47 protein-coding genes are annotated in these 48,652 nt (G+C 41.8%); 21 read left to right on the top strand and 26 right to left on the bottom strand.

What is annotated here, in order from left to right; translation table 11 throughout:
- Nucleotides 1-139: 139 nt before the first annotated feature.
- Both V7K15_RS16275 and psbP read right to left on the bottom strand, forming a co-directional pair.
- Nucleotides 140-733, bottom strand: coding sequence for a Maf family protein (locus V7K15_RS16275; RefSeq protein ID WP_334906658.1), 594 nt, complete (start codon nt 731-733; stop codon nt 140-142).
- Between the two features lie 108 nt (nt 734-841).
- Entirely contained in the window at nt 842-1,387 is a 546-nt protein-coding gene (psbP, locus tag V7K15_RS16270; protein WP_334906652.1) for a photosystem II reaction center PsbP, read from the bottom strand.
- A gap of 489 nt (nt 1,388-1,876) precedes the next feature.
- On the opposite strand from psbP, the gene V7K15_RS16265 reads away from it, so the two are divergent.
- From V7K15_RS16265 to V7K15_RS16245, 5 genes are all read left to right on the top strand, one after another.
- Nucleotides 1,877-2,887, top strand: coding sequence for an ABC transporter substrate-binding protein (locus V7K15_RS16265; RefSeq protein WP_334906650.1), 1,011 nt, complete (start codon nt 1,877-1,879; stop codon nt 2,885-2,887).
- A gap of 9 nt (nt 2,888-2,896) precedes the next feature.
- Nucleotides 2,897-3,109 (top strand): hypothetical protein, encoded by a 213-nt coding sequence (locus V7K15_RS16260; RefSeq protein ID WP_334906648.1) that lies wholly within the window; start codon nt 2,897-2,899, stop codon nt 3,107-3,109.
- 72 nt (nt 3,110-3,181) lie between these two features.
- Nucleotides 3,182-4,177 carry a HAMP domain-containing protein gene (locus V7K15_RS16255; protein WP_334906646.1) on the top strand — a complete coding sequence of 332 codons (996 nt, stop codon included), beginning with the start codon at nt 3,182-3,184 and terminating at the stop codon, nt 4,175-4,177.
- A gap of 514 nt (nt 4,178-4,691) precedes the next feature.
- Complete coding sequence (gene dapB, locus V7K15_RS16250; RefSeq protein WP_334906644.1) at nt 4,692-5,528, top strand: 4-hydroxy-tetrahydrodipicolinate reductase; 837 nt, start codon at nt 4,692-4,694, stop codon at nt 5,526-5,528.
- A gap of 32 nt (nt 5,529-5,560) precedes the next feature.
- Complete coding sequence (locus V7K15_RS16245; protein WP_334906642.1) at nt 5,561-6,247, top strand: phosphate ABC transporter permease; 687 nt, start codon at nt 5,561-5,563, stop codon at nt 6,245-6,247.
- 219 nt (nt 6,248-6,466) lie between these two features.
- Here V7K15_RS16245 and V7K15_RS16240 read toward each other — a convergent pair whose 3' ends face one another.
- Complete coding sequence (locus V7K15_RS16240; RefSeq protein WP_334906641.1) at nt 6,467-7,096, bottom strand: precorrin-8X methylmutase; 630 nt, start codon at nt 7,094-7,096, stop codon at nt 6,467-6,469.
- A 255-nt stretch (nt 7,097-7,351) separates the two neighbouring features.
- Nucleotides 7,352-8,161, bottom strand: a complete 810-nt coding sequence (locus tag V7K15_RS16235; protein WP_334906639.1) for a TPM domain-containing protein — start codon at nt 8,159-8,161, stop codon at nt 7,352-7,354.
- Between the two features lie 382 nt (nt 8,162-8,543).
- Between V7K15_RS16235 and V7K15_RS16230 the strand changes: the two genes are divergently transcribed.
- Together V7K15_RS16230 and V7K15_RS16225 are read left to right on the top strand one after the other, a co-directional pair.
- On the top strand, nt 8,544-8,864 hold the full coding sequence (locus V7K15_RS16230) for a DUF2281 domain-containing protein (protein ID WP_334906637.1): 321 nt from the start codon (nt 8,544-8,546) through the stop codon (nt 8,862-8,864).
- The gene (locus V7K15_RS16225) at nt 8,864-9,307 is read left to right on the top strand and encodes a type II toxin-antitoxin system VapC family toxin (protein WP_334906635.1); all 444 of its coding nucleotides are present in this window, start codon (nt 8,864-8,866) and stop codon (nt 9,305-9,307) included. Before V7K15_RS16230 ends, V7K15_RS16225 begins: the two co-directional genes overlap by 1 nt.
- Nucleotides 9,308-9,341: 34 nt before the next feature.
- Here the strand turns inward: V7K15_RS16225 and V7K15_RS16220 are convergent, their stop codons facing one another.
- From V7K15_RS16220 to V7K15_RS16200, 5 genes are all read right to left on the bottom strand, one after another.
- The gene (locus V7K15_RS16220; protein WP_334906633.1) at nt 9,342-9,929 is read right to left on the bottom strand and encodes a hypothetical protein; all 588 of its coding nucleotides are present in this window, start codon (nt 9,927-9,929) and stop codon (nt 9,342-9,344) included.
- Between the two features lie 89 nt (nt 9,930-10,018).
- Nucleotides 10,019-10,558 (bottom strand): DUF948 domain-containing protein, encoded by a 540-nt coding sequence (locus V7K15_RS16215; RefSeq protein WP_334906631.1) that lies wholly within the window; start codon nt 10,556-10,558, stop codon nt 10,019-10,021.
- Nucleotides 10,559-10,569: 11 nt separating this feature from the next.
- On the bottom strand, nt 10,570-10,920 hold the full coding sequence (locus V7K15_RS16210) for a YtxH domain-containing protein (protein ID WP_334906629.1): 351 nt from the start codon (nt 10,918-10,920) through the stop codon (nt 10,570-10,572).
- A 94-nt stretch (nt 10,921-11,014) separates the two neighbouring features.
- Complete coding sequence (locus V7K15_RS16205) at nt 11,015-12,280, bottom strand: RNA-guided endonuclease InsQ/TnpB family protein (protein WP_334906627.1); 1,266 nt, start codon at nt 12,278-12,280, stop codon at nt 11,015-11,017.
- A gap of 591 nt (nt 12,281-12,871) precedes the next feature.
- Nucleotides 12,872-13,207, bottom strand: coding sequence for a hypothetical protein (locus V7K15_RS16200; protein WP_334906625.1), 336 nt, complete (start codon nt 13,205-13,207; stop codon nt 12,872-12,874).
- Between the two features lie 735 nt (nt 13,208-13,942).
- Here V7K15_RS16200 and V7K15_RS16195 point away from each other — a divergent pair.
- Nucleotides 13,943-14,938, top strand: coding sequence for a metal ABC transporter solute-binding protein, Zn/Mn family (locus tag V7K15_RS16195; protein ID WP_334906656.1), 996 nt, complete (start codon nt 13,943-13,945; stop codon nt 14,936-14,938).
- Nucleotides 14,939-15,253: 315 nt separating this feature from the next.
- Here V7K15_RS16195 and V7K15_RS16190 read toward each other — a convergent pair whose 3' ends face one another.
- A complete protein-coding gene (locus V7K15_RS16190; RefSeq protein WP_334906623.1) occupies nt 15,254-15,784 on the bottom strand; it encodes a DUF4330 domain-containing protein in 531 nt (176 codons plus the stop codon).
- Nucleotides 15,785-16,177: 393 nt separating this feature from the next.
- Between V7K15_RS16190 and V7K15_RS16185 the strand changes: the two genes are divergently transcribed.
- A complete protein-coding gene (locus tag V7K15_RS16185) occupies nt 16,178-17,041 on the top strand; it encodes a M48 family metallopeptidase (RefSeq protein ID WP_334906621.1) in 864 nt (287 codons plus the stop codon).
- 59 nt (nt 17,042-17,100) lie between these two features.
- Here V7K15_RS16185 and V7K15_RS16180 read toward each other — a convergent pair whose 3' ends face one another.
- Together V7K15_RS16180 and V7K15_RS16175 are read right to left on the bottom strand one after the other, a co-directional pair.
- Nucleotides 17,101-17,856 carry a metallophosphoesterase family protein gene (locus tag V7K15_RS16180; RefSeq protein ID WP_334906619.1) on the bottom strand — a complete coding sequence of 252 codons (756 nt, stop codon included), beginning with the start codon at nt 17,854-17,856 and terminating at the stop codon, nt 17,101-17,103.
- Between the two features lie 529 nt (nt 17,857-18,385).
- Complete coding sequence (locus V7K15_RS16175; protein ID WP_334906617.1) at nt 18,386-21,529, bottom strand: plasmid replication protein, CyRepA1 family; 3,144 nt, start codon at nt 21,527-21,529, stop codon at nt 18,386-18,388.
- A gap of 342 nt (nt 21,530-21,871) precedes the next feature.
- Here V7K15_RS16175 and V7K15_RS16170 point away from each other — a divergent pair, with 342 nt between their 5' ends.
- The 4 genes from V7K15_RS16170 to V7K15_RS16155 all read left to right on the top strand — a co-directional run bounded on the left by V7K15_RS16170 (nt 21,872) and on the right by V7K15_RS16155 (nt 24,075).
- Nucleotides 21,872-22,696 (top strand): hypothetical protein, encoded by an 825-nt coding sequence (locus V7K15_RS16170; protein ID WP_334906615.1) that lies wholly within the window; start codon nt 21,872-21,874, stop codon nt 22,694-22,696.
- Between the two features lie 72 nt (nt 22,697-22,768).
- Complete coding sequence (locus V7K15_RS16165; protein WP_334906613.1) at nt 22,769-23,077, top strand: hypothetical protein; 309 nt, start codon at nt 22,769-22,771, stop codon at nt 23,075-23,077.
- A 325-nt stretch (nt 23,078-23,402) separates the two neighbouring features.
- Entirely contained in the window at nt 23,403-23,660 is a 258-nt protein-coding gene (locus tag V7K15_RS16160; RefSeq protein WP_334906611.1) for a hypothetical protein, read from the top strand.
- Nucleotides 23,650-24,075: a type II toxin-antitoxin system VapC family toxin gene (locus V7K15_RS16155; protein ID WP_334906609.1), complete on the top strand. Its 426-nt coding sequence runs from the start codon at nt 23,650-23,652 to the stop codon at nt 24,073-24,075. The genes V7K15_RS16160 and V7K15_RS16155 overlap by 11 nt, the downstream gene beginning before the upstream one ends.
- 63 nt (nt 24,076-24,138) lie before the next feature.
- On the opposite strand, the gene bchB is transcribed toward V7K15_RS16155, so the two are convergent.
- The 13 genes from bchB to V7K15_RS16090 form a co-directional block, all read right to left on the bottom strand.
- Nucleotides 24,139-25,665, bottom strand: coding sequence for a ferredoxin:protochlorophyllide reductase (ATP-dependent) subunit B (gene bchB, locus V7K15_RS16150; RefSeq protein WP_334906606.1), 1,527 nt, complete (start codon nt 25,663-25,665; stop codon nt 24,139-24,141).
- 359 nt (nt 25,666-26,024) lie between these two features.
- Nucleotides 26,025-26,594, bottom strand: coding sequence for a peptidylprolyl isomerase (locus V7K15_RS16145; protein ID WP_334906604.1), 570 nt, complete (start codon nt 26,592-26,594; stop codon nt 26,025-26,027).
- A 119-nt stretch (nt 26,595-26,713) separates the two neighbouring features.
- Nucleotides 26,714-28,696, bottom strand: a complete 1,983-nt coding sequence (locus tag V7K15_RS16140; RefSeq protein ID WP_334906602.1) for a primary-amine oxidase — start codon at nt 28,694-28,696, stop codon at nt 26,714-26,716.
- Nucleotides 28,697-28,800: 104 nt separating this feature from the next.
- Nucleotides 28,801-29,325 (bottom strand): tetratricopeptide repeat protein, encoded by a 525-nt coding sequence (locus tag V7K15_RS16135; RefSeq protein ID WP_334906600.1) that lies wholly within the window; start codon nt 29,323-29,325, stop codon nt 28,801-28,803.
- 119 nt (nt 29,326-29,444) lie between these two features.
- A complete protein-coding gene (locus V7K15_RS16130) occupies nt 29,445-30,260 on the bottom strand; it encodes a transporter substrate-binding domain-containing protein (RefSeq protein WP_334906598.1) in 816 nt (271 codons plus the stop codon).
- 12 nt (nt 30,261-30,272) lie between these two features.
- Nucleotides 30,273-30,629: a 50S ribosomal protein L20 gene (gene rplT / locus V7K15_RS16125; RefSeq protein ID WP_229545555.1), complete on the bottom strand. Its 357-nt coding sequence runs from the start codon at nt 30,627-30,629 to the stop codon at nt 30,273-30,275.
- 19 nt (nt 30,630-30,648) lie between these two features.
- A complete protein-coding gene (gene rpmI, locus V7K15_RS16120) occupies nt 30,649-30,846 on the bottom strand; it encodes a 50S ribosomal protein L35 (protein WP_292760699.1) in 198 nt (65 codons plus the stop codon).
- A gap of 225 nt (nt 30,847-31,071) precedes the next feature.
- Nucleotides 31,072-31,224 carry a type II toxin-antitoxin system RelE/ParE family toxin gene (locus tag V7K15_RS16115; RefSeq protein ID WP_334906596.1) on the bottom strand — a complete coding sequence of 51 codons (153 nt, stop codon included), beginning with the start codon at nt 31,222-31,224 and terminating at the stop codon, nt 31,072-31,074.
- Entirely contained in the window at nt 31,224-31,529 is a 306-nt protein-coding gene (locus V7K15_RS16110; protein ID WP_334906594.1) for a type II toxin-antitoxin system ParD family antitoxin, read from the bottom strand. The genes V7K15_RS16115 and V7K15_RS16110 overlap by 1 nt, the downstream gene beginning before the upstream one ends.
- 56 nt (nt 31,530-31,585) lie before the next feature.
- Nucleotides 31,586-33,646 carry a ribonuclease catalytic domain-containing protein gene (locus V7K15_RS16105; RefSeq protein ID WP_334906592.1) on the bottom strand — a complete coding sequence of 687 codons (2,061 nt, stop codon included), beginning with the start codon at nt 33,644-33,646 and terminating at the stop codon, nt 31,586-31,588.
- Nucleotides 33,647-33,738: 92 nt separating this feature from the next.
- Nucleotides 33,739-33,954, bottom strand: coding sequence for a 30S ribosomal protein S18 (gene rpsR, locus V7K15_RS16100; RefSeq protein ID WP_094333177.1), 216 nt, complete (start codon nt 33,952-33,954; stop codon nt 33,739-33,741).
- A gap of 2 nt (nt 33,955-33,956) precedes the next feature.
- Entirely contained in the window at nt 33,957-34,151 is a 195-nt protein-coding gene (rpmG, locus tag V7K15_RS16095) for a 50S ribosomal protein L33 (protein WP_196524501.1), read from the bottom strand.
- Nucleotides 34,152-34,194: 43 nt separating this feature from the next.
- On the bottom strand, nt 34,195-34,752 hold the full coding sequence (locus V7K15_RS16090) for an RDD family protein (RefSeq protein ID WP_334906590.1): 558 nt from the start codon (nt 34,750-34,752) through the stop codon (nt 34,195-34,197).
- A 126-nt stretch (nt 34,753-34,878) separates the two neighbouring features.
- On the opposite strand from V7K15_RS16090, the gene V7K15_RS16085 reads away from it, so the two are divergent.
- Together V7K15_RS16085 and V7K15_RS16080 are read left to right on the top strand one after the other, a co-directional pair.
- Complete coding sequence (locus tag V7K15_RS16085) at nt 34,879-35,646, top strand: class I SAM-dependent methyltransferase (protein ID WP_334906588.1); 768 nt, start codon at nt 34,879-34,881, stop codon at nt 35,644-35,646.
- An 80-nt stretch (nt 35,647-35,726) separates the two neighbouring features.
- Nucleotides 35,727-36,983 (top strand): molybdopterin molybdotransferase MoeA, encoded by a 1,257-nt coding sequence (locus V7K15_RS16080; RefSeq protein ID WP_334906586.1) that lies wholly within the window; start codon nt 35,727-35,729, stop codon nt 36,981-36,983.
- Between the two features lie 83 nt (nt 36,984-37,066).
- Here V7K15_RS16080 and V7K15_RS16075 read toward each other — a convergent pair whose 3' ends face one another.
- Nucleotides 37,067-38,299, bottom strand: a complete 1,233-nt coding sequence (locus V7K15_RS16075; RefSeq protein WP_334906584.1) for a cysteine desulfurase-like protein — start codon at nt 38,297-38,299, stop codon at nt 37,067-37,069.
- 306 nt (nt 38,300-38,605) lie between these two features.
- On the opposite strand from V7K15_RS16075, the gene V7K15_RS16070 reads away from it, so the two are divergent.
- The 6 genes from V7K15_RS16070 (at nt 38,606) to V7K15_RS16045 (ending at nt 48,551) form a co-directional block, all read left to right on the top strand.
- Entirely contained in the window at nt 38,606-38,827 is a 222-nt protein-coding gene (locus tag V7K15_RS16070) for a DUF4327 family protein (RefSeq protein ID WP_334906582.1), read from the top strand.
- A 533-nt stretch (nt 38,828-39,360) separates the two neighbouring features.
- On the top strand, nt 39,361-41,805 hold the full coding sequence (locus V7K15_RS16065) for a sucrose synthase (RefSeq protein ID WP_334906580.1): 2,445 nt from the start codon (nt 39,361-39,363) through the stop codon (nt 41,803-41,805).
- A gap of 365 nt (nt 41,806-42,170) precedes the next feature.
- Entirely contained in the window at nt 42,171-45,164 is a 2,994-nt protein-coding gene (pgmB, locus tag V7K15_RS16060; RefSeq protein WP_334906578.1) for a beta-phosphoglucomutase, read from the top strand.
- 313 nt (nt 45,165-45,477) lie between these two features.
- Complete coding sequence (locus V7K15_RS16055; RefSeq protein WP_334906576.1) at nt 45,478-46,857, top strand: PAS domain-containing sensor histidine kinase; 1,380 nt, start codon at nt 45,478-45,480, stop codon at nt 46,855-46,857.
- Nucleotides 46,858-47,058: 201 nt separating this feature from the next.
- Nucleotides 47,059-47,496, top strand: a complete 438-nt coding sequence (locus V7K15_RS16050) for an RrF2 family transcriptional regulator (protein WP_334906574.1) — start codon at nt 47,059-47,061, stop codon at nt 47,494-47,496.
- Between the two features lie 566 nt (nt 47,497-48,062).
- Nucleotides 48,063-48,551 (top strand): DUF2243 domain-containing protein, encoded by a 489-nt coding sequence (locus V7K15_RS16045; protein WP_334906654.1) that lies wholly within the window; start codon nt 48,063-48,065, stop codon nt 48,549-48,551.
- Nucleotides 48,552-48,652: the final 101 nt, after the last annotated feature.

The following is a 48,652-nucleotide window of genomic DNA, read 5'->3' as shown; positions in this document are numbered from 1 at the left end:
ATAACATCGACCTGCAATGGCATAACATCGACCTGCAATGGCATAACATCGACCTGCAATGGCATAACATCGACCTGCAATGGCATAACATCGACTTGCAAAAATTAACTCACCCTTTCTTCTTGTCTATGACAAAGGACTATTGCCAAAAATCAGTGACATCGTATCCCAATTCCGCCAGCATCTGCCGCAGCAAAGGTAAACTCAGTCCAATTACATTGCTGTGACAGCCGGCGATTTTTTCCACAAAGAAACTACCAAAACCCTCAATGGCAAAGGCACCAGCACACTTGAGAGGTTCACCTGTGGCAACATAAGCTTGAATGGCGCGATCGCTCATTTGGGCAAAGTAAACTGTTGTAACTTGAGACTTGACTAAAGTACGGTTTTGCTCTAAATCAATTAAGGCATGACCTGTGTACAAGTCGCCAAAGTTACCTTGCATTATCTGCCATCGGGCGATCGCTTCCGCGATGTCTGCTGGTTTGCCGTAAATTTCACCATTGATGGACAAAACTGAATCACAACCCATAATCAAAGCCGATTCAAACTGCGGGGCTACAGTTTCCGCCTTATACTGGGCAAGAGTTTTGACCAATTCTGCTGGTTCACTTAGTTGAATTTGCGACTCATCAAAGTCACTTGGTTTAACTATCGCTTCAATACCAACAGTTTGCAGCAAGCGGCGACGGGCTGGGGAAGCTGAGGCAAGTACAAAAGGTGGAATTTTCATGAGATTTCCGACAAACTTGGTAATTGGACATTGGGCATGGGGCACTGGGCATTGGTGATTAAGTTTCTTCTCTATCCCACTCCCCATTCCCCACTCCTCACTCCCCAATTAATAAACAGAAAAAGAATTGACAACCTCATCAATCATTCGTTTAACTCTCTGCCAACGTTTTTCAGGAATTGAGGCATTGAGGGTAAAAAGTTTACCACGGCTAACAGCGACACTGGCGATGTTGTGTCGTTGCTGTTGATTGGGGAGTTTAACCTCATACTCTAAAAGGTAATATATTTTACCATTCACTTCTCGTTGTGCGGCATTCACTAATTCAGCTGAACGACCAGAGTCAGGAGGTGCGAGTGCAGCTTTTCCTAATTTATATCCTACTTCTGTTGGGGTTCCCAACTCTAACAAAGTTTTGCCTTCTGGAACTGGGCTAATCACAACCGAAACATTTTCCGACACCTCAATTAAATCGTGGAAAACCACATCTGGTCCATTGGCAACTTTCACTTGCAGCCAGCCGTTAGGATATAAAAACTGATAGCCATCACTACTGTCTACAAAGCTTTTGAGTCCAGCCGCAGCCGCTACAGCAGAATTACTCAGGCTGAAACTCAACACCAATAGCAAAATTAATATAATTCGTTTCCACATTTTTACAGATTCCTTTGGGCTGGAGACAACATCAGGCTTGCATCATTTCTCGTTATTATTCTCCCACCAACCGGGACGCTTCGGATGAGCCATTAGATGTTAACTAGATGTTGACAAATACTCTCTGGTCTATCACCTTACTGATGAAGCGGTGTGAAATTATTGCCCTTGCCTCTTTTTTTATCTATCTTTCTTGGCTGGAAACTCGCTTAGGGTGGACATATACACGGTAGGATTTAGTGACTTTTAGACCTCTTGCATAAATCAAAAATAGAGAACCCCACCCCGTATTTGAGTAAAGCAAACGCTCCCCTCTCTGCTTGCGGGGAGGGGTTGGGGGTGGGGTGTTAGTGACTTTTGCAAGAGGTCTATTTTATAAAAAACAGCAACATCGCTCTGTGGCGATTTAACTATTATCTTATTCGGGCGATAAAACAGGGACAGCCACTAATTGCCTGCGAATATGAAACTCAAATTTACGGTTATATTATGGCAAAAGATTCTACGTTTAATCTATTTAAATACTTTGCTTTTTTTATTATTACTATCTATATGCTATCTGCTTGTCATGCTTGGGCACCAACCGAATTAAAACGCCCTCCTTTGAAAGTGATGTTTGGATCTTTTGTTGGGGAGTGTCCAGGCATCATTGCTCAAGAAAAAGGATTCTTTGAAGCTCAAGGTGTAGATGTGAAACCACTAAATATGGAACGGCTTAAGAAAAGGTCCATCAAATTGGAACAAGCAAATTTCAGTGCGGGTAAGTATGATGGTCTGTCATTATCTTTAGGAAGTTTTATAATTTCAAGTGCCACAAATCCAGATATGCAAGGTGTAGTTGTTATAAATGAATCAACAGGAGCAGATGTAGTAGTCGCCCAATCACAAATTAAAACCGTTGCTGACTTGAAAGGAAAAAAGCTGGGTGCAAATCTAGGCGGATTTAGTGAAGTTTTCGTGAATCAGATGTTAAAAACTGCCAATTTAACCAGTGATGATGTGAACTTGGTTAAATTAGAGGCTTCAGAAATTCCTCAATACCTGAAAAATAATGTTATTCAAGCCGGACACACTTGGCAACCCCATCTTTCTGAAGCTATGAAATTAGGAGGAAATATCCTATTTACCAGCAAACAAACCCCTGGCTTGATTTTAGATATGATTGTCTTTCGCGGTGATATAATCCGCGATCGCCCCGAAGACATTCGTGCATTTGTGCGAGGATGGCTACAAGCCTCGAAATACTGGAAAGCAAATGTTCAAGAAGGAAACGCCATCATCAGCAAAGCGTTAAAAATTCCTAACAATACACTCTCTCTGGAAGGAGTAAACCTGACTGATTTAGGTGAAAATAAAAAATTATTTGAATCTAGCAATCCTAACTCCATCTACAAAACTGCCAATATATATGCAGACTTTTTTATTCGCTCTGGGAATGTGTCGCGCATTCCCGATCTAAAAAGTTTGTTTAATTCTTCCTTCTTAAACCCTGCTCCCTAGTTTAAAGCCATGCAGCACTCTTTTTTGGGCAGCATCCGTACAAAGTTGATCGCTTCGTTTTTTATTGTTGCTTTGATTCCGTTGCTGTTATTAGCATTTATTAACAAACAGACAACTGAAAAAGCACTAACTGAGAACGCTCAACAAACTCTATCTGCGGCGGCTAACCAAACCACTAACAAAATAGATGCTTTTATTGATGGAAATCTCAATGCTGTGTGAGTAGAGGCACTTTTACCAGGTTTGGCAGGCTACCTCAGCCTAACTCCAAAAAAGCGAGATGATAGCCCCGAAATGCAATTGGCGACAGAAACATTAATCCGTCTCAGTCGCAAAGATATGCTCAATATTCTTTCTTATGCTTTGCTCGACTTAAATGGTAAAAATGTATTGAATACAGCAAATACGCTGGAAATTAGCAAAGATGAATCATTTCAAGATTATTTTAAAGAACCACTGCAAAATCAGTTGCCCTTTGCTTCTAGCATGAAGCAATCGCCAATAATTCCTGACCTTGTTACCATCTTTTTTAGCAGTCTGGTTCGCAATGCTAAAAGAGATATATTGGGCGTATTGCGTGTTTCCTACAATGCTACTGTTGTGCAGCAGTTAGTAATTCGACAAACTGAATGGGCTGGGGCAAAATCCTTTGCTATTCTTTTAGATGAAAATAATATTTATCTGGCACATAGTACTGCACCACAACTACTTTTTAAATCAATTGTACCTCTGCCTTTCAATGTTGTAACTCAACTGCAACGAGAAGGGCGTTTGCCTAATTCTGCTGTCAAAGAATTGGCAACTAATGAGTTAAAACTTAAGCAAGCATTGGATAATAAACAGTTGTCTTTAATTGCATCTTTAGAAGGAACAGGTAATCAGGTTAATTTGATTGCGATCGCTCGTTTAAAATATAAACCTTGGTCTGTATTGTTCGCACAGCCCCTTGCTGTTGCCCTAGCACCTGTAGAAAAGCAAATTCGTGACGCAATGTTTCTATTTGCAATTATCGCTTCAGTAGTGACAATCATTGCTTTTGCCATTGGGCAACTACTAACAAAGCCAATAATTTACCTTACAAATATAGTTTTCGAGTTTACCGCAGGTAACTTAGATATCCGCGCCAAAATTAGCTCAAAAGACGAAATAGGTCAACTGGCGAAATCGTTTAACAACATGGCATTTCAGTTACAAACATCTTTTGAAACTTTGGAAAACCGGGTACAAGAGAGAACAGCAGAGTTAGTAATTGCTAAAGAAAAGGGGCGCGATCGCTATTGTACTCATTAAGCCCATACTATCGAGAGATACACTGATACCTAAATCTTTTTTTCTTAGCTAACACCAGTTAGGTAGTTAAGTTTGCTCTTTGCTAAGTTATGTAAATAAATATAACAATCTTATTACAAATAGTCAACTAGACTTGACAAAAAAAGACTTAGACATTTTATAAGAACTACTTATCAGGGATAGTATAAGCTGTCGCGCATTTAATTTGCATAACTAGGGCGGGCAAGATGCCCACCCCACAAGAGATTCATTTTTTTGAGGATGCAAATTAAAAGATTTTTAGCTTAGGATTATTTTTCAAGGTGTGGTGAGTGAAGTAGGGAAAATCAAACGGTTGCTGGCTAAGATAGTGGGATGAAAATGAGAACCCATCTACTTTGGAAAGTAGAAAAACTGAGCGATTAGCTGCATAAATCAAGGTAGTCGGAATCAAGCCAGAGATTTGAAAAGCTAGCTACTAGATCACCAAAGTCTTTACAATTCCCTTGTTGGCTCAAAAAGTATTTCTCGACCTATGACGAATCAAGCTCCTATCCCGGTTATTGTCAACGGTGCTGCTGGTAAAATGGGACGTGAGGTGGTTAAGGCGGTGGCGCAAGCGCCTGACTTAAACCTAGTGGGTGCAATTGACCATACTCCCGAACATGAAGGTAAAGACGCTGGAGAATTGGCGGGTTTAAGCGAACCCCTAGAAGTGCCAATTACCAATCAATTAGAACCGATGTTGGGGTATGTGGCTGGCGATAGAAAGTCTCCTCCAGGGGTGATTGTAGACTTTACGCATCCTGATTCAGTTTATGAGAATATTCGTAGTGCGATCGCCTACGGTATTCGTCCTGTAGTCGGCACCACCGGGTTAAGTCCCGAAAAAATTCAAGAGTTGGCAGACTTTGCCGACAAAGCTAGCACTGGTTGTCTGATTATTCCTAACTTCTCCATTGGCATGGTACTGTTGCAACAAGCCGCGATCGCAGCCTCGCAATATTTTGACCATGTGGAAATTATCGAACTGCATCACAACCAAAAAGCTGATGCTCCCAGTGGTACTGCCATTCAAACAGCGCAGTTATTAGGAGAATTGGGTAAAACTTTTAACGCCGCTATTGTAGAAGAAACGGAGAAATTACCAGGAGCCAGGGGCAGTATAGCAGATGAAGGGATTAGAATTCATAGCATTCGCTTGCCAGGATTGATTGCCCATCAGGAAGTTATTTTTGGCGCAGCAGGACAGATTTATACTTTACGACATGATACGAGCGATCGCGCCTGCTATATGCCAGGAGTGCTACTAGCAATTCGCAAAGTCTTAGCGCTAAAGTCGTTAGTATATGGATTAGAAAAGATACTTTAAACACATTATTGAGCATTCATCACTCAGCACTCATGTTAGTACCACTGACTCGCCAGAAATTTGAACAAGTAGTCCCCCTAATTGCCACTGGTTTGCAGTACAAGTACTACTGGGGGAAGTTCTCAAATTTTTTGCAACGGCTGTTAATTTCTGTAGTTGCCATAGTTGCTATTTTGCTTGTAACATTCGTTTTCAAACTTGAGTTTGCTTCAATAGTATTTGTGTTTGGGGTAGTTAGCGCTTTTTTTTGGCTGTGGTATCCAGTGTTTCAAGCAAGTATGCGGAATTTGCAATGCCGCCGTTATAAGTACGGCGGCTTTTTCCGTGGTCGAGTCCTAGATTGGTGGATTACAGACCAGTTGATGGGTAAAACCGAAACAGTCAACAACAAAGGCGAATTGGTAATTATAGAAAACCGGGAAAAACAGATTAACTTAGAGGTGGGTGACGACACAGGATTTAGCATTGAGTTTGTAGCACCATTACGTTCTGCCCACAAAGTTATTACTCGCGGTCAAATTGCCGAGATGGTAGTGATGTCAAATCGCGCAGATTTGAGCAGTATTGAAGAATTCAGTGATATATATTTTCCCAATCGTAACCTGTGGGTCAGCGATTATCCTTATCTGCGGCGGGATTTCTTTAACGAAATCGGTCGCCGCTTGCGTGAAGACCAACAACAAAAACCCCGTCGGCGGCGTCGGAGAGTAGAGGATTGAAGAAGTGAAGCAGGCAGGAGGGTTTTCAACAAAAAATTCTTTTATCCTTTCTCCCTCAACCAAAAGAGTTAGTATCACGGAAATTGCAATGCGCTTATACTTAAACCCTTCATTATCACAAGACTAGGCTCCTTTATAGGCACTTTTCAAGAAAAATATCAGGATCTTCAGGAATTTTGAATACTTTTTTGGATACAGAATACAATAGAGCCGACTTTCCTAGCTCCCTCCATTTCTATCTTGTCCATAGGCTTGCCATGCCAAGTCTACCAATCCATCAACGATCGCAGCTGCTACAACTGCATTACCTTTGCGACTGTCAATTGTAATGTGAGGCACTAGAGAATCTCGTAAGCGCTCCTTAGCTTCATCAACATTTACAAATCCCACTGGAGTCGCAATTATCAAAGCAGGTCTAATTTCCTCAGCTTCAATTAAATCCACCAGTACTGTTAGTGCTGTTTGGGCTTGGCCTACCACAAAAATGCCCTCTGGATAACGCTTTGCTAAAGTTTCTATTCCCCATGCTGCGCGAGTTTTTTCTTTTTGAGGGCGTGTCACAGCTTCCATACTGCAATACACCGGATTAGCAAAGGTGTTTTGAATCTCGTAGGCAATACCTACTTGTACCATTGGCACATCTACCACAATCGTAGTACGCGCGGCTAGTGCTGCTGCTCCAGCTTGCAAGGCACGCTCAGAGAAACGAATTAAAGACTTATACTCAAAGTCAGCTGTAGAGTAGATTACCCGACGCACAATCTCATACTCTGCGGGTGAAAAAGCATGATTGTCAATTTCACTATCAATGATTGCTAAACTTTGAGCATCAGTTACGTGCCATTCCATTTTTGTTGAGCTTCTCAAATATTAGCTTTCAGCTTATCAGCTTCAGAGAGTTAGCAGTTAGGAGTTACCAAAAATCTCGGTTTAAAACCCCGTCATTAAGGACGGCTTTACTTTTCTGATTTTTTAGATTACCAGTGAAGGAAGAATCCCCACACCAATAGGTGCGGGGAGTTGTCAAAAGTTTTTAATTAACTCATAACTCCTAACTCAGCGAGAAGTTTGAGAGGCGGCTTGGGCAACTCAAATCTTCGATACTCATAACTCATTACTAGAAGAGGGCCGACTGAAAACAGGAGATAGGTAGGCAACCAAGACGCCGATGAGAAACCCAGAGATATTACGAACTAGAGGTACCCAGTCGCTTGTACGTGTCACTACTGGCCCAATGCCAAAGGCAATAAACAAGATTCCCCATAAAGGTGAGAAAATTAAAGCCCATTGCCAAGCGAAAACTTGTCCTTTATCGCGGGGTTGAGCTGCAAATCCACAAATCACCCCACCAATAATTGAGCTAATCAAGGTGAGAATCCATTGCTCTCGTGGCAATCCGGGGACAACATTGCAACCACCCTTGAGTAAACAGCCTTTAACCGATTCTAAGGCTTGCAGAATGGCTTGGTCTTCGCCTTGTTCGCGGACAAAAAACAAATTACCGAAGCGGGTTTGCAATTCTATCCAGAACGTCCGGGGTAAAAGTTCATAAACAGCATCGCCGACGCTAAAACTGAGGATGTTACCGCCACGAGAATCGGCAACTAGTAGAATGCTTTTGTCATCCAAACCCCAATATTTGATGACTGCCCGGCCTGGGGTGCGGTCATACTGGGTTAATACTCGCAGTTTCCAGCCCGTATCGACTTCAAACTGCTCTAATTCTTTGACAAGCTTTTCTTCTTGCAGCACAGGAAGAGATTTTGCTAAGTCTACAACTGGGGTAAAGGTGGCAGGGAGTAAGTCAGGATTGTCATAAGCCAGTGCTGGGGGAGAATGCATCACCCAAATTGACCCAGCCAGAAAAAATACTGCAATGGATACCAGAATTCGTCGCCAAAAACAAGATTGCATGGACGTTTTTATACAAATATCAACGGTAGAAGTAAACAAGTTGTTTTAAAAGAGTACTAGAAAAGTGATAGTTCTTTACACTTGTTTACTTTACTCTAATCTAAGGGATCAACGCAAAGCCTTTTTAGGAGTGGGGAGTGGGCTTGCCGTGAGCGTAGCCGAATGGGAGTGGGTAATATAGATAAAGTCTATTTTGTCAATGAGTTAAAATACTCAAAATATCCTTAATAAAAATGATAATCGTGGCTGGGGAGATCGGTAGGAGGCTAATGGCGCTTACCTCCTATCATTATCGTCAAAGTTTTTAACAACTCAAAATTGACTAATATAAGTCATAGCGGAGTTCCCCATACAATAAAAGGGGAATGATTAAAGGTGAAAGATGACTAACAAAGAATTATTAATCCAAGAAATAGAAACTTTACCGCCGGAGTTGCTAACAGAAGCACTCAATTTGATACGTTCTATTAAGGTTAACTATACAAAAAAGGAGTTGGAACCAGGTAAGCTTGAGCCTATCCTTTTAAGCGATTCTACAGAAACTTTTAGTGAGCAAGAGCAACTTACATACCGTCCTGCTTCTGGACGCTCTATCCTTCGACACGCTGGCACTTGGGAAGGTGACGACTTTGAAGAATGCCTTCAAGCAGTATATGCTACCCGTGGTCAAGCTAAATTTGATCACGAAAACCTATTTGAATAATGTATTTACTCGATACAAATCATTGTAGTGCCATTATTTTAGGCGAACCAAATGTTATTCGTCGCGTGAATGAAGTTGGAGAAAATAACATTGCCACTTGCGTAATTGTCCAGGGTGAGCTGACATTCATGATGGAAAAATCCCAACGCAAGGAAAATAATCTGGTTCGCTTGACAGAATTTTTAGAAGATATTCGTATCTACCATATAACAGAAGAAACAGCAACAATTTACGGTCAAATTAAGGCAGCTTTATTCAATCAATTTGCACCCAAAGATAAAAACAAGTGGCGAAAAAGTAAAATTGTTGATTTGGGTTTTGATGAAAATGACATTTGGATAGCTGCTATTGCACTGCAAAATAATTTAACTGTCGTTTCCAGTGATAGTGACTTTTTGCGAATTCAACAGGTGAGAACCTTTTCGCTGGAATCTTGGGTTTGATTTGCAGTATAAAGCTATAGCGGCATAATTAACTTTACAGTACCCATCGTTTAACTATAGTTAAAATACAGCTATCTCCAATTAAAATATATGGTGCAAAGGCTGTGTTCTCGTTCCAGTCATTAACAAGAGAGTAGAAAGTAATTTCATAATTAGATTTCGGGAATAATCTTTTTATTATTGTCTCAAAGAAAACTTCAAAATCAAGCTGATTCCTAAACCAAGAATTTATCAAATTTTCAAATTTATCTTGACTAAAACATTCCGATCGACGGTAAATGGCTAATTCATCCCAATAATACGTATCCAGTATATTTCCCACCTCTGGATATAAATACTTGCCAAAATCACACAAATTGACAACATCGCGGGTGCGAATGTAACCTTTATCAAAACTGCGATATCCGCTAGGTTTTGCAAATACTTTAAAATCACCTATTGAACTGTCCCAAGATTTATCTTGGCTATTAACGGTATCTACAAATTTGCGAACAACTTTGTATGTAGTTGGTTCTTGACAGAAATTTGGGAACAAGCACATTTCTCCTAAAAAGACAGCTTCATTAAAATATGCTTCACCCGTTTTCCCAAATTGGTCAATACAATGCCAAAGTTTATCCATAAACAAAAATCACTTTTTTAAGCTGCTAATAATAGCACGTTTTGACACCGCATAAGGAAGATAAGCAATGTCCCAGGCCATTTTTTTGGTCAATCTTCGTCATCGAAATTGCTTTCCCAGTTAGCAGCGTCGTTGTAACCGTCATTAGCGCGGTATACTTCTGTTTTTATTCGGTGATTTTCTTGCCTCAGCACTTCTCGTTCTCGCAACGTGAGTGGTGGTTTTTCATTAGTTGGGGTGCGATCGCTAGTTCGCCTTGTGGGTTTTTGGCGCGTGAAGTTTCTCCAAGCGGCTTTTGCGCCAACAAAGACGCTGCGTGTACCGACTTGCAGATTTTGAGCCTGAATTCTTGCACTATCAAGGCTTTGATCAACTTGTTTGGCGACTTGACTGGCACTTTTTACACCTTCACCGACATCATCAGTTAAGTTAGCGATTTCCAAACCAGTCACGCGGATAGCTTCTAGAGTGGGCGGTAACTCCCGCGAGAGTGTATCAAATAGCTTTTCTGCACTGCGAGCCGCGCGTGCTAACTCCTGCAAAGCCGGTATTGCCGCCACTAAAACCGCAGTTAAGCTTGTGGCGACAAAGAGTAAGGAAAATCCCAACCAAAACAGGGGATCAATCACGGTTATGTCATTTATAAGCGTTCTAATTGCTGGGGAAGAGAATCTGAGTCTTCAACAGATGTTTGCCGGTTTAAGACTTGGCTTTCTCGCTGACTGGCATCTACACCTGCTGCGATCGCTTCCCGTAATCTATCTAAAGTATCATCCCAGTTTCGTAGTGCGATCGCAGAGAGGCGATCTGCTTGGATTTGCACACTCGTTGATAAATCTTCTGCCAATTCTGGGATAGCATTGGCAGATTTTTTCAAAATTTTACGCGTTTCGCGCCCTGTGCGTGGAGCCACGAGCAAACCAGTCAAAGCACCGATGGTAGCTCCTAGCATAAAACCGCCAATAAATACTCCAGAACGGTTATTAGACATCTTCTTGTTTCTCTCCTTACACCCATTTTAGGTGGGTTTTCTCTCCTTGTAAGACTCCACCGATTTTATTCAGTTAATCTCTCGTGACAAAATATCAGCCATAAATGTTGCTTTTATTCAGTGAACTACCCACACCGACTTGGAGCTTGCCTTGTACAGTGTCGGCTTCTGTAATCACCGGAGAGTGCCCAAACTTAGACTTTCGCCCAAGTTTAGGACTTACTTCCCCTCCTACAGCAGAGACGGCTGAACCTTCCGCCTTTATGATTCTGATACCTTCTGCTCTAATATTTATCGCTGCGTTTCCATCCCTGTCATGATGAATGCCACAGTGAGGACAAGTCCATTCACGGATATCCAACGACAACTCACTGTATGAAGAGAAACAATTAGAGCAGAGCTTAGAACTGGGGAACCACCTATCAATCTCAATCAATTTTCCACCACTGCGTTCTAGCTTGTAGGCTAAGAAGTTGGTGAAAGTTCCCCAACCAACATCAGATATTGACTTTGCCAATTTATGATTGCGTACCATGCCTTTGACATGAAGATTCTCTACTATGACAGCTTGGCTATCGCTGACCAACTTATGACTAAGTTTATGTAGAAAATCTTGTCGTGAGTTAGTAACTCGTTCGTACACCTTGGCAACAACTTTTCTATATTTGTACCTGGAATTACTGCCCTTGTGTTTACGTGCTAACTTTTTCTGCTTACGTTTAAGGTTTTTTTCATGCTTTGCAAGGTGTTTAGGGTTATCGTATTTAGACACTTTTTCGCCGTCAGTGACGACTGCAAAGTGTTTCAACCCTAAATCAATGCCATAGATTTTACCTTCTGATTTTACGAGATTTTCACCCTCAACCTCGGTCAGAATAGATGCAAAATATTTACCTGATGGTGTTTTGCTTACAGTAACAGTCTTGATTTTCCCCTCAATCGGTCTATGTATTTTGGCTTTGACTATGCCGACATTACCAGGGAGTTTGACATTACCATCTACAATTTTAACGTATTGAGGGTACTGAATTGACTGTTTCCCAAGCTTAGATTTGAACTTAGGAAACCCGGCACGGTTTCCAAAAAAGTTCTTATAAGCTGTTGTTAGATTCAGTGTCGTAGCCTGCAAAACTTGACTATAACAATCAGCTAACCACAGCGTATCTTCAGCTTTTTTGAGCGCAGGGAGAAATGCGTTAAGTGCCACACGGCTAAGTCCAAAGCCTGTTTTCTTATAAGTCTCGATAGATTTATTTAGCGCATAATTCCACCACCAACGCGCACAACCAAAAGCCTGTGCTAATTGTTGTACTTGTTCTCCTGTGGGGTATAAACGGACTAAAACAGCCTTGTGTAGCACTTAAGATCACTTACGCAGTATATATGTATTATAGCACAAATATATATTCTGATAAGCTACTAAAAAAAATAATTGGTAATTCGCGGTCACTGAGCTTGCCCTGAGCCTGCGTCGTACCCTTCTCTACGAGAGGCTGCGCCAACGGGAAGCAAGCTACGCCCAGCGTCTCGTAGAGAAGGGTCGAAGTGTCATACATCTAGAGCCTTATATCCCGCCACAGACATGAGTACAGTTTCACTGGCGGAATATAAGGCGAATTAGCTAAATATCAAGACCATTAATTACTTATAATTCAAAACTCCCCGGATATCCCAAAGTTCTTATGCCTTTGGTAAGCCTTCTGGCGGGCTTCTAAGTCCCAAATCAGCCCTTAGACAACTCTATTGTGTCACCACGTCCCGGTGTCCTCGCATCAGCCCTAATATATAAATGTTTATGTGAACCTAACATATAGCGTTTCCTAATAAGAATGAGGTATAGCTTAACCTCACCCCGATAGAGATGTGCTTGATCTCCGCTCTCCAAACTCACACAGAGCAGTTGGGGGTGAGGTTTTGATATATATTTCATGCACCTGGGAACCCCTATAACTCATTTTGCAAAAGTTCTTTTCCCGGATGTTAACTCTAGCCTCCGAAAATAACGTTGCCAGATTTGCCGTCCTAGCAAAAGTAGACTGATAATTTGCCGCACTTGTTGGATTTGCATTTGTAACGCTTGATTTTTCTGCCGTAAGTTGTAAATATTATCCTGGCTGAGATAAATATTTTCGGGTGCTTTATTCAGTGCTGCATGGGTACAACTTTCATAGGCGGTTAACCTATCTGCTATGTATGCTAGCTGCTGCTTGAGTTGCCACACTCGCCAAGCCACATAGAGTAGTATCAGCGAAATCAGGGTGTTAACGAGCATAACTAAAATTACCATTGTTTATCTTCACCAATATCAGCTTTGAGGAATTGTTCTATATACTTGACTTGGCTCTTATTTAATGATGAAGAAACTAAAGGATAAAAATTAGGGCACAAAGTACAGCCGGGATTATGGCAATAAAGAGCAGTTTGATGATCCTCTGAGCGCTATTGAAAGACTTTAGTAGGTGAAAATTAGTGTAACAAAGGTTGATGGCTAAAAAATCGCCAATTCGCCAATTTTGTTACAACCATCTGCCCACACCTCGCAAAACCACAGCTACAATTGCCTTAGATTCACGACTCGGTTTGCTCCCATCAACCCGTATGCTCAATAAGCCTCAGCATTACTACGTTCCACTCCTTAACCTGATAATCCTAGTCAATTTGCGACCTTTGTGGTATGTAAGGACAATGACATAGCCCCTTCAACAGACGATGAGAGAACTACACTACACTCCTTACCGGAGGCTCGCCAGCATCGCCTTTATTATTGTGCTTCTACCTCTACCAGTTTTCTAGTCTGTCGCGTGAAGTTAACTAACATTTTGCCTGCAAAAACCTCACCAGTGAGTAGTTCACCAAGCAAAAATTGCTGGATGTCGGCTAGGGAAAGTGGGAAACGAGAGAGTTTATTAATTCCTCTTCCCTTAACTTTTACAATTTTTCCACATGAAAGCTTACCCCTGGTATTTCACTAATCCGTTACTGATAATGATTATTTTTTCAATACATCCAGTAGGAGTTGATGATGTCAAAAAAATTACCATCAACTAATTCCTTCCGAGCTATTCTTGTTGCCTTGACGATTGGATTTGTTGGGTGTGGAAATCAAGCTGCAAGAACCACATTCACCCAGACTACCACTCAGGGAAATGAGAATCTTCCCCAAGTCGTAGCGACTACAAGCGTACTGTGTGACTTAACCAGACAGGTTGCGGGGAATACAGTTAACCTTACCTGCTTAATTTCCCCTACAGCCGACCCCCAATTTTATAAACCAAAACCGGAAGATCGTAAAGCGATTGAGAAAGCTAATCTTATTCTTTATACGGGTTACAATTTTGAACCAAATCTGATCAAATTAATTAAAGCGACTAAAAACACTGCACCGAAAATAGCCGTTGGTCAATTGGCAGTGCCTAAGCCACTAAAATTTCAGGCAGGCGCTAAAAATGTAACTGATCCTCATCTTTGGCACAATACTAAAAATGCGATCAGAATGGTGAAGGTAATTAATAGTAACCTGAGAAAATTAGAATCTAGTGATGCCGAGGCTTATACCAGCAATACCAAAAAAATCATAAATGAACTGACTCAACTAGATAGCTGGATTAAGTCAAGAATTGTCAGTATTCCTGCCAAAGAACGCAAGTTAGTTACAACCTCTGATGCACTGAGTTATTACGCTAAAGCATACGGTCTTCCATTAGCAGGGGGATTGCAAGGTATTAATACTGACAAAAACCTGACGGCTACACGAGTGAAAAGTTTGGTGACAAATATTAAACAGGCTAAAGTCTCAACAATTTTTACTGAGGCGGCAATTAAGCCTAATTTGCTTCAATCTGTAGCAAGAGTTGCTAATGTAAAAATTTCTGACAGGAAGTTGTATGCTGAAGGACTTGGTGAACCAGGAAGCGAGGCGGACACTTATCAGAAAATGATGATTGCCAATACACGCACAATTGTAGAAGGATTAGGAGGAACGTATTTAATGTTTGAAGCGAAAGCTGCTAAGGAATAAGAATTAAATAAGATACAATTTATGTCCCTGGCTTACCTCACCCTCAATCACTCTCCTGATAAAGGAGAGGGAAGCTAGAGACAGGATGAAGTTTTGCATTTTATTTAATCCACGTTCGTTAGTAGTTATAACCTCAATTGAGTAATCTGATATAGCGTTTCCAAGAATGAGCTTAAGCTCACCCGGATAAACTTGTGCTTTCTCTCCCCTCTCCGAACTCACAGAGAGGGGTTGGGGGTGAGGTTTTGAATTTATCAGCCTCTTTGTTACTTCTCCTGTCAGAGATGGGGAAATAGATCAAAGAAAATGTCAAGGCTATTTCTCGAATCTGATATCAATAACCGTTGCATTGAAGTTGTAGTTAAAGCCTTCTAACTCAAATGGCATACCAATTTTCACTTTACTGCTACCTAGAACTAGTCCATTTTCAGTACGTTTGGCTTTACCTTCTAAAGTTAAAATCATATCTGTACTAAAATTGTTGAGCTTGGGATCTGGTAATTCTTTAACGGTGCCATCAGGTTGGGAAACATTGACTGTTCTAGGTAGCTGTTGAATAGATTTAATCGCAATCTGTCCATAGGGTTGATTGCGGATAATTACATCAGTTTTCCCGCCTTTTTTTAAGCCATTGTTAAATAATTGCTCAGGATCACGTACATTCAAACCACGAACTACTAAGTCTACTTCTATGGGTACTATTTTCTCACCGACTTGGGCAAGACCGAAAGTAGACAAGATGGTAGACAACATCACAAATATAACTAGCAGAGTTACCAGCGCAGCACCTAAATCTAGGAGATTGATTTTGCCGAACAAACGACCTTTTGAATCTAAAATAGCCATAAAAATTTTTCCGAGGTAATAGCGAAGTAATTGATTGTAGCAAAAAGGTTTTCGATGGGAATAGCAATTTTCCCTATTTGGTAATAACTCAAAGTGGCTGGGCGTTGCGGTTATGCGACAGTTTATCACGAGTTCGTAAGTTTGGAGGGGGGGCAGATGACTCTCAAACTTTTGGCTGTTAAGACTGACGCACCCAGAAGGTAAAATCTAGTGCTTAAGCCGATCGCTACAGGGAATCCCTAGCCCGCAAAAATTCGGTAGATTTGCGTAAACATTGGTTGTATAACAATCCCTTTGGTCTGGAGTTGAGAATGCAACTTAGAATGCTCTAAAAACGTCTCATAATTTGTCTCATCATTTTATGTTCTCCCAAAATTATCTTCAGTGCAGATTATGTTGAATTGGAAAGGTTTTGTTGCAAATTACCGTATATGGCGGCGTCGCTGGTTTTATCCTTTAATTTCGGTGGTAGTCGCCCTGAGTCTGTGTCTGAGTACACCCTTGCCTGGAAGAACTTTAGACTTCTTGCCTCTTCTACTTCAAGGATTTCAGGCATTTCAGCTTTCTAATATATCCCCTAACCAAGAAGTTGATCTTGGTAAGCAGATTAATCAGGAATTAGTCAGCAGTCAAGTCCGGCTTAACCGCAATCCCGAAGTTAATCGCTATGTGCAACAAGTTGGTCGGCGTTTAGCAGCTAATAGTGATCGCCCCGATCTCCCCTATACCTTCCAAGTAGTTCAAGATGACACTATTAATGCTTTTGCTACCTTGGGCGGCTATGTATATGTCCACACGGGTTTGCTGAAAACCGCAGACAATGAAGCGCAACTAGCAAGTGTACTCGCCCATGAAATTGGTCACATTGGCGGGAAACACGTAGTCAAACAGATGCAGCAAAAAGCGCTCGAAAGTGGCCTATTAACAGCTGCTGGCTTAGATCGCAGTACGGCGGTGCAAATTGGTGTACAGTTAGCGCGAGACTTGCCACGCAGTCGTAAAAATGAATTTGAGGCTGATCAAAGAGGATTAAGAACTTTGACACGTACTGGTTATGCTCAGTCTGCAATGGTTTCCTTTATGCAAAAGCTGCTGAAAAAGGGTGGTTCTGCTCCGACATTTTTGAGTACGCACCCCGGAACCAGCGATCGCATTCATGCCCTCAGACTTGCAATTGACTCTCAACCTAGTAATGGAAATTATGGCTTGGATAATGCTAGTTATAAAGCTAATATTCGACCATTAGCCAGGTCTTGAACGTATTGGGCATTGCTTATTCCCCTCGTCTCCCCACTCCCTTTCATCTCAAATATTGCTCAATTCTTATAGCGGCGATCAACTTTGATTTTGGCTGGATCAACTCTGATCACTACATCTTTTAAGGGCAGGACACGGAGATAATTCTTAAAAATGTTAACTTGATAAACTAAGTTATTCGTGACATCCAGTCCAGTTAACCACCCACTCTTAGGATGATAAGCACCAGTATCTATGTCTAGCCATCCCTGTCCTTGTGCCAATTTACCAGGAGAAACACCCGGCAGAGTAAAGGTAATGGTGTGACCGATAATAATTTGCTTATCTGGGAAGTAGGGTTTTTCAATACTATGAAATTCCTCTCGTATCCAACAAAGTTCATCGGCAGTTTGTTCTGTCACTGACTTGGAAGGGTCAACACCAGCATGAGCTAACCAAATATCCCCCAAGTCGAGATATGTAGGCAAATTCTTGAACCAATCCAGATGGTCTTCAGGGATTGTGGACTGGTGGTAACTGGCTACGGTAGCTTGTCCTCCACTATACAGCCATGCTTGCATCGTTGGGGAGGAGGTTCTTTCATTGGTCAGAATGTTTAATAACATCTGCTCATGATTTCCTAGCAAGCATGGGTAGTTATTTCGCTTGACAAAATTAACTACTTGTGCACTATGAGGTCCGCGATCAATTAAGTCTCCCAGAAAATAGACTTGATCCTCTGAGGTGGGGGCGATCGCCTCCACCAATGTCATTAAACCTTCATAGTAACCATGCACATCCCCAATTACAATTCGTCTGGGGCTAATTTCGCTCATTTTCTCTTAGCTTCAATAGTTTTGGCTAATACTTCTGCTACAGTTTAAGCTTTCTGGTTTCCGCAATGAAAGGTAAAAATACTGAACAAGTTTTATTTTAATTTAATTATTCTCCCTGAAATAAAATTATTTAATGATGGCAATGGGATAGAATGTATAATTTTGAGCGGTAAAAGAGAAAATCAGCAAATTTAATTCACGTTGTTAGCTGCCTAGTCTAAGTACAGCTTTGCGTAAAATCGTGGCGAATTGAGGGTTGAAATTTAAACGCATAGGCGCGACGCGATCAGTAGGCGATCGCCAAGACACAGAGGACATAGAGAGAAGAAATAAATGCTTAACTGAACTGTATTCCATTTCGCAGGTGTTCCGGCGTAGCCCGCACTTCTCTACGAGACGCTGCGCGTAGCTTGCTTCCACTAAGTGGTACGACTTGGCTCAGTGACCACGGCAGGCATCGGAAGTGCTGTATTTTTGAAAATGATCTAAATGCTGCATTTTAGAAGTATGACAGCATCATCACTAGATATTAGGGTAGGATATTGACCACTGCGGCATAAGGCTTGGTTTGGATAATTTCAAGCTTCCAGTCTGAAGAATAATCAGGCAACTCATAGCCAACACTCTTAATATGAGTTAACATCAACTCATCCCGTTGATGCCAAACTGCAAATATTCTCTCTCTGCCATCATAAAGCGTTTCTAGGTCGATTTGATAAACCTCATTTACCCGCTTTAGTTTCAAGCCCAACAAATTTAACAGTCGGCTGAGTATTCTTATTGCCGAAACCTGCTCTTTCTGTCCGACTAAGTTAATACCAAGCGCTCTTTTAATATGCTTACTATGTTGAAAAACAACATTTTTCAGCAATATCAAATCTGGATTACTCTCGGTAAAGTCTCGTTCTGCTTCCAGAAACTGAAGCATTCCCAAAGCTCTCATCGCCTCAACTTTCAGCGTGTAAGTTTTTAAATCTGGTAGAAAAACTTTTCCTTCACCCCAAGACAATTGCTGATGCCATTCTTGCTGGTCTCTGACGTGAAAATACTCGCTTTCATGAGTTAAATAATAATGAATTAAAAGTTGACAATAATATCCGTGGTCATCCTGCAATTTCAGCCAAGGAGTAACTTCTACACCATACCTTTGTCTGAGAACATATTTATTGATTTGGTTGCGTTCTCTATCAGTCTGGGAATGCTTCACTAATAGCTGCTCATATTCTACATAATCGATATCTTGAGCATTAGCGACAGCATTTGCTAGCGATAGTTGATTTTGCTGTTTAATATCTTTAATTTTGCGTTTAATTTCTTTAGCTTTTTGACGGCTTTGCGCCCAATCTTTTTGAAATTTGACAATTTCTAAAATTAATCTTCTGCGGGTAGCTAAATCATCAGCGTCAGTTGCCAAAAAAGCCAGGCGTAAATCTCGAATAATATTATTGTGGACAGCATTACTTCGTATCTGAATTTGATGACCATCAGCAATCAAACCATCTTGCATCGATTGACGGTAGAGGCGGATAGAAGCATTTACCCGTGCAGATAACTTAGCCCAAGTTCGCAAATGAATCGGGTCATGAACTAAAGGTAAATCCACATCTATTTTATGTAGTGGACTCAGCAAAGCTAAGTTTTCTTTTTGATTTTCTTGATACCAATCAGATAGCAAGCGATAATTTGTACTACCACTACCAATTAAGCCAATACCTCGTTTAGCGCACCAGACAACACGCGGAACATCATCCCGCACTCTCGCTAATGCTTGTCTTGCTTCCGAGTCAGGAATTACCCCTTGAAAAATACCATAAACTCGGTCGAAATGTTGGACATCAATACTAATTCCTGTACCAAGACTAGGGGTAACAAAAACGCCGTCATATTCAGAGATTTTTTGATTGATAGCGGCAATAAAATCAACCGCTTCGTGGCCAGGTGTGTTTGTAGTGTGGCTACTAACTACCAAGGTTTTGGGAAATTGCCGTCGTAATTTTTGTAAGCGTTCTTTGAGATAACGTTCAATTGTTTCACAACTATAACGCCCAGCGCGACTATCGGTAGTAACATAACATTTACGTCCAGCAAGTAAATCCAATTCCAGTTGGTGAATTAGCGGTGTTGGGTTTGGCGAATCATAAAAAGTTACATCCCAACCTTGCTGAGGTTTCCACTGGTTGATAACTACCCAAGGTGTTAATTTAATTCCTGCCAATCCCTGTAAATATTCAAGTGACACATCTGATAAATCAGCATCTTGAGCAATTACTAACCCCCCAGTTGTTAAAACTGTGGAGATTAATTGCTGGAATAATTTTAATATTTTTACACGTTTATGTTTACAAGTATTACTGTTTAATAGATGCCATAAAGATTGCTCTACTTCATCCAAAATTACTATTGCCCCGCGCCAATTTTCCGGGTTAAGTTTCCAAATCGAATCAACACACAAGCCGAGGGACTGCTGAGGAAAGAGAGAGCGGAGGATGGGAGGAGCCGGGGTAAGTGTTTTATCAATCCTTTTCTCCCCATCTTCTTTATGTGTTCCCCATTGAATACCAATTTTTTCACACAAAAATCGTCCTAGTAAAATTCTGTGAGTAATTAACAAAACGGGTTGATTTCTGCTTTTTGCTTGCTGAACAACGGTTTGGAGGGCTGTTGTTTTACCCGTTCCTTTTGCTGATTTGACTCCTACTAATCCAGACGTGGGGAAAGGTATTTCATTTATATAAGGGCGATTCAAGGTGAGTGCAGCAGGAATGCTTAACTCGGTGTGGGGTTTGGTTTGAGCAAGATAAATTTCTAAATCAACACTTTGACGATAAACTTTATCGAAACTACTTGCACCTTTAGCAACGATAAACTCATCAACTCCTTTTTCTACTCCTGGAAGTTCAATGACTTTAACAGTGCAATTTTTTTGCTGGAATAAACAACCAAGCTGGGAAATAGCATTATTTACAGCAGCAATTGTTTTAGCTTGAGTTTCAAAATCAAAGCAAATATAAAAGCTACGCTTTGTAATCGTAAACGCTGCTAAGTCGGGAATTAGCTGACGACGGGTAACTTTACCAGAATCGTTTTTGACAACTCGATAACCACTGGTAATTCCGGGAATGGCAATAGCTACATATCCTTGCGTCAACAGTGTGGCTGCTTTCTTCACACCCTCGCAGATAACCAGGGGAATATTCTGTTGCATCACCCATTGCCAAAAGCCTTCAGCTTCACCATCAGCAGTAATGGTGATATTGTCAGGCATGACCAGATTGTAACGTTCAGCGACTTGCTGCCACACTTGCAGCGTTACCCGCAAACAAAACACCCGTGTTGGAGTGCTGGGGGGATGCTCGTATTTGATGGACTTACCATTATGATTCTGTCGGGGTTGGCTTGGCTTAAAGCATCCCCATTCCATCATTTGCCAATTATTCAAAGGGTCTAGTCCCGAACACCACCAACCACCTTCAGTGATATGAGCATAACGCTGCAACCATAGACTTTTCACCATTCCGGCATTGGTGCGGGGGAGTAGCTCAGAAATCAATAAGTACTCATAAGCTGTTACGCCTTGGAGTGACCTAAAATTGAGTTGCACTAAGTGTAAGTCTATACCACTGCTCTTGACTAATTCTTCAAGGTGTTGGGGGTGTAAATAGTGCAGATGCATAGGGAAAGACGCTAAGGGAAAGTCAATGAGATTAAAACATTAACACGCATCTGCTTTTTTTCTATACGAGATATTGCGAGGCTTTAATGATGCTTTTTTTACTTCGTTACGGGAGACACATCGGTTAAGACTCTAGTGGGTTATTTTGCCTATTAGATGTCCGAAGTAATAATTTTGTATTGTGATATTTGTTTGCAATTAATTTTTATTTATCAGTAAATTTATTGGTTAAGGAATGCGATCGCTAACAGAACATAATAGCTAGACTAGTTGGAGAATTGTGTCTTAGCTAAAATCCGTATTGATAAGTGCCTCAAAGTTCTAAGTATTTAGTATACAACTATGAAAGAACCTACGGACGCAAAAAAACAGAAATATCACTTGATTGGCGACTATCTAGCCCAACTACCTTCCGATAGACTACTATCTCAAGCAAAAACAGACGAGCAACGAATCGAGTGGTTGAGATTAAGGCTTAACTATGGATTACTATCAGTATTTTGGAAAGAAAGTCATTCTATCCGACATAATCCATTTGACATTATTGCTGATAATAAGCAAATTAACGCTCATACTTGTGAACACTACCGACGATGGATGAACTATCTGATGGGTTTATGGGAATTGGTACAGGTTGCTGAACCCCAATTTAGAGAAAAATGTCTAAAAGCAAACTTACCTTTTAAGTATCCTTTCCAATCTCCTTTGGAAATGTTATTAGCATTTTTGGAAGAAGAAGCAGAAGATGAGTTTTTACCTTGTCTACAAAATCATTATCAAAAATCACTTCCAAAAATCAAGGAAATGATTAACTCAGGCAAAAAATCTCATCTAGTAGAGAATAAAAATGGAACGACAAAGTTAGTTCTTGAGGAGCAACGTAATTCAATAGAAGTTAAGAACTATAAATCATTAGAAAAGAAGCATTTTGTTAAAGAAAGACGTTGGTACTTTCTTTTTATTACTTTTTGTCGGATAGAGGCAAGGTCAAATCGACGGATTAAAGAAAATTTTGATACCTTTATGACGGCATTTTACGACTTTCAGAACCATATAGCTACTTCAATTCGTAAGAGAGAATCAGCTACCTGGCAAAAAAGCTACTCTTATGCTTGGAAAAAAGGTATAAAGGTCTCTGCTGGCAAGGGTGGTGCTTATTCTGCTTAACAATTCTTCACATCTTTGACACACTTGATAGACCCACTAGCAACAGGCTTTAGTCTGAAAACTATAAATTTAGTGGGTTTTGAACCTATGAATAAAAAGAATGGAATTGGTTTTTTCCAGCCTTCACCCTCTTTTCTCCAAAAATGGGAATACGACTTTTACGCTCAAAAGATAGTGGAGAAGGTAGAAAAACAGCAGGAGATGCTTGTTTCTTCCAATCTAAGTGATCCTCCAACACCAGTCCCACCAGCAGTTTCAATTCCCATATTGATGTATGGAGGAATTGCAGTAGCTGTCATTATTTCAATGAGTTACTTTTCCCAAATCCAATTAAAGTTGATTACTAAACTAATCAAAACACTAAACAAAAAGACTAGGTAGTTCGCTAGCTCTACTCACATCATAATTCAGCAGTCAACTTCCAAGGCTGACTGCTGATATTGTTAACCCGCTAAATTAAGCCCCGACAGCCTCTTTTGCAGGGTACAACACCTCAGCATTGATTTCTTTGAAACCGCGATCGCAGACAACTTTATTGGTGCTTCAATAGATTTATATTCTGTTAACTGAAATTCTTACTGCACGTAAAACTTCTAATTCACATTTTACAAATAGTTGCAATTGTTTCCACGCAAGACAAACACTATTCTTTATTTGTTATGCGTGCATATAATGGAATTATGAACATCCGTAACTAGTGAATAAAATGGCTAAAACATTAACAATACAGTTGTCAGATGACTTAGAAAGTAAATTAACTGCACAGGCAGAAAAACTGAATCTATCTTTAGAAGATTTAATTCTGCAATCATTATCTCAATCAACTAAACAAGAAAATATCTCCGAATTCGATCCAATTTCACCTTTACTAGGTACATTGAAATTTGATAATTCTGATGTAGGAGAAAACCACGATCAATATCTCCAGCAAACTTTGCAGCAGGAGTTGAAGATTGGCGAATAAAGTCTTTATAGATACATCGGGGTGGGCTAATTTATTTATTGCAACTGAGTCCTATCACGAACAAGCAAAGCAGTGGTTTCAATATAGCCGTCAGCAAGGTCAAGCAATGGTAACAACTAATTATGTTGTTATTGAATTGGTGGCTTTGCTGAATAGCCCTTTACGCGTACTTCGTCCGCAGTTATTTAAATACGTAGAAACTGTCAGAACGGCTCCTTATATCAACTTAATTTATATTGAAAAAACAATAGATTCAGCAGCTTGGGAGCTACTCAAAACTAGAGAAGATAAAGCTTGGTCTTTGGTGAATAGCACTTCTTTTATAGTCATGGAACAGCTTGGCATTCAAGAGGCATTAACTACAGATCACCACTTTGAACAAGCTGGCTTTATTCGTCTGCTGAAGTCAGAATAAGTAATAATAAAAGGCATTCCTTAAGATATGCCCTTTATTATTAAAAATCGCTAACCCGTTAAGCTACGCCCCGACAGATTCCTTCGCGGCGTACAATACCTCAGCGTTGATTTCCTTGAAACCGCGATCGCGCGCAAATTTCTCAGTATTACGCTTCACTTTCCCACGAACAAATCCCGGAATTTTATTCAATTCTGCTTGACCATCTTTTGTCCAATTCAAATCAGAATCAGCAGAAATTCCCCTAGTAATTACTTCTTTGGTATCATGACCACCAAAGATTTCTAATAGGTGATCTTCCATTCCCAAAGTGAAGGAATTGTAGATCAAATCTGTAATCTGATTTGTACCTTCGTAACCCATAAATGGTTTGTAACCAATGGGGAAGTTTTGGACGTGGATTGGTGCAGCAATTACGCCACAGGGGATATCCAAACGCTTCCCAACGTGGCGTTCCATTTGGGTGCCGAAAATGGCAGAGGGTTCGACACGAGCGATCGCATCCCCAATTGCACCATGATCTTCGGAAATTAGCACTTCATCGCAATATTCGCTAACCTGTTCGCGGAACCAGTCTGCATCATATTTACAGTAGGTTCCAGCCCAAACAACATGAATCCCCATTTCTCGCGCCAGAATCTTGGTAATGGCGGCGGCGTGGGTGTTGTCACCAAAGACCACAGCTTTTTTACCAGTCAAGTTTTGACAGTCAATTGAACGCGAGAACCAAGCAGCCTGAGATACATACAAGGTTTGCTCATTGATGAAGTTTTCGTAGTCAACTTCTGCACCTTGAGCGTTGATTACCTGCTGAATCTTGCGAATACAACGGGCAGTTTCCACTACACCCATTGGAGTAATGTCTATATAAGGTGTGCCGAATTGTTCTTCCAGGTAACGAGCGGTGGTTAAACCAAGTTCACGGTAAGGCACTAGGTTAAACCAGGCTTTGGACATCTTTTTCAAGTCGTTCACTGAAGCACCTTCGGGAATTAAGGTATTTATCTCAATTCCCAAGTCAGCCATCAGCCGTTTCAGTTCGGTGCAGTCGTGATTGTTGTGGAAACCAAGGGTGGTAGTACCGATAATGTTAACCGAGGGCTTTGCAGTTTTGCCCTCTGGCAATTCGCGCCGCTTCCGGGCTTTTTCAATGTAGTATTGGACGATTTGATCGAGAGTGCGATCGGCGGCTTGCAGTTCGTTGTAGCGGTAGTGGTTCACATCCGCCAGCATTACATCCCCTTTTGCTTCCAACTGCGATCGCTCGACAAAGTTGTGCAAATCCTCTTGCAAAATGCTGGAGGTGCAGGTGGGAGTTAACACAATCAAATCTGGGTGTTCCTCGGCATCCTTGCGGATGATGTTATCTACCACCTTCTCTTGAGAACCGCGTGCCAAAACGTTGCGATCGACGACACTGGTTGTCACCGGGGTAAAATCCCTCTCGCGCGATAACATGGAGCGCATGACGTTAAAGTAGTCATCGCCAATGGGGGCGTGCATGATCGCATGAACATTTTTAAAAGAAGTAGCGATTCGCAGAGTGCCGATGTGGGCTGGGCCTGCATACATCCAGTAAGCCAATTTCATGTTTGTGTTCTCCCTTTTCAACAGAAATAACACGGAGTCCGATAAGAGTGGACTATAAGTGCTTGATTATTATTAAATCGTTTCTGATTGTCTCAAAACTTGTAGCCCTAAAGAAGTGAAGAGTTGTAAGGGTTTTATCTGCGGTGTGCAGGCGTAGCATCACCCAAACCTAATTACTGATTGGGATCTAGCTTCTGACTTTAACAACACGGCTGTTATTTTATTTAAATAAATCTTAATTTTTCGGCAAATTTGTTTTTAATTTGGGGCGAGGTGCTAACCCCCCTTAAAAAGAGGGGAATAATATTAGCACAATTTGCTCAATCGAGAGAGTATAAATTAATCTAGAGAGGTGTTAATTACTGCCGAAAAATTTCTACTTTTTGTAACACCACCTCTTGATTTGGACGATCTCTAGTCGTAGGCACATTGGCGATCTGGTTGACTATATCTAGACCTTGGACAACTTCACCAAAAACACTGTGTTTGTTGTCAAGGTGAGGCGTTGCTGCTTCTGTAATGAACCATTGTGAACCATTTGTACCGCGTCCGGCATTAGCCATCGACAGGATACCTGCACCAGTATGTCTCAATTCAGGATGAAACTCATCTTCAAATTGATATCCGGGGCCACCAGTACCCCATCGGCTGGCCGTATCCAGATAACGACTCAGAGGATCGCCACACTGAATCATAAAATCAGGGATGACCCGGTGAAAGCGAATCCCATCGTAGGCTGGAGTCCCCTTACTAGATTCACCAGTTTTAGGGTCTTTCCAGTCGATTGTTCCGGTTGCTAGACCGACAAAATTTTTGACGGTGTTGGGGGTTTTGTCTTCCTCCAAACGAACTACAATTTCACCCAAGGAAGTAGTTAAACGAGCGTGCAGCGTGCCATTACCGGGAATATTAATTTCTGGAAAGTTCATCTGATATCCTATTTTAACAAGTGCCAGTATTTGACCTATACAAGTTTATCAGCATTCAAGTTGCTCGCTTTAGTCATTACAAAAAAACTGAACGAAGGAAACTTGAGCAAAGGAATATTTCACTCTGGCAAATTTATCGCTGGATTACGGCTAAAGAATCCTCTAGGGACTAGCTTAAAGCCAACTCGGTGTGTTGGCATGACAGGCCAATCTTCCGATCGCGGAATATGAGTTATGCCCATTGTGTACCACAGCACGATATCTTCACCCATCAAGGATTCATCGTCTGCAATATATTTTGGTAAACCTTGTCCAGGTTGAGTCTGGTTGGGATAATCGCCGCCTGCATAGAGTTCAGCAGGTTTATATTTTGTTACCCAGACGTGGTGAGTTGCAAATTCTGCCCGTTGACGGATTTTTGAGCCTTCCACAGGGAAAAATATGGAGTTTCCTCCCGGCATCAGCATATATCCAGGTGCAGCGCCTAAAGCATTCTTCTTATTTGCACTCACAATCATCCATTCCCGACTGTGTTTTATATCCAAATCGCGGACAGCAGCCGTTTCTTTTGTTAGTGGGGTTTCTGCAAGTGCGATCGCATTTCCTAAAGGATTTTTCTCATCCATCGGCAAAGCTTTGACATTCATTTCCATCACGGAATTAGCTTGACCATCGACATCGAAATCTAGGCGATAGTTGAAAAAGTGCTGGTGATTTACTCCGAAGATATTCTTCGCAATTAACCGACCATAAGAATTATCCTCAGATTGCTTTTCATCAGCCGTTCCCTGTGCAAGTACAATACCCGTTAATTCGTTCTGGACTTCTAAAGTTCCATCCTGGTGAAAGATCCAATTGATGCTGTAATCATAGTTGTCAACTGCCACCGTCATCGTCATCACTAATTCTCGACTGCGACGGACATCATTACGCTGAGTATTATATTCATAGTGCTTCCACAGCATTCCGTTATCGCGCTCGTAGATACCGATAACCCCTGGCATTACATAAGGTTCTCCCTGTTCATTAGCAAATACAGCATTTAGTAATAGGCCGTTTTCGGGAATTTCCTTAGCTAACTCCATCGTATTTGCTAGCAAACCAAGGTTATATTCTCCAACATCAAAGGCATTTCTAAATGACCAAGTAGGCTCAGGATCGCCATAAGGTACTACCATTTCTGATAGGCTAGCGCGGTATAAAACTGATCGGATATTTTCCCCTTCCTGGTGCGTCACTTGGTACAGCATTAATCCATTACGAGGATGCATTAAATAGCGAAACTTCCAACCTTGCCAGCTAATTTCATTGTCTTTGATCTGGAAACTTGCACCATTTGGTTGGAGAATCTTTAATGCTTTAAGTGGTGAAAGTAATTTGCCCAAAGATTTGATATCGTAGTCCCAGTTTTCCTTAGAGAAAGGTACGTTTCCTCTGTCAACAAAACTGGCGATTTTACCTGTGTTCAAATTGACCGTTGCTAGCACTCCTTCAATCGGACTACCGTAATAGTTCCAGCCTTTACCCTTATAGTAAGATAAGCTCCGACAAAGACGATTACCTGTTGCTTGTTCTTGTTGACTGAGGATTCCAGGTGCCCACGAACTGATTTGGACTTGATCGAAATCAGTAATTCCCCGCCTTTGCATCGCTTTTTGCCATTGAGGATCGGCTTTGACTATCTGAGTTGCTAGTTCATATTCTGAATTAACGATCGCAGGTTGGACAGAGAATATTTCTTTCCAAGAACTTAAGGTTTTGCTTGTCAGATCAACAATTCCCTCAAAGGTTTTGTTTTGCAATCGCTCAGAGATTACCAAAAAAGCTTTTCGCCCAAAGGCTTTACCAAGTGTAAAATTCAGAACTTCTTTTTTATCTGGTTCTTGTAAAGCAATCAGTGGAAAAACAGCCATTTCGGTGAAAGTTTTTTCTCTTTTGATCACCGAAACAGCTGTACTAATTTCTGCCTCTGTTAGCGAAGTGAGAGGATGGGAAATCGAAGGCTGTTGAGCCGTCAATATTTCCATTAGTCCCAGTGAGATCGAAATAACGACAATGATCGGAATAGCTAGCCGCAAAAAACGCTTTAACCGCTTAGTCATCTTTTACATTTTTAGAAAAGACTTATAGTTATCTATTTCCAAGCCTAAGATTGAAAACCGATAAAATATAGAAGCTAAAGCAAAATTAATTTACGCCTCAGCAATTAAGCAGAAACCAAACGGCGTAAAGATTCAGCACGGCGTTTAGCAATAGCGTTATTTGGAGCCAGTTTTAGTGCTTCCTCGTAACTTTCTAACGCCTGAGTAGTTAATTTTTTTTTCTCGTAAGCGTGGCCGAGATTATTCAACCCTGTCACATAGTCTGGTTTAGATTTGAGAGCTTCTTTGTACTGACGAATTGCTAAGTCATATTGCTCTTGGCTAAAATAAATATAACCCAGCCCGTTGTAAATGGGGGCGATATCTTTTTCTTCCTCTTCTTGGGCAGCTTTCAGAGCTTTTTGAAACAGCGCGATCGCTTGGGAATACAATTTTTTTTCTGAATAAATACTGGCTAACTCATAATATTCTTGAGTCGTACCCTTTTCTTTCTCTAACTTCTTTCGCAATTTGGCAAAGGAGCCTTCAATCTTGCGAGTTTTGAAAATCTGGCGAACAACACCCACGGCTGCAAGTGTAAGGAAACCTACCAAAATTGAGAGATAAACAACGGCTAGACTATTATCCATTGCTGCAAATATAAATATTAAAACTTACTTCTGTAATCTATTATCAGCCTATTGGGCATGAGGGAGATAAGGATAATTATCCTAACTCCTGTACAGACGCGATTAATCGCGTCTCTCTTTTACGGTAAACCCCAATATTCAGAGCGTTGCTTGAGCCAACCTTCTGCTAAGTAATGAGCGATCGCTTGATTCACATTTCTTCTTAACTCATCGTACTGCAATCCCTTGGGCATGACTACAGCCAAGGGTTCAGTTGATAGCTTGGTTGGTAGTAGCCGATATTGGGGATATTGTTGCACCCAACCGCTCAGAACGCTAGCATCTGCGGCAAAAGCTACGGCGGCATTATTTTCTATTTTCTCTCGCGCTTCGTCATAGGAATTCACTCCTACTAACTCGGCATTTGGCACATAGTACCGCACTTTCGCAATGGTACTGGAATTGTTGAGTACAGCAACTTTTTGTTTTGCTAAATCACTCAACTGCTGTACAGAGGCATCTTTTGTAACTAATACAGTGCTATCCAAATAGTAGGGAACACTGAAACTAACTATACGGCTGCGAGACTCGGTTGCTGTCACCCTAGCGATCGCAAAATCAACTTTCTTGTCTAAGACTACAGATAAGCGATCGCGATTTGCTACAGGTTTAAATTTGACAGCCTCGGCTTTCCCAACCAAATCAACTGCCAAGCGCTGTGCTAAGTCAATTTCCAAGCCCTGCAAATTGCCACTAGCATCTCTAAATCCCAAGGGACGCAAGTTATCCTTAACGGCAACAGTTAGATAGCCTCGCTGCTGAATTTCTGGCATTTCGGCAGCAGATGCAGTTAATCTTGTCCCCACTATGGAAAAGCAAAAAAACCAAAAAATAGTGGCGGATAATACCAGATGTAACCGAGTAATTACTTGCCATCTGCTACATCTGTTATACATCCGTTGCCACCTTTATCCTTTAGCTTGATTTGCCAATTCCGCAACTTTGCCGAAGCTAGCTGGATCGAGAACTGCCAATTGCGCCAACATCTTGCGATTTAGTAAGATATCAGCTTTTTTCAGATTACCGATCAATTGGCTGTAACTCAACCCGTGTTGCCTTGCAGCAGCATTGATCCGGGTGATCCAAAGGCGACGAAAATCGCGCTTTTTCTTTTTGCGATCGCGGTAGGCACTCCGTAGCGCCTTCATCACTTGTTGGTTGGCGGTTCTAAACAGAGTTGAATGGGAACCGCGAAAACCTTTAGCTAGTTTGAGAATTTTATTGCGGCGCTTCCGAGCTACATTACCGCGTTTTACCCGTGTCATAACTTATTTCCTGAAGGACTTACAAATATGGGAGCATCAAACGCACGTTGAGTTCATCGCGTTCATGTACAAGTGTACTCTGGCGCAGGCTACGCTTCTTGTTGGAAGATTTGTGCTCTAAAAGGTGGCTTTTAAAAGCTTTCCGACGGACGATTTTGCCGGTGCCGGTGGCACGGAATCGCTTTGCTGCTGCTTTACGAGTCTTTAGTTTAGGCATGGTTTAGCTTTAATTAGACACGATCCATTATTATACTAATAAAATTGCTTGAATGGAAATTAAGTAACCGATTTAAGGAATATCCTCACTTCAGAAAACTGTCTCTAAATCCCGATAACCACTGACAACAGGTACAACTTCCACACCGCCATCAATGGGACGATAAAATATCAAGTAATCTTCTACTGGGAAACTCCGTAAACCGTTGCTAAAATTATCGCAACTTTACCCTATATTAGGAAAATCAGCCAACAGTTTACACTGCTGTTTAATTTTTTCGTTGAATCTTCGAGCCGCATCAGGATTAAACCGAGTAATATAACGAGTAATATCCTTGAGGTCTTGTTTTGCTGAAATTGTTAAAACATACCGACTCATTATTTAGAAGCCTCTGCTTGTTGCATTTGAGCTTCAGCGCGTCGGATATCTTCCTCAATTTCTGCAAATACCTCTTCACCATCAACTACTTCACCACGCTCGGAGGCTTCAATACCTTCTTGGATTTTAGCTTTCAATTCTGCTAGACGCTGCTCTCGAATGCATTGGCGTAGCCCGCCGCAGGCATCGCGTTCATCTCGCAATCTCAATGCTTCGCCCATCACCTCACTAACTGAGTGGTATAGACCACTATTAACTTTATCCTTAACCAACTGCTCTAGTTCTGGGGTCAAAGATATATTCACAACTATTACCTCATTCGATTTACTCTATATGCTAACCGAAAGGGGTTAGAGCAAAGTTAATTCGCTGCTGTTTGAGCTTCTTGATAAATTACTTCTTGAAACTGGATCATATCTTTTTGGGGATCGGCGTGGCTAACTTTCACTAATATCTGTTCGCCTAACTTTACAGAACGTTTGAAAACCATTGGTAACTGCAAGCCCAAATCTTCTAACAAAATTAGTGCCAAATTGCTGTCTTCCCGCAGCCACATCAACACTGTCACTTCCCAAGTTTCCTCTGGATGACGGCGTAAATACTCTAGAGCATAATATCTATTAGTTTGTCGTTCCACCATCGTCACTTCTTGGGTGATGCTGGTGACAGTTATCATTACTTCTTTTAGTTGTTCTGCGGAAAATGGTAAAACTTCACCCCGCAAATGGGCTTTAATTTGAAAGTGGGTGAGTAAGTCACTGTAGCGGCGGATGGGAGAGGTTGCTTGAGTATAAGTATCCAAACCCAAACCAGCATGACGCAAAGGCGTAATGCTCATTTCACTCTTGGGCATACAACGACGCATGGCGCAGGCGCGAACGAATCCAGCCGGAAGTAGGAGCAATTCCTCATCTGGAGGTAATTCTGGTTGCGGTTGACCACGAAACGGCAAAGGTATGTTATGAGCTTTACCATAACGAGCCGCAACTTCACCGGCCAGAATCATCATTTCTGCTACCAGTTGCCGCGATGGGGAATCGTCCAAAATGTCAATGTTGATCTCGTCATCTTTGACTTTGATCGTCGCTTCGGGCATAGTAATGCTAATTGCCCCTTGAGCGTAACGCCAAGTTTTGCGCTTCTTTGCCCAAATAGCGATCGCGGCAATTTCTGGTTCTGCTTGTACGCGTAATTGCAGCATTTCATCTACATCTTCGTAGGTGAGGCGATAAGTCGGCTTAATCAAGCTGCTATGAATGCTGTAATCTTCTACTACCCCACTTGTACCTAAAACAATCCCGAAACTGAGGGCGCAACAAACCCGTCCCTGGATCAGACTCATTGGCCCAGTTGCCAATACCTCTGGGAACATCGGAATCATTCCCGTAGGTAAATAGACTGTACTACCCCGTTTTCTGGCTTCCAAATCTAATTCATCTTCCGGCACTAACCAGCGAGTGGGATCGGCGATATGCACCCATAGGCGTTCCCGTCCATCGGGGAGTACTTCCCAACTCAGACCATCGTCGATCTCTGTGGTAGTTTCATCATCAATGGTGTAGACCTTCAGGTGAGTCAGATCAAGGCGGTTTGTATCTGAGTCAATCGGCGGGAAATCCAAACGCTGTTGCGCCACTTCTAATACCTTATTAGGAAACTGAATCGGAATTGAAGAACGACGCAGGAACAAGTTTTCATAAGGACTCCAGCAACCCAAATCCACCAATAGTTGAAAGGCTCCTTGGGGTGTTGTCGGTCGTCCCAGCATGGTCATAGTTTCTAATACTGGAACGCTTGGCGGATAAGCGCGAGCCAAGGAGTCATGATTTAACCCCGTCCGCCCAGTGTCAGCAAGCAGCGTTGCATATTTTTCTAGTCCTTCTAAGCGCTGGCGATCGTGGCGTCCCCACTCGATTGTTTCACCTTTGAGCGCCTGCTCTACGCGAGTTAAAAATTCCTGCTGTCCCTTAGCTTTTTGTGCCTCTACTTCCATCTGGTGCTTGCGTTCTGCCACTTGAGCAGCAGTTCGCGGCTCGTAAGCGTCTCCTTTTTGCTTGAAATAGAGTTTGTCGTCTGATAACAAGCAATAGGCGGCGTAACAAGGAGGCGCGGCTGATTCTGAAAATAGCAGATTCGCCATTTGCTCTGGGGTGACTGTTTCCCCATCTTCAACCAGTAATTCCCAAGCTATTTCCAAGCTAGATGGATCTAAATAAGGCTTAATTTGCTCCAAAAAGCCGGCAATCCCAGAGGGCTTGTAAGTCTCTTTGGTAACTGTATAGGTTATTTGTTTAGGCGCGAGGCTGTGGGATTGACCACGTTCGTCTACCACAAACCAGCGGGTTTTACCGTCTGGACGTTCTACGATGCCCAGACGGCGATCGCCTTGAACCCTAAATTCAACTAGCGTCCCCTTCTCCACAACTCTCGCACTTTAATTTGGTGAACAGTTTAAAAAATAGTTAGGAGTGAGGAGTTAATTGATAACTCATAACTCATAACTCATCACTTTTTTTAGCCTTCCGCGTTGATGAATGGCAATAAAGCCACAATCCGCGATCGCTTAATTGCTAATGTCAATTCTCGCTGTTGCTGAGATGTCAGCCCAGTAATCCGACGTGGGAGTATTTTACCGCGCTCGGTGACAAACTTACGCAATAAATCAACATCTTTATAATCGATTGGGTCTCCTGGCTTGATCGGAGAAAGGCGACGACGGAAATAACTCATCTTTACTTAATTTCCTTGTGAACGGTATGTTTATTGCAGTGGGTGCAGAACTTTTTCAGTTCTAGCCGATTAGTGGTGTTGCGGCGATTCTTTGTACTGGTATAACGTGAAACACCAGCAGAACGCTTATTTGAATTTGTCCGACACTCGGTACACTCTAGTGTCACAATTATCCGGGCACCTTTACTCTTAGCCATAATCTTACAAACAGTGAAGCCTGAACAGAATTAACACAAATCACTATCTTCTCACATTCCGCCGCATATTATCAACTAATCTTTTAATTTTTATATCGAGCGAGTAGCCACGACGCGAGGAAACGATGAAAGTTCCGCAATAGCGATCGTGTAAAGCTTGCCGCATCTGGGCATCAGAGAAGGCAGTCCCACAATCAATTGCTAAGGGAAGTATTAGCAGTATAGCAGTGGGGTTGGCTGTAATATTGCTTAGGGCAATTGACACGAAAAGGGCACCCAAGCCGACGATCGCCTCTCGCTTCATTAGTGAGAGCAAATCTGGAATTCTGCCCATTATTTGCCCATCTTCGACTTCTAACACCTTTAAATCGAACGCCCAACGCCCTAAACTTTGCCCTTGATTGTTATATGGCACCAGCACCCGCAAAACTAGCCAAAGTATTACGAAAACTAAGATTTCAACAAATTGAATACCGATATTGCCGCTTCCCAGTAGGGAACTGACTAACCAGACACCAAGAAAATCAAGCCCCAATGCCATACTTCGCCGCCCAATGTCAGCCTTAGGATAGTGTTTTTGCGGAACTCGTTCGATTGTCATACAAAATAGGTATTTTTATTTAGGGGTTGGGAAATAATCATTGCTTATAATTTCCAACATTATATACTTTCTTAATTGAGTGGTCAGTGTTACTTTCCGAGATACTATAGACTATAGATATATGCGATGGATATAGTATCAATTAAAACTGGTAAGAAGATAATGAAACAGTGGTATGAAGAATTATTTGAGAATTATGCAGATAAGTATGATCAGGAGGGTTATACCTCTGGAACCTTGGGTGAAGTTGATTTTATTGAAAAAGAACTTGATTATGATAAAAATAAGTTAATCCTTGATGTTGGCTGTGGAACCGGCAGACATTCACTAGAACTGGCCAGGCGTGGTTACAGTGTTACAGGGATCGATTTATCAGAATCTATGCTCGAAAAAGCCAGAAAAACTGCGGCTGTTGAAAAACTAAAAATTGATTTTATCAAAAAAGATGCCCGTAATTTTTATTTAGAAACAAAATTTGATCTTTCAATTATGATTTGTGAGGGAGCTTTTCCTTTAATGGAAACAGATGAAATGAACTTTTCTATTTTAAAAAATATTTATAGCTCCTTAAAATCTCCAGGTAAGCTTATATTGACTACCTGCAATGGTTTATATCCTCTGTTTAATTCTGTTAAGGATTTTCTTAACTCGAATCCTGGTGAAGCCAAAAGCCTGGAAAGTTCTTTTGATTTGATGACTTTCCGTGATCATTCCGTTTATGAAATAACTGATGATTCAGGTAATAAAAAAGTTATGAAATGTAATGAAAGATATTATACTCCCCCAGAAATTAACTGGCTGCTTAAATCGATTGGTTTTAGCAGAACAGAAATTTTCGGCTGCCATTTAGGGGCTTTCAGCCGTAATCATAAACTAACCACTGAAGATTATTAAATGCTTGTTGTTGCTTCAAATATAGCCTGAATAAAACAATGAGCGAGATATAAGGTAAAAAGTTAGAGGCGATGATCGCTATGTTATCAGTCAGCGATGCACAAGCAATTATTTTAAATTTAGTACAACCGTTGGCTCATCAACGGCATACAGAAGTTGTCGATTTATTGGCAGCCGATAGTCGCATTTTGGCAACGCCTGTCACCAGTTCGCTAGATTTTCCCCATTGGGATAATTCGGCAATGGATGGCTACGCAGTTCGCTACGAAGATGTACAGCACTCTAACACCGAACAACCAACCGTTTTAGAAATTGTTGAAGAGATTCCGGCTGGGTATCAGCCCAAGTCTACGATTCAATCAGGGCAAGCCGCAAGGATTTTTACAGGTGCGGTGATGCCAGCAGGTGCAGATACTGTAGTTATGCAAGAGAAGACACGCCAAAAGGACAACCGTGTATTTATCCTGGATGCGTCAAAACCGCAAGAATTTGTCAGACACAAAGCATCTTTTTACCAAGCTGGAACACAACTACTACCAGCAGGAATTAAGTTAAATGCCCCAGAAATTGCCGTATTGGCAGCAGCACAATGTCCGCAATTAAGTGTTTATCGTCGTCCGCGTGTGGCAATTTTTTCTACTGGTGATGAGTTGGTATCAGTTGACAAACCGTTGCAACCAGGGCAAATTGTGGATTCTAATCAGTATGCGATCGCAGCTTTGGTAAAGCAAAGTGGGGCAGAACCGTTAATTTTAGGTATTGTTAAGGATGATCCAGTTGCTTTGGAGAAAGTCATTGCCCACGCCGTTGCGATCGCTGATATAGTTCTTTCTTCTGGTGGTGTTTCAGTGGGAGATTATGACTATGTTGACAAAATTATAGACTCACTAAAAGCAAAAATCCACATTCGGGCTGTACAGATAAAGCCAGGAAAACCCCTCACCGTCGCCACTTTCCCTAGTACAGACGCGATTAATCGCGTCTCTCCACTTTACTTTGGTTTGCCAGGAAACCCTGCTGCTGTATTGGTGACATTTTGGCGGTTTGTGCTACCAGCAATCAAGAAACTTTCGGGAATTACTGAAGGTTGGGAAGCAGTATTTTTGAAAGTGCGATCGCATGATGAATTGCGATCGGACGGCAAGAATGAAACTTACCTTTGGGGTAAATTGCATTTAATTGATGGTGTTTACGAATTTCACAAAGCTGGTGGTAGTCACAGTTCCGGCAATTTAATTAATTTAGCTCAAACCAATGCCTTAGCTGTTCTACCGATGGGTAAAACATTAATTTCCCCACAAGAAGAGGTGGAAGTTTTGCAGCTTATTAATAGGTAATGGGGAGTGGGGGAGATAAGGGAGATGAGGGAGCATGGGGAGAAAGAATAACTAATGCAATGCCCAATGCCCAATGCCCAATGTTAAAATATCTGCTCAAAAGCCTCAATCAAACTGTTAACTTCCTCAATGGTGTTGTAATGCACCATACTCACCCGGACTATTCCACCTTGCGATGCTAATCCCAGGTATTCAATCAGCCGTTTAGCATAAAAGTCACCGTAGCGAATCCCAATGTAATGTTGATCAATTTTTGCCGGAATGGTCGAGCTATTGATTCCATCTACCACAAAAGATATAGTTGGTACACGAGATTGACGGTCAGCCTTTGATTGACCAATGACTCGCACATTAGACTTGCTGTTGAGGTAATTTAGGAGGCGAGCGCTAATCTTTTCTTCATGTATGCTAATTAAATCAAACGCCTGTACCATTTGATTTCTCAAATCAGGTGCAGTCTCATTGCCATAGTGCAATTGTGCTAACTCACTTAAATAATCACATAAACCTAACATTCCATAACTTAATTCAAAATTGACATTCCCTAACTGAAATTTATAAGGTATATCTGTCTGTTCAATAAAATAATGGTTAATACTAGGCAATCTTAATAAATGTTCTTCTTTACCATAAAGTAAGGCATGATGTGGTCCATAGACTTTATAACAACTCAAAGCATAGAAATCAACATCTAAATCTTGGACATCAACTAATCTATGGGGTGCATAAGCTACACCATCTACACAAATCATCGCGTTGCGATCGTGTACAAATGCAGCAATTTCTTTAATTGGGTTAATCGTTCCCAGAACATTAGAAGCATGAGTCAAAGCTACTAGTTTGGTACGTTTAGTCATCAATGGTTCTAAATCTGCTAAATGAAGTTCAAAGGTATCTGGGCGAATTTCCCATACTTTAACCTTTATTCCTTGTTTTTCAAGAGCAAGCCAAGCACCAATATTGGACTCATGGTCACAATTAGTAACAATAATCTCATCACCAGATGTAAAGGTTTGACCCAAACAAATTGAGAGAACTTTCAACATCATTGTAGTAGATGGTCCCATCACCACTTCTTTATAAGAAGTGGCATTAATGAAAGTAGCCATTCCCCTAGTTGCTAAAGCTAATCGTTCTCCTGCAAGTTGAGAAACTGCATAAGAAGCTCCCAACTGAACATCAGAATTCAGGAGATATTCGCTAATTCTATCTACTACTTTTTTTAGGGTTTGTGAACCACCAGCATTATCAAAAAAAGTCCATTCACCAGCTAGAGCGGGAAAATATTGGCGAGCTTTATCAAGATTCAAGAGCATAGTATAAGTTTTGTAGAGAATCTTCTTTACCCTAGTTTACCTTTTGGCAAGTCGCCCACAGAGCATTTAAATCCTCTTTTGGTGTTTACAGCTTGTTGTGACAGCCTTCTTGCTCTGCAAGAATCTCTCTAAAGGGGGTGTACATGACGATCAAAAGAGTATATTACTGACATATCTAACTTTCAGCAAGGGTTAGTATCTTAATTCTTCACAATTCTCGCCAATTTTATTTGATCAGTTTAAGGTAGGTCAAAGCAATTATTGTTTTGATTCATAATTCCTTGATTGAAAACAAAGGAACGACCTATGAACACTACGGTTAAATACGACATCCAGGTTATCAAGGATGAAGCACTTCAACTTGTTAAAAAGAGACTTGTTAACCGTCAGCAGCCAATTTATAGTCTCTATAAATATATTCCTCATCGTGACTGGGTTAATTTTGAACGGGAGTTAGAAAAAAACGAATTTCTTCTCAGAGATAGAATTATCGACCTACTGAATCATGAATCGTGGGAAGACGATTGAGGCTGTATCTAGAAGCTGAACCTAATTAGTAGCATCCCAATAAAATCAAAATTACAAATTAATTTTTCAGGATTAAAAAGCCTCGGATTAAGTTGGGAGTTATGAAAGTAAGTAATAAATCTTGATGAATGGGTTAAGTAGTTGAAGTCATGATTGATGATGTATCAAATATTTTTTTACCCCACCCTAACCCTGCCCTTTATCAGGGGAGGGAACCGAATTTTTCTTGTTTCCCTCCAATATATCGGGGGGATTAAGGGGGGTAACAATTTGATTAAAATCACAACATATCACTTTTCAAACAACCTCTTAGCGATCGCTCAAATTTTGCTGTACTGCTGAATCGAGAATAGTGAAAAACTAATCTGCTTTCTCATCCCCTAGATTTGAAGTTTTCACAGCATTTCATCCCAGAGCTAGACGCAAAAATTTTTATAGTAATTTACCATGACGGGGGAAATGTACCTCACATAGCTGGAGACCGGAAAGAAAAATGAGGTCGTGACCTAGCTAAATTTCTGGAATTCGTCATCATGTATGAACTAGTTCAAACTGTCTTCAACGGTGATGAAAAAACTGATCTGCATCAGTTGATTTATGCGTTGAGTGCTTCAGGTAAGCGTTACTTTCTGAGAAATGAGATTTTGCAAGCTTTTGCCGATTACTGTCATCAATTCCAAAAGCCAGCCTATTTTTACTACTCTTCTTCTGTTGGCAAACTGATACAGTACACTCACGAAATAATTCTTGAAGAGGAAAGTACTTGGTTAGTGGTTCGATCGAGGATTGCTAACCAAGAAGTTTGGCAACTGACAGCCGATAGCAAGTTCGAGCAGATGACACCCCAAGCGCTGCTAGATGTGAGAGATCGCCTAGTCAACCGCTACCAAAACCACATCCTCGAAATCGATCTCCACCCCTTCTATGAGAGTTCCCTAAGAATCGACGACGCCAGAAATATCGGTCAAGGTTTAGCTTTCCTCAACCGTTACCTGTGCAATCAATTGTTCACTGACCCCGAATATTGGTTAGAAAAGTTATTTCAAGCATTACAGGGGCTGCAATACGATGGTATTCGCTTGCTGTTTAGCGATCGCATTACCTCCGGTATTCAGTTAGCCAAACAAATTAAACAAGCGCTCAACTTCCTAAGTGAGCTTGAGCCTGATGAACCATATCAAAAATTTAGCTTAGACTTCCGAGAATTAGGCTTTGAGCCGGGTTGGGGTAACACTGCGGCGCGAGTCTCCGAAACTCTAGAACTCCTCGACCGACTCATTTACTCCCCAGAACCTGGCATTTTAGAAACATTTGTACACCGCGTTCCTGCTGTCTTTCGCGTCGTCCTCATTTCCATCCACGGCTGGGTGGGACAGGAGGATGTTTTGGGAAGAAATGAAACACTCGGTCAAGTTATCTACGTCCTCGAACAAGCTCGCAGCTTAGAAAAGGAACTGCGTGAACATATCAAACTCGCTGGACTTGACCTGCTGGGCATTAAACCCCATGTAATTATTCTGACGCGGCTAATCCCTAACTGTGAAGAGACATTTTGCAACCTGCGTTTAGAAAAAGTCCAAGATACTGAAAATGCTTGGATATTGCGGGTTCCTTTTGGTGAATTTAATCCTGAAGTCACTAACAATTGGATTTCTAAATTTGAGATTTGGCCTTATTTAGAACAATTTGCTTTAGATGCAGAAAAAGAATTACTAGCTCAATTCCAAGGCAAACCTAATCTGCTCGTCGGCAATTACAGCGACGGTAATTTAGTAGCCTTTCTTTTATCTCGCCGGATGAAAGTTACCCAGTGCAACATTGCCCATTCTTTAGAAAAGCCTAAACATCTATTTAGCAATTTATATTGGCAAGATTTAGAAGATCAATATCACTTCTCGGTACAATTCACCGCCGATTTAATTAGCATGAATGCAGCCGAGTTCATCATCACATCGTCCTATCAAGAAATTGTCGGCACACCCGACAGCATAGGTCAATATGAGTCGTATAAGTGCTTTACGATGCCGCAACTTTATCATGTGGTTGATGGAATTGATTTGTTTAGTCCTAAATTCAATTTAGTGCCGCCGGGGGTAAATGAGAATATTTTCTTTCCCTATAGCCAAAAAGAAGACCGAGATTCTAACTTTGGCAAACAAGTTCACGACCTACTCTTTAGCCGCGAAGACCCCCAAATCTTTGGTAAGTTAGATCACCCTAAGAAGCGACCAATCTTTGTTGTTGATACCATCACTTCAATCAACAATCTCACTGGTTTAGCGGAATGCTTTGGCAAAAGTCAGGCGTTGCAAGAGCGTTGTAACCTGATCCTCTTAAGTAGTAAACTGCATCCACATGAAGCTATAAACTCAGACGAAGCAGAAGAAATTCAAAAACTCTACGACATTATTGATCAATATCATCTCAATGGCAAGATTCGCTGGGTGGGGATGCGTATCCCTAGCAGTGAACTCGGCGAAGCCTACCGAGTAGTTGCAGATTCTCAGGGAATTTATGTCCATTTTGCCCACTTTGAATCTTTCGGACGAAGTATTTTGGAAGCGATGATTTCCGGCTTACCTACTTTCACTACTCAATTTGGTGGCTCTTTAGAAATTATCGAGAACCAAGAAAACGGGTTTAATGTTAATCCTACAGACTTAGAAGGCACAGCAAAGAAAATTTTAGACTTCCTGGAAAAATGCGATACTCATACTGAATACTGGCAAGAAGTTTCAGAATGGATGAGTCAGCGAATTCATCACAAATATAATTGGCATTTACATAGCAATCAATTACTACTGCTTGCTAAAATGTTTAGTTTTTGGAACTTTGTTGCTCCCGAAAATAACGAAGCCAGAGATCGGTACATGGAAGCCTTATTTCATCTGATTTATAAACCCAGAGCTGAAAAGATTTTGGAAAAGCATCTGGGGGGATTAGGGAGTGGGGAGTGGGGAGTGGGGAGTGGGGAGTGAGGGATGAGGAAATGAGGGAAATTAGAGACTCGTTCATCCACCTCCGAACTCCATTCATCCACCTTTGAACTCCGTTCATCCACCTTTGAACTCCGTTCATCCACCTTTGAACTCCGTTCATCCACCTTTGAACTCCGTTCATCCACCTTTGAACTCCATTCATCCACCTTTGAACTCCGTTCATCCACCTTTGAACTCCATTCATCCACCTTTGAACTCCATTCATCCACCTTTGAACTCCATTCATCCACCTTTGAACTCCATTCATTCACCTTTGAACTCCATTCATCCACCTCGGAACTCCGTTCATTCACTTCGGAACTCCGTTTATCCACCTAAGAGACTCGTTCCCCACTTCCCAATTTATGGACAAAAAAGGTCGTTCTCGCCATTTTATCTACACAGACTGGATATTAATCGAAACCCAGTTTGACCCTGAGCAATTACACTCGAAAGAAACGGTTTTTACAATCGGTAATGGATACTTGGGAACAAGGGGCAGTTTTGAAGAAGGTTATCCTCAGGCATCGCCAGCTACTTTTATCCACGGTGTCTACGATGATGTGCCTGTGGTGTACACTGAACTGGTAAATTGCCCTGACTGGCTACCCTTGGTAGTGATTGTGAATGGCGATCGCTTCCGTCTCGATCAAGGTGAGATATTACGCTACGATCGCCAGCTTGATTTACGCTACGGACTTATCAGCCGTTCCTTACGTTGGCGCTCTCCCAGTGGTAACACCATAGATATCAGCTTTGAACGTTTTGCTAGTCTTGCCGATCCCCATGTGTTGGCGCTACGCTGCCATTTAACGCCAGTAGATTTTGATGGGTTAATCGAACTTCAAGCTAGTATCAATGGCTATCCAGAAAATCAGGGTTTTAATCACTGGGAAGGACTAGACCAGGGTAAAACTGACCAAGGAATCTGGTTAGAACGCCGCACCCGCAATTCTCGAATTGAACTCGGTATGGCAGCTAAGGTGACAATATCAGGCATTGAAGCATCTTTGCAAGTCAATACCGCACCTGGTTATCCCACCTTGAGTACGACCTTCTTCGCTAAAGCGCAACAGACCGTAACAGTAGAAAAACTCGTGACGGTTTTTACCTCGCGGGAGATTGAAACACCAGTCCCAGCAGCTCAAGAAAAACTCGCGCACCTGCCAGACTACGCAACATTACTAAAAGCCAATGAACAGGCATGGTCTGAGGTTTGGCAGCAAAGTGACATCCTAATTGAGGGGGATAGCACAGCTGCTTTTGCTGTTCGCTACAATCTGTTTCAGCTGCTGATTGCGGCTCCACAACATGATGATCAGGTGAGCATTCCTGCTAAAACCCTTTCGGGGTTTGGCTATCGCGGTCATGTTTTTTGGGATACAGAAATTTTTATGCAGCCCCTGTTTCTGTTTACCCAACCAGCGATCGCCCGCAACTTACTCAGTTACCGTTGGCACACTTTGGATGGAGCTAGACGCAAAGCAGCCCATTACGGGTATAAAGGGGCAATGTTTGCCTGGGAAAGTGCTGTTACTGGAGACGAAGTGACACCACGTTGGGCTATTGGCAGTGATTTTTATGGTGAAGACGTGCGGATTTGGTGCCGCGATCACGAAATTCATATCAATGCAGATATCCCTTACGCGATTTGGAACTACTGGCAAGCCACTGGTGATGATGAGTGGATGCAAAAGCGTGGTGCAGAGATTATCTTAGATGCCGCCATTTTTTGGGGTAGCCGCGTGGAATTCAATCCTGAGCGCGAAAAGTATGAAATTCGGGGAGTAATCGGAGCGGATGAATACCATGAATTCGTCCACAACAACGCCTTTACAAACCGCATGGCGCAATGGCATTTAGAGAAAGCGATCGCAGTCTATGATTGGTTGAGTGAGAATTTCCCCGAACGAGTCAGCGAACTAGAAGAGAAACTAAAACTCACCTCAGACGAGCGATCCCACTGGCAAGATATCATTGCCAAAATGTTGTTTTTCTATGAGCCATTAACAGAACTAATCGAGCAGTTTGAGGGATTTTTCCAATTGGAAGATATCAACTTAGCAGATTATGAACCCCGCGATCGCTCCATGCAACCGATCTTGGGTATGGAGAAAACCAACAAATCTCAAGTACTCAAGCAGCCAGATGTATTAATGCTCCTATATTTAATGCGGGAATCAGCTGATTTCCCTTACAACGAAAAAGCATTGCAGACAAGCTGGGACTATTACGCACCCCGCACCGATATTACCTATGGTTCGTCTCTAGGCCCTGCAGTTCACGCCATCTTAGCATCAGATTTGGGCAAATCAACCGAAGCTTACGAACTATTTATGCGGGCGTTAATGGTCGATCTTGAAGATAACCGAGGTAACACCAGCGATGGAATTCACGGCGCTAGTGCTGGTGGCATTTGGCAAGCTGTAATTTTTGGGTTCGGCGGCATCCAACTAACCGAAAATAGTCCTGTAGCCAATCCTCACCTACCCCCTGGTTGGACGCGCCTGAAGTTTAAACTGCACTGGCAAGGCAAATGGCACGACTTCGATCTGCATGGAGAACAAGTTTCCTCAGATATCACTCGTCAACTAGAACTTCTCCAACTTTCCCTCTCCCCAAATCCCCCCTCATCCCCCCCACTCCCATTCGGCTACGTTCACGGCAAGCCCACTGCCCAATCCCCAATGCCCAACATCCAAGGATTCATCTTCGATCTAGATGGTGTACTAACAGATACAGCAGAACTTCACTATCTAGCTTGGAAAAAGCTAGCAGATGAAGAGGGTATTCCGTTTAATCGCGAGGCTAACGACGCGCTGCGGGGTGTATCCCGTCGTGCTTCTCTAATGCTGATTCTTGGAGATAGACCGTATTCGGAAGCACAAATCCAGGAGATGATGGAGCGGAAGAATCGCTATTATGTGGAATTGCTGCAAAACATGACAGCCAAGGATTTGTTACCAGGTGCGATCGCCCTTTTGGATGAACTGCGGCAAGCTGGGATTAAGATTGGTATTGGTTCAGCTAGTAAAAATGCCCGGACAGTGATCGAGCGATTGGGCATTGCGGATAAAGTAGATGCGATCGCAGACGGTTATAGTGTAGAGCAACCCAAGCCAGCACCCGACCTATTTCTATACGCAGCCAAGCAGCTAGGACTCGAACCAGGGGAATCTGTAGTTGTTGAAGATGCCGCAGCAGGTGTTGACGCGGCTCTAGCTGCTGGTATGTGGGCGGTAGGACTGGGACCTACTGAACGAGTTGGAGCCGCTAATGTTGTTTTGCCCAGCCTAGAAGGGATCAAATGGGCAGATTTAAAAGCCAAATTAAGCAACATTAAGAGACAAAAACATTAAGGGACTGACAAATAAAATTTGTTGGATAAACCTCTGGCGTGGAACTTAAACTCAAGTGATGACACTGATAACTAATAACTGTTAAACTCCAAAAGCTAAGATTATCTAAGTAGTAAGCTCTTAGACATTTAACTTGCATATTACCTGAAAGTAAAACTGTTGTGGGGTGGGCAGCGTTCGACTGAGCGCTGACGCCGTACCCCTCCGGGGAAGCAAGCTACGCGTAGCGTTCCGCAGGAAAGTCTTGCCCCCCCTGGTTATGCAAATTAAAAGTACATTAGCTTAGTCAGATATCCAAATTAGGAATAAAAGCATGAATTTGGATGATTTAGCTTTACAGTTGCAGAATATGCATCAGCGCGTCGCCCTTTTGCAACGCCAGAGTCAACAGCAAAAAGCACAGGAAGATATTGAACTCTTCGCCGCAGTACTCCAAGAAGTCAACCTAGCTTTGGAAGAACTGCAAATAGCTAATGAAGACCTACAGCAGCAGAATGAAGAATTATTCAATACTCAACAAGATTTGGTGGCACAACGTCAACGCTACCAAGAACTGTTTGAAGAAGTACCAGACGCTTATTTGGTAACTGATACCAAAGGGGTAATTCAGGAAGCTAATTCTGCCGCCAGTACCCTACTAAACATTTCCAAGAGTTTCCTTTTGGGCGAACTCCTGGAGATTTATGTGCTTGAGAAAGAGATGATTGGTTTTCATTTGAAACTGACTCATCTGCGCGATCGCGCCGAAATCCCAGATTGGAAAATCCAAGAGTGGGAAGTAAACCTGCGACCACGTAACAGAACGCCGATTATTGCTGCGGTTAAGGTGGTTGCTATCCGTAATCAATATAGTAAGTTAGTCGGTCTGCGCTGGCTATTTCGAGACATTAGCGAAAGCAAGCGAACCCAAGCCAAGCTGCAATATGCAGAAGAGGCGATGCGACAAGCGCTGGCCAAAGAAAGGCAGTTTAGTGACCTTAAATCCCGCTTGCTCACGATCACCTCCCATGAGTTTCGCACCCCTTTGGCAACCATCCACTCTTCTGCCGAACTACTAGAATATTATCGCCATCTCTGGAACGACGAGCGACAAAATACCCACCTGCGTCGCATTCAAACATCAGTTATGCACATGACCCAGTTGTTGAATGATGTATTGCTGCTGAGTCAGAATGAAACAGGCAAGTTAGAGTTGAATCCAACACCCCTGAATTTGGTGGAATTTTGCCGCGATCTCTTAGAAGAATTACAACAGAGCGATCGCTCACAACATGCGATCGTTTTTAGCAGCGAGTGCCAATGCACAGAAGCTCACTTAGACGCTAAACTACTGCGGCAAATCTTGAGTAATTTATTCTCGAATTGTCTAAAATACTCTCCCATTGGTAGCACAGTTAAGTTTTCTGTCACCAGTGCCAACGATCAAGCTATACTCCAGACTCAAGACTCTGGTATTGGCATTCCCCCTTCTGACATTGAACACATCTTTGAACCCTTCCATCGCGCCAGTAATGCAGCCAATATCCCCGGAATGGGATTGGGAATGTCCATCGTCAAGCAGGCTGTAGATTTACATGGCGGCGAGATTACTGTTGAAAGTGCGATCGGTGCGGGAACTACCTTTACAGTCATTCTGCCATTTTCGAGAAATTTACAGGTAAATAGGGAGGCACAAATAAACTTAACTATGTGATTTATCGGAAAGTCGGAAATAATCAATCACTTTTCTTTATTGAATTAAAAACAAAATATAATTGCTTCTATGCTAAAAGGTCTTTAAACTAGAGCTAACCGGTCAACAATAAGTTGATTGTAAAGTTTTTCTTAACAGTAGCTTAGGGAAACGAACTCAAAGACTTTGTATTTTTAAATGTGAGTTGAAAATATTACGCCTGTGGTAATCTCTAACAAATCAGAATACGCACTTCTAGCCCTGTTAGAGTTGGCAAGCTGCTACCCTAAGGGTGAAGCCCTGCAAATTCGAGAGATAGCGGCATTGCAAGACATACCGAACCGCTATTTGGAACAACTCCTGGCAACATTAAGGCGTGGAGGTTTAATTAATAGTATACGCGGAGCCAAAGGTGGCTATGTTCTGGCACGAGCTCCCCAGAAGATTACAGTATTAGATGCTTTTAGTTGCATGGAAGGGTCAGATATTGTTGTCTCTGATTGTGAGCCGACTCCCAACACAGTAGAAGGTGAGCTAATTCAGGAAGTCTGGCAGGAAGCACGTCAGGCTGCTAACTCCGTTTTGGAAAAATATACACTCCAAGACCTTTGTGAACGAAGAGCAATCCGACAGCAGAAGGAACTCATGTATTACATTTAGATTACCTAGCTGAACAACTTTCGCTACGCTAATTTTTTTATTAATAGGACTTACGGAATAACTTAGGACTTACGCATTTATAGATCCCCCAACCCCCTTAAAAAGTTGGCTCTTTAAGATTCCCCCCTTTTTAAGGCAGGGCTGTTTCATTCGATCTCTAAAAGATAGAATGAAACAGCCCAGCTTTGGGTGAAGGGGAGACGCTAAAAGCGATATTTTCTTATTCCATGTTATTATTTTAGTAATTAGTTTTTGCGGTACTGTGAAAGTTTTATAACTGGAGACATAGACCAATTTAACTAATTATTTATAACAAGTAAAAAGTCATTATATTAATAATACTTTTTACTAGGGTGAACGCACGTCAAAAGTTCCAACGACACACTGAGAACGGCAGTATCCCTGGTAACGCAGAGAAGTCTTAAAACTTCAAAGCGTAAGAATCCCCAATTATAATCTCTGATTTAGTTGGGGTGCGTTCAATCATCCTATTTGCCTCAAGATAGAAGATTTTTCTCCCAAAAGATGTTGTATTTTGGTAAGAAAGCCTATTTATGAGGTTGACAATGGAGGCAAAAAGTGAAACATTCAACCGACGCGCACCGCTAATTACTGCTGGAATTTTTCTTGGTGTGGGTCTTGGAGGATTTCTTGATGGAATTTTACTGCATCAGATCCTCCAGTGGCATCACATGCTTAGTAACATTCGACCTCTGACAAAGACGGCGAATATAGATTTGAACATGGTATGGGATGGGTTATTTCATGCTTTAGATTGGGTATTCACCGTGGTAGGAGTTGTGTTGCTATGGCGTGCAGGAGGGCGTGATGATGTTCCTTGGTTATCACAGACCTTTATTGGGTCAATAGTGATTGGAACTGGGTTATTTGACTTGGTTGAAGGTTTAATTGACCACCAAATTCTCGGTATCCATCATGTGAAATCAGGCCCAAATCAGTTAGCTTGGGATTTAGGATTTCTTGCATTCGGTGCGCTACTTATTCTTATCGGCTGGATAATGATCAAAAAAGAGTCAGTAGTCAATAATCAATAGTCATCGCGTATGGGGCATTGGGCATTGGGCATAAATTATTCTCCCTTGTCCCCCTTGTCCCCCACTCCCCCCTCCCCCCTCCCCCCTATGCCTACAGATAC

The sequence above is a fragment of the Nostoc sp. genome (assembly GCF_036919815.1).
Classification (GTDB): Bacteria; Cyanobacteriota; Cyanobacteriia; order Cyanobacteriales; family Nostocaceae; genus Nostoc.
The sequence above is the reverse complement of the archived record's forward strand: the minus strand, read 5'-3'. Positions and strand labels throughout refer to the sequence as shown.

What these genes read in the sequence shown, in the direction of transcription:
- V7K15_RS16180 (WP_334906619.1), bottom strand. Translation starts at nt 17,856, where the DNA reads ATGAGCGAAATTAGCCCCAGACGAATTGTAATTGGGGATGTGCATGGT.
- V7K15_RS16190 (WP_334906623.1), bottom strand. Translation starts at nt 15,784, where the DNA reads ATGGCTATTTTAGATTCAAAAGGTCGTTTGTTCGGCAAAATCAATCTC.
- V7K15_RS16140 (WP_334906602.1), bottom strand. Translation starts at nt 28,696, where the DNA reads ATGACTAAGCGGTTAAAGCGTTTTTTGCGGCTAGCTATTCCGATCATT.
- V7K15_RS16240 (WP_334906641.1), bottom strand. Translation starts at nt 7,096, where the DNA reads ATGGAATGGCACGTAACTGATGCTCAAAGTTTAGCAATCATTGATAGT.
- pgmB (WP_334906578.1), top strand. Translation starts at nt 42,171, where the DNA reads ATGGACAAAAAAGGTCGTTCTCGCCATTTTATCTACACAGACTGGATA.
- rpmI (WP_292760699.1), bottom strand. Translation starts at nt 30,846, where the DNA reads ATGCCTAAACTAAAGACTCGTAAAGCAGCAGCAAAGCGATTCCGTGCC.
- V7K15_RS16195 (WP_334906656.1), top strand. Translation starts at nt 13,943, where the DNA reads ATGTCAAAAAAATTACCATCAACTAATTCCTTCCGAGCTATTCTTGTT.
- V7K15_RS16175 (WP_334906617.1), bottom strand. Translation starts at nt 21,529, where the DNA reads ATGCATCTGCACTATTTACACCCCCAACACCTTGAAGAATTAGTCAAG.
- dapB (WP_334906644.1), top strand. Translation starts at nt 4,692, where the DNA reads ATGACGAATCAAGCTCCTATCCCGGTTATTGTCAACGGTGCTGCTGGT.
- V7K15_RS16220 (WP_334906633.1), bottom strand. Translation starts at nt 9,929, where the DNA reads ATGGATAAACTTTGGCATTGTATTGACCAATTTGGGAAAACGGGTGAA.
- V7K15_RS16070 (WP_334906582.1), top strand. Translation starts at nt 38,606, where the DNA reads ATGAACACTACGGTTAAATACGACATCCAGGTTATCAAGGATGAAGCA.
- V7K15_RS16145 (WP_334906604.1), bottom strand. Translation starts at nt 26,594, where the DNA reads ATGAACTTTCCAGAAATTAATATTCCCGGTAATGGCACGCTGCACGCT.
- V7K15_RS16185 (WP_334906621.1), top strand. Translation starts at nt 16,178, where the DNA reads ATGTTGAATTGGAAAGGTTTTGTTGCAAATTACCGTATATGGCGGCGT.
- V7K15_RS16210 (WP_334906629.1), bottom strand. Translation starts at nt 10,920, where the DNA reads ATGTCTAATAACCGTTCTGGAGTATTTATTGGCGGTTTTATGCTAGGA.
- V7K15_RS16045 (WP_334906654.1), top strand. Translation starts at nt 48,063, where the DNA reads ATGGAGGCAAAAAGTGAAACATTCAACCGACGCGCACCGCTAATTACT.
- V7K15_RS16225 (WP_334906635.1), top strand. Translation starts at nt 8,864, where the DNA reads ATGTATTTACTCGATACAAATCATTGTAGTGCCATTATTTTAGGCGAA.
- bchB (WP_334906606.1), bottom strand. Translation starts at nt 25,665, where the DNA reads ATGAAATTGGCTTACTGGATGTATGCAGGCCCAGCCCACATCGGCACT.
- V7K15_RS16275 (WP_334906658.1), bottom strand. Translation starts at nt 733, where the DNA reads ATGAAAATTCCACCTTTTGTACTTGCCTCAGCTTCCCCAGCCCGTCGC.
- V7K15_RS16160 (WP_334906611.1), top strand. Translation starts at nt 23,403, where the DNA reads ATGGCTAAAACATTAACAATACAGTTGTCAGATGACTTAGAAAGTAAA.
- V7K15_RS16245 (WP_334906642.1), top strand. Translation starts at nt 5,561, where the DNA reads ATGTTAGTACCACTGACTCGCCAGAAATTTGAACAAGTAGTCCCCCTA.
- V7K15_RS16200 (WP_334906625.1), bottom strand. Translation starts at nt 13,207, where the DNA reads ATGGTAATTTTAGTTATGCTCGTTAACACCCTGATTTCGCTGATACTA.
- V7K15_RS16085 (WP_334906588.1), top strand. Translation starts at nt 34,879, where the DNA reads ATGGATATAGTATCAATTAAAACTGGTAAGAAGATAATGAAACAGTGG.
- psbP (WP_334906652.1), bottom strand. Translation starts at nt 1,387, where the DNA reads ATGTGGAAACGAATTATATTAATTTTGCTATTGGTGTTGAGTTTCAGC.
- V7K15_RS16090 (WP_334906590.1), bottom strand. Translation starts at nt 34,752, where the DNA reads ATGACAATCGAACGAGTTCCGCAAAAACACTATCCTAAGGCTGACATT.
- V7K15_RS16260 (WP_334906648.1), top strand. Translation starts at nt 2,897, where the DNA reads ATGCAGCACTCTTTTTTGGGCAGCATCCGTACAAAGTTGATCGCTTCG.
- rpsR (WP_094333177.1), bottom strand. Translation starts at nt 33,954, where the DNA reads ATGAGTTATTTCCGTCGTCGCCTTTCTCCGATCAAGCCAGGAGACCCA.
- V7K15_RS16230 (WP_334906637.1), top strand. Translation starts at nt 8,544, where the DNA reads ATGACTAACAAAGAATTATTAATCCAAGAAATAGAAACTTTACCGCCG.
- V7K15_RS16170 (WP_334906615.1), top strand. Translation starts at nt 21,872, where the DNA reads ATGAAAGAACCTACGGACGCAAAAAAACAGAAATATCACTTGATTGGC.
- V7K15_RS16080 (WP_334906586.1), top strand. Translation starts at nt 35,727, where the DNA reads ATGTTATCAGTCAGCGATGCACAAGCAATTATTTTAAATTTAGTACAA.
- V7K15_RS16255 (WP_334906646.1), top strand. Translation starts at nt 3,182, where the DNA reads ATGCAATTGGCGACAGAAACATTAATCCGTCTCAGTCGCAAAGATATG.
- rpmG (WP_196524501.1), bottom strand. Translation starts at nt 34,151, where the DNA reads ATGGCTAAGAGTAAAGGTGCCCGGATAATTGTGACACTAGAGTGTACC.
- rplT (WP_229545555.1), bottom strand. Translation starts at nt 30,629, where the DNA reads ATGACACGGGTAAAACGCGGTAATGTAGCTCGGAAGCGCCGCAATAAA.
- V7K15_RS16065 (WP_334906580.1), top strand. Translation starts at nt 39,361, where the DNA reads ATGTATGAACTAGTTCAAACTGTCTTCAACGGTGATGAAAAAACTGAT.
- V7K15_RS16075 (WP_334906584.1), bottom strand. Translation starts at nt 38,299, where the DNA reads ATGCTCTTGAATCTTGATAAAGCTCGCCAATATTTTCCCGCTCTAGCT.
- V7K15_RS16115 (WP_334906596.1), bottom strand. Translation starts at nt 31,224, where the DNA reads ATGAGTCGGTATGTTTTAACAATTTCAGCAAAACAAGACCTCAAGGAT.
- V7K15_RS16130 (WP_334906598.1), bottom strand. Translation starts at nt 30,260, where the DNA reads ATGTATAACAGATGTAGCAGATGGCAAGTAATTACTCGGTTACATCTG.
- V7K15_RS16265 (WP_334906650.1), top strand. Translation starts at nt 1,877, where the DNA reads ATGGCAAAAGATTCTACGTTTAATCTATTTAAATACTTTGCTTTTTTT.
- V7K15_RS16135 (WP_334906600.1), bottom strand. Translation starts at nt 29,325, where the DNA reads ATGGATAATAGTCTAGCCGTTGTTTATCTCTCAATTTTGGTAGGTTTC.
- V7K15_RS16235 (WP_334906639.1), bottom strand. Translation starts at nt 8,161, where the DNA reads ATGCAATCTTGTTTTTGGCGACGAATTCTGGTATCCATTGCAGTATTT.
- V7K15_RS16055 (WP_334906576.1), top strand. Translation starts at nt 45,478, where the DNA reads ATGAATTTGGATGATTTAGCTTTACAGTTGCAGAATATGCATCAGCGC.